The organism is Streptomyces similanensis, assembly GCF_039543625.1.
Lineage (GTDB): Bacteria > Actinomycetota > Actinomycetes > Streptomycetales > Streptomycetaceae > Streptomyces > Streptomyces similanensis.
Window position 1 is genome coordinate 60,958 of record NZ_BAABKC010000032.1, and the last position, 49,805, is coordinate 110,762.

Here is a 49,805-nt window from a genome sequence, read left to right on the forward strand (position 1 = left end):
CGCGGGCCGCAGCCGGGCGCCGTTCGGGGCGGCTGATCGCCCTGGTCGCCGCCCTGGCCGAGGAGCTGGCCGCGTTCGGGTCGCCGGCCGCGCCGGAGGCGGCGTTGCTCGCGGGCCGGATCGCGCTCGCGCTGGGCCGGCCCGCGCAGGCGGAACGGCATCTGGCCGAGGCCGCCCGCAGCCGGCACGGCGGGCCGCCGCTGGCCCGCACGACGGGCTGGGCGGCGCAGGCGCTGCGGGCGCGGGCGGCGGGCTCGGGCCGGGGGGTGCTTCAGGCGTGCCGGCGCGGTCTGGACGTGCTGGACGAGCACCGGATGACGCTGGGCGCCTCGGAGCTGCGGGCCCGGGCGGCCGCGCAGGGCGCCGAGCTGGCGGCGCTGGCGCAGGAGGCGGCGGTCGCCTCGGGCCGGCCGCGGCGGCTGCTGGTGTGGAGCGAGCGGTGGCGGGCGACGGTGCTGTCCGCGCCGCCCGCCCGGCCGCCGGCCGATCCCGCGCTGCTGAGCGCGCTGACGGCGTTCCGGGAGATCGCCGCCCGTGCGGAGGCCGCCCGCCGGGACGGGCCGCCGGTGGTGGCGCTGGAGCGCGAACAGCGGCGTCTTGAGCGGGAGATCCGCTCGCGCACGCTGCGGCTGGACGGGGCCGCGCCGGGCGGCGGCGACCGGTTCGAGCCGGGCCGGCTGCTGGACCGGCTCGGCGAATCCCGGCTGGTCGAACTCGCCGTGCTGGAGGGGCGGGTGCAGGTGCTGGTGTGCGGGCGGGGGCGGGTGCGGCGGTTCACGGCCGGGCGGCTGGCCGACGCGGTGCTGGAGGCCGAGCACGTGCAGGCGGGGCTGCGGCGGCTGGCGCATCCGGGTGCGGCGGCCCGGCTGCCGCTGGTGGAGGCGGCGGGCCGGCGGCTGGAGGAGCTGCTGCTCGGGCCGGCGGTACGGGAGTTGGGCGACGGGCCGGTCGTGGTGGTGCCGCCGGGTTCGCTGCACCGGGTGCCGTGGGCGCTGCTGCCGTCGCTGCGGGAGCGGGTGCTGAGCGTGTCGCCGTCGGCGAGCAGCTGGCTGCGGGCCCGGGAGACCGAACCGCCGCCCTCGGGGCGCCGGGTGCTGGTGCGCGGCCCGGGGCTGGCGACCGGCGGCGCGGAGGTGCCGGAGCTGGCCGGCCGGTACGGCGCCCCGGTCGTCCTGGAGGGAGAGCGCGCTCATGCCGCGCGGGTGCTGCGGGAGCTGGACGGGGCGGCGCTCGCGCACATCGCGGCGCACGGCGTCTTCCGCGCGGACAGTCCGCTGTTCTCGTCGCTGGGCATGGCGGACGGTCCGCTGATCGTGCACGACTTCGAGCGCCTGGCCCGCAGCCCGTACCGGCTCATCCTGTCCTGCTGCGACACCGCCCGGTTCGCGTCGGTGGGCGCGGACGAACTCCTCGGTCTGGTCACGGCGTTGCTGCCGCTGGGCACGGCCGGGGTGGTGGCGTGCAGCGCGCCGGTCAACGACGCGGCGGTGGTGCCGCTGATGCTGGCCCTGCACCGGGGGATCGCCGCGGGGCGGTCGCTGGCCGAGGCGCTGCGCGACGCCCGGGCCGCGCTGCCGGACGACGCGACGCACCGGGCGACGGGCTGGGCCTTCACGGCCTTCGGCGCGGCCTGAACCGTCCGCCGGCGCTCCCGTGCCCCGGCGCCCGGGCGGGCGCGAACGCCGGATCGCGGCCCGCCCGGGGGTCCGTCACCGCTGCCGCCACTCCTTGGCCAGGAGTTCGTAGGACCGCACCCGGGAGGCGTGGTCGTGGGTGATGGTGGTGATGAGGAGTTCGTCGGCGCCGGTCGCGTCGCGCAGTTGCTCCAGCTGGTCGGCGACGCGGCCCGGGGAGCCCACGAACTGGGTGTCGACGCGGTCCTTGACCAGCTCCCGGTCCTCCTGGCTCCACCGGTGGGCGCGCGCCTCCTCGGGCGTCGGGAACGGGATGGCGCCCTCGGCGGTGCGGATGCTGCGCACCCACAGCGCGTAGCCGGTGGCCAGTTCCCGGGCCGTCGCGTCGTCCTCGGCGACGACCACGTCGGCCGAGACGCTGACGTAGGGCTTGTCGAGGTGGTCGGAGGGCCGGAAGTGTGCGCGGTAGCCGTCCACCGCCTCCAGGACGCCGGCCGGGCTGACGTGGTAGTTGGCGGCGAAGCGCAGGCCGCGGCGGCCCGCGACCCGCGCGCTCTGCCCGCCGCTGCTGCCCAGGATCCACACCTCGACTTCGGCGCCCTCGCCGGGGACGGCGTGCGCCTCGACGCCCTCCGGGGAGCGGTAGCCGCCCGCGAGCAGGGCGAGCAGGTCGTCGATCTGTCCGGCGTAGTCCGGGGACTCGGCGCCCGGCAGCTGGAGCAGTGCGCGCTGGAGGGCGATCCGGGGTGAGGCGAGGAGGCGTTCGAAGGAGAACGGGGGCGGGATGAGCAGGCCGTTGGGGGCGCGGCCGTCGACGACCGGGGTGGCGGTCGCCGGGGCCTCCTGCCGCCCGGCCGGGCGGCCGCCCGAGCGGCCGAGTCCCAGGTCGAGGCGGCCCGGGTGCAGCGCGTCGATCAGGCCGAACTCCTCGACCGCGGAGAGCGCGGTGCGGTGGCCGAGCTGTACGGCGCCGGAGCCGAGCCGGATGGTGGAGGTGGCGGCGGCGGTCAGCGCGACCAGGACCGCGGGCGAGGTGCCGGCCACGCCCGGGTTGAGGTGGTGCTCGGCGAACCAGTGGCGGGCGTAGCCGAGGCGTTCGGCCTGCCGGGCGAGGTCGATGGAGTTGCGCAGGGCGTCGCCGGCCGTGGCGCCGGACGGTATCGGCACCAGGTCGAGGATGCCGAGAGGGGTGCGGAAGGACATCGCGAGGCTCCTCAGCGGACGGCGGCGGACAGGGACGCGGGCTCGCCCGCGGGGACCTGGGGGCCGGCGAGCACCGGGCCCCAGGCGAACGGCGGGTCGGGGATCGCGGTGCGCAGGGCGGGCGCGACCTCGCTCTGGAACCGCTCCAGCGAGTCCCGGTGCCGGGCGTCGGTCAGTCCGCTCGCGTCCGCCTGCACGTGCTGCACGGTGTGGCCGAACTCCTCGTGGTAGCGGTGCACCTTCTCGATCACCTGCTGCGGGCTGCCGATCAGCGCCGAGCTGCGTTCCGCGAAGTCCTCCAGGGTCTCGAAGACGACGGGCAGGCCGTTGGCGCGCTGGAAGGCCAGGGAGCTCTCGAAGACGGGCCGGTAGTCCTTCAGGGCCTCCTGGGAGGTGCGGGCGACGTAGAGGCCCGCCGAGCCCGCGCCGACGGCGACGGCGGCCGGATCGTGGCCGTAGTGCTCCCAGCGCTCGCGGTAGTGGCGGATCAGCTCGGCGTAGGGCTCGATGGGATGGGTGACGTTCGCGGAGAACAGCGGGTCGCCGTAGCGGGCGGCGAGGTCGACGCTCTCCTTGCTGGTGGCGCTGCCGTGCCAGACCCGGACGGGCTGCTGGTGGGGGCGGGGCCAGACCTCGGCGTCGGTCAGTTCGGGCCGGAAGCGGGTCTTGGCGGTGACCTTGTCCTGCCGCCACAGCCGCCGGAACACCTCGTAGCTCTCGGCGTTGCGCTCCCACTGGTCCTCGGGCGTGACGTGGAACAGGTCGCGCTGGGCGGTGCCGTTGCCCTTGCCGATGATCAGGTCGAGGCGTCCGCCGGAGAGGTGGTCGAGGGTCGCGTAGTCCTCGTAGGCGCGGACCGGGTCCAGCAGGCTGAGGGTGGTGACGGCGGTGAACAGCCGGATGCGCCGGGTGAGGGCGGCGATGTGGCTGAGCACCACGGTCGGCGAGGAGGAGAGGAAGGGCCGCTCGTGCCGCTCCCCCACGCCGAAGCCGTCGAAGCCGAGTTCCTCGGCGAGCACCGCGTTGTCGAGGACTTCCCGGAAGCGGTCGTGGGTGGACTTGAGGACGCCCGTGACGGGGTCCGGGCGGTGCACGATCAGGGTGATGGCGAGGAACTTCACGACGCCACCCGCCGCTGGTCCGCCTCGTCCGGGTGGGCGAGTCCGAGGTGGTCGCGCAGGGTCGTGCCCTCGTAGTCGGTGCGGAAGACGCCCTGTTCCTGGAGGAGCGGGACGACCTTGTCGGCGAACGGGTCGAGGCCGCCGGGGGTGATGTGCGGGACGAGGATGAACCCGTCGGAGACATCGCCCTGGACGAACTCGTTGATGGTCCTGGCGACGGTGGCGGGCGAGCCGACGAAGGTCTGCCGGTTGCCGGTGTGGATGACCAGGTCGCGGATGGACCAGTGGTGGGCGGCGGCCAGTTCGCGCCACTCGCGGGCGGTGGCCAGCCGGTCCCGGTACATGCGGACCTGGGCGCGGCCGCGCGCGATGTGGTCCTCGCCGGTGTCCGGGTCGATGTCGGGCAGCGGGCCCTCCGGGTCGTACGAGGACAGGTCCCGGTTCCAGACGAACTCCAGGTGCTTGATCGCGGTGGCGCCGCTGACCTGCTGCCGGCGCACCTGGCCCGCGAGTTCCTCGGCCTCGGCGTCGGTGTCGCCGAGGACGAAGGTCGCGGCGGGCAGGATGAGCAACTGGTCTTTTCCGCGGCCGTACTTGGCCAGGCGCTTCTTGACGTCGTCGTAGAAGGCGCGGCCGTCGTCCCAGGAGGCGTAGCGGCTGAAGATGGCGTCGGCGCCGGCCGCGGCGAACTCGCGGCCCTCCTCGGAGTCGCCGGCCTGGAAGATCACCGGCCGGCCCTGCGGCGAGCGCGGGACGTCGAACCGGCCGTGGATGTCGAACTGGGGCCCCTGGTGGACGAACGCGCCGGCCTTGGCGTCGCGCAGGAAGGTGCCGGTGACGGGGTCGGCGACGATCTCGTCGCCGTGCCAGGAGTCGAAGAGTTCGTGCGCGGTGGCCAGGAACTCCTTGGCGCGCGCGTAGCGCTCCTCCTGCGGCAGGAAGCCGCCGCGCCGGAAGTTCTCGCCGGTGAAGGCGTCCCAGGAGGTGACGACGTTCCAGGCGGAGCGGCCGCCGGAGAGGTGGTCGAGGCTGGCGAACTGGCGGGCCACCTCGTAGGGCTCGTTGAAGGTGGAGTTGATGGTGCCGGTCAGGCCGAGGCGGTCGGTGACGGCGGCCAGGGCGGCCAGGACCGTGAAGGTGTCGGGGCGGCCGACCACGTCCAGGTCGTATATCTGGCCGCCCTGTTCGCGCAGGCGCAGGCCCTCGGCGAGGAACAGGAAGTCGAACTTGGCGCGTTCGGCGGTGCGCGCGAAGTGGGCGAAGGAGGCGAACTCGATGTGGCTGCCGGCGGCTGGGTCGCTCCACACCGTGGTGTTGTTGACGCCGGGGAAGTGGGCGGCCAGGTGGATCTGCTTGAGCGGCTTGCTCATGGTGGTGGCTCTCCTGCGGCTCAGACGGTGGCGGCGTAGCGGTTGGCGGGGCGGGCCAGGCCCAGCAGGCCGCGCAGGGTGTCGGCCTCGTAGGCCCGGCGGAAGGCGCCGCGGCGCTGGAGTTCGGGCACCAGGTCGCGGGTGACGGCCGGCAGGTCGTGCCCGGCGACGGCCGGCCGCAGCCTGAACCCGGTCAGTCCGGCCGCCGCGAACTCTTGAAGCCGGTCGGCCAGTTGTGCGGCCGTGCCGGTGAAGACGGGGGCGTCGCCGGTGTACGGCTCGCCGGCCAGCTCGTCCAGCCGGTCGAGGCGGGCCCGCGCCGCGGCGGCGTCCTGGTCGAGGAGGACGACGAGGTCGCCGAAGACGTGCAGCGGCTCACCCGCCCGGCCCGCCGTCTCCTGCCCGGCGCGGATCTCGGCGACGATCGAGCGGGCCTCGTCGGCGTCCCGCGGGGTGACGTAGCCGATGTCGGCCTGCCGCGCCACCAGCCGGTAGGGAACGGTGTCGTGGGCCAGGGCGCTGACGGGCGGCTGGCCCTGCGGCGGGCGGGGGGTGATGGAGGGGCCCTTGACGTGGAAGTGGCGGCCCTCGAAGTCGATGTAGTGGAGTTTGCCGCGGTCGATGAAGCGGCCGGTGGCCACGTCGCGGATCTCGGCGTCGTCCTCCCAGCTGTCCCACAGCCGGCGGACGACCTCCACGTAGTCGGCGGCCTCCTCGAACAGCTCGGTCACCGTCTCCCGGGCCGCGGGCAGGTCGTCCGGGTCGATGTGCGCGACGGTGCGGCGGCCGAAGTGCGCGGCCTCGTCCGGGCGGGCGTCGACCCGCACCCGCACTCCGGCGCGGCCGGAGCTGACGTAGTCGAGGGTGGCGATCGCCTTGGAGATGTGGAAGGGCTCGGTGTGGGTGGCGACGACGGTCGGCACCAGGCCGATGTGCCGGGTCAGCGGGGCGACGCGGGCGGCGGTCAGGACGGCGTCGAGGCGGCCGCGGACCTGGTCGGTGCGCTCGTCGGGTGCGAAGGGGTGCGAGGACTGGAGGCCGAGGCCATCCTCGAAGGTCACGAAGTCGAGCAGGCCGCGCTCGGCCTCGGTGACCAGGTCGGCCCAGTACCCGGCGGTGAACAGCTCGCGGGGGCGCGAGACGGCCTCCCGCCAGGCGGCGGGGTGCCAGCCGGCGCCGTCGAGGGCCACGGCGAGGTGGAGATGCGCGGAAGGGTTCGAGGACACGGGTGGGTTGTTCCTTCCTTCGGGTCCGTACGGGGGCGCCGGCCCGGCCGCTTCGGGTGGCGCGGGCCGGGCGCGGCGGGGCGGCGCGTCCCCGGCCGTGGCGGGGCCGGGGACGCGCACGCCGGGGTCAGGAGTTGTCGAGCGGCAGGCCGGGCGGGTTGACCTCGGACTTGGCGACGGCCTCGTCGGAGAGGTTCCAGGCGGCCAGCCACTTGGCGTACTGCCCGTTGTCGATCAGGTGGTTGAGGGCGTCGGCGACCGGCTTGGCCAGCTTGCTGTCCTTCTTGGCGGTGGCGGCGATCAGGCCCTGGAGCGAGGCGCCGGCGCCGGAGAACTCGCCGGCCGTGCGGGTGGCGCGCGGCGTGGCGGCGACTTGCCGGGTGTGGTAGGCGATGTCGGGGTTGGGGCCGAAGTAGATGTCGATCCTGCCGCCGGCCAGGGCCAGATAGGTGCTGTTCAGGTCCGGGTAGCGCTTGACGGTGAGCTTCTTGCCCTCCTTGGCGAGCTTGGCCTGCCACTCCAGCAGGATCTTCTCCTGGTTGGTGCCCGAGCCGACGGCGACGGTGCGGCCGGCGAGCTTCTCGTAGTCGCCGCCGAAGTTCCAGGTGCTCTTCCTGGGCACCTCGAAGCCGAGGTTGTCCTTGCGGTAGGAGGCGAACTCGTACTTCTTCTTGCGCTCCTCGGTGTCGGTGACGTTGGAGAAGGCGACATCGACCTTGCCGCTGTCGACGCCGACGAAGAGGTTCTCCCAGGTGGAGTTGCGCAGTTCGGGTTCGAGGCCGAGGACGGCGGCGACCAGCCGGCCGAGGTCGGCCTCGGAGCCGGTCAGGGTCTTCTGGTCGCTGCCCACGTACGCCAGCGGCGGCGAGCCGGAGGGCAGCGCGCTGACGCCGATGACGAGCTTGCCTCTCTTGCGTATCGCGGCGGGCAGTTCGGCGTTGAGGGCCTTGACCTCGGAGACCTTCAACGTGGTCTGCCGCGCGGCCCCGTTGGACAGCCGGCCCACGGTGACCGTGCCGTCCGCCGCGCTGCCCGCGGTGGTGGCCGCGTCGCTGTCACCGCCGCAGGCGGCGAGGGAGAGGGCCAGGGAGGCGACGGCGGCGACGGCGGTGAGGTGGCGCGGGAACCGGCCGGGGAGGCGGGAGGTGGGCATGGCTGTCCTTGTCGGGTGTGGCGGTGGGGCGTGGGGGGGCGCGGACCCGGCGGGCCGCGGTGGGGCGGTGGGTGCGGGAAGTGCGGAGGGGGGTCAGAGGACCTTGCTCAGGAAGTCCCGGGTGCGCGGGTGGCTCGGGTTGTCCAGCACCTGGGCGGGCGGGCCCTGTTCGACGACGCGGCCGCCGTCGAGGAAGACGATCCGGTCGGCGACCTCGCGGGCGAAGCCGATCTCGTGCGTGACGATGACGAGGGTGGTGCCGCCGGCCGCCAGGTCCTTGATGACGGACAGCACCTCGCCGACGAGTTCGGGGTCGAGGGCGGAGGTCGGCTCGTCGAACAGGATCACGCCGGGGCGCAGCGCGAGGGCGCGGGCGATGGCCACGCGCTGCTGCTGGCCGCCGGACAGCTGCCTCGGGTAGGCGCCGGCTCGGTCGCCGAGACCGACGCGGTCGAGCAGCTCGCGGGCGAGTTCCCGGGCCGCGCCGCGGCTGAGGCGGCCGGTGGCGACGGGCGCGGCGGCGACGTTGTCCAGGGCGGTCAGGTGCGGGAAGAGGTTGAAGTTCTGGAAGACGAAGCCGATGCGGCTGCGCTGGGCGAGGATGGCCCGCTCGCTCAGCTCCTTCAGCCCCTTGCCGTGACGGCGTACGCCGATGGGCTCGCCGCCCACGCTGACGTGGCCGGCCTCGGGCTTCTCCAGGTGGTTGATGACCCGCAGCAGGGTGGACTTGCCGGAGCCGGAGGGGCCGAGGATCACGGTGACCTCGCCGGGCCGGATCGTCAGGTCGATGCCGTCCAGCACGTGGTGGGCGCCGTACCACTTGTGCACGCCGTGCACCTCGACGGCGGCCGGGGCGGCGCTCTGCGCGCCGGGGACGGGGGTGCCAGGGGTGTCGAGTGGGGTGCTCATATCGCGGCCTCGCTGTGCAGGCGGGCGCGCGCCGTGGTGAGGGCGCCGCGCAGTCTCTGAAGGGGGGTGGGCGGCAGCGCCCGGGTGGCGCCGCGGGCGTAGTACCGCTCGACGTAGTACTGGACGACGGAGAAGAGGCTGGTGAGGATCAGGTACCAGACGGTGACCACCAGCAGCAGCGGCACGATGTCGCCGGGGTAGGTGGCGCCCATGGTCTGGGCGGCGCCGAACAGGTCGAGCAGTGAGACGTAGAAGACGAGCGAGGTGCTCTTGACCAGGCCGATGAGCTGGTTGACGTAGTTGGGCACGATGGAGCGCAGGGCCTGCGGCAGGACGATGCGGGTGAAGCGGTAGCCGCGGGGCAGGCCGAGCGCGGCGGCGGCCTCGTGCTGGCCCTGGTCGACGGAGAGGACGCCGCCGCGCACGACCTCGGCGGCGTAGGCGGCCTCGTTGAGGCTGAGTCCGACGACGGCGATGGCCATGTCGGTGGCCAGGCGTGACTCGTCGAAGCGGAAGAAGGCCGGGCCGAAGGGGATGCCGACGCTGAGCGTCTGGTAGAGCGCGGAGAAGTTGTAGAGGAAGATCAGGACGACGATCAGCGGGATGGACCGGAACGCCCACACGTAGAGCCAGCCGGCCGCGCGCAGGACGGGGCTGCGGGAGAGCCGGGCCAGGGCGAGCAGGATGCCGCCGAGCAGGCCCAGTACGGCGCTGAGGGCGGTGACCTCCAGGGTGATGACGAGGCCGTCCAGGATGGTCGGGCGGGTGAACCAGTAGGCGAAGCGGTCCCATTGGTAGAACTCGTTGGTCGCCAGGCCGTGCACGAACTGGGCGGCCAGCACCAGCACGACGGCGCTGGCGATCCACCGGCCGGGGCGGCGCAGCGGCTGTACGCGCTGGGTCTGCGACGGCGGGGCGGTTCTCGCGGCCTCGGCGGTCCGGGCCTCGGCGGCTCCGGCGCCGGGTGCGGCGTCGGCGGGTCCGTCGGAGGACGGGGCGGGGGTCTCGGGGGTCTTGGCTGCGGTGTCGAGGGACGCGACGGTCCCCGGAGGTTCACTCATGGCGGCTCCAGCGGAGTCGGGGACCCGGGACCCGCCGTGGGCGCGGCGGCCCTCGTGACCGCGAGGACGGGGAGCCGTTCTGCGGACGGGGCGGCACGCGAAGGACGTACGGGACCGGGAGCTGGGCGGACAACGGCACACCGCTCGGGCGGTGTTCGTCGGGGAGCCGGGGGCTGCGGTGGGTCGTCAGCCCCGGCTGCGGCCGGACGCCGTACACAGGGCGCTGTTGACCCGGAGCAGGTCGACGGCGCGGTTGGCGACGAGGAGTTGCGCGGCCGGGGGTACGCAGCCCAGGGGGCGGCGGGTCGCCGTCCGGGGAGCTGCGTACATGTCCGTCACCTGTCACCGTTCCGGCCCCGTGGGGCCTTCGCGCTTACCGAAACGTCGTCCGGTCCGGTCGTCACCTGGGGCACCCCACCGCGGCGCGAGGGTTGCCGGTCAGCGAGCCAGGGCTTGTCGCTGACGCTCATGACCGTTCTGGGCGTAAGTAAGTCAGGCGCCCTCATGGAAGTCAACGCTTGTCCATCCAGTGGAACGCCGAATGAGACGATCAGGGCCGGTGGGCGGGTCGGGCGCCGTCGGCGTGGGCGGCCCAGTCCAGGATCTGGACGGCCGAGCCGGCGGCCTCCAGGCCCCGGCAGCCGGCGTGGTGCCGGCGGGCGATGCCGTCGAGGTCGAGGTGGGCGCCGAAGGCGGGGTGCGCGGTGAGCCGGCGGGCGTGCGCCCACAGGGCCGGGTGGTCGGCGACGCGGTGCACGGCGTGGGCGTCGAGGTGGTGGCGGTGCACGGTGTCGAGCTGCACCAGCGCGACCCACAACACCACGTCTGCGACGCTGAGTTGATCGCCCATCACATGGTCGTGGCCGGTGAGCCGGCGGTCCAGTTCGCCCAGTGCGGCGAGCAGCGTCTCCAGTGCCTCGGCGCGCTCCTCCGGTTCGGCGTCGGCCCGGCCGGCCCGCTGGGCGGCCTCGTCGATGTCCCGCGCGCACAGCCGCTCCACGTCCCGGAGCGCGGCCTCGGCGGCACGCGGGTACAGCGCGGCCCGGCCGTCGCCGAAGTGCTCGTCCAGGTCGCGCATGATGTCGGGGGCGTGGGTGCTGACGATCCGTCCGGACCAGTCGTCGCTGAGCACCGGCGCGAGGGCCGGCCCCTGGTAGTGGTGCGCGCTCGCCTCGTACAGCGGACGCAGCGCCGCGTGGCCGTCGGGACAGTCGGGGACGGCGGGCAGGAAGGTCACCGGACAGGTGTCGCCGATGCTCAGGAGGCTGTGCGTGACGGCGATGGCCAGCCCCTGCGGGCAGGCGGTGGACAGGTGGAGGCGGTAGCGGCGCGGCACGGCGTAGTGGCCGCTGCGCCGGTCGCGGCCGATGCGGCCCCGGAAGGCGACGGCGGGCCGGGTGGCGGGGTGGGCGGCGGCCTGCGGTGTGACGGACATGGGTCTCCCCGGGTACGGGCGCGCCGGAGCGCGCGCTGCGGAAGCGATGACGAAGTCGTGACGGCCGCGGCGGCGGGGCGGGCGGCCCCCCGCGCTCAGCCCAGCGGGCCGATGGCGCTGCAGACGCGCTGCAGGTCGATGTGGCGGCGGGAGGTGAGGAGGGGGGAGGTGCGGGGGGACGCGGGCCGCGCCGTGCGGCTGCGGCTCGCACGGCCGGTGACCGGCTCAAGGCGCCCCATGATTCCCTACCTGTTCACTAGGATTCCCTACTGGAGTGTCATGCCGCCCGATGTCCCCGTCAAGAGGAGGGACGAGGTCTGGTCCGGCGGGACGGCTTGGGCATCGGGGCGGGTGGCACGTCCGGCGGGACGGCTTGAGCATCGGGGCGGGTGGCACGTCCGGCGGGGTGTGCGCGGCAAGGACGAGATCCTGCTCGGGCCGGCGGAGCGGCTGCGGGCGGAGGCCCTGGACGGCTTCGCGCCGGCGGTCGCCCGGCGGGAGACCCTTGCGTCGCCGGCGCGCCGGGTGCGCACGGCCTGGCTCGCCCGCCCCCGGATCGCGCTGCTCGTCGCCTCCCGGGGCTCCCGGCGCTCCGCCGAGTTACGCGGCGCGGACGCGGCCATCGGCGCGCCGCGGCAGGCGGGTCTCGGCGGCCGGGACGCGGCGCGCCCGAATACCCAGGCGCCGTGAGCGACGACGGGACCGTGAGCCACGCGACCGCACACGCCGAGAAGCAGGCCGAGGGTCACGGCGTGCCAATTCGCCCCTCTACCGCAGCGAGGGATGCGATTCCTGGCGTGTGGTCCACAGCTCCGGGTCCAGTATCTTGGCGCCGTTTGCCATCCGTACGCCGGCGACGAGACCTGTGAGCCCTGCGGCCGCGCCCAGGCCGATGCCTACGCCGAAGGGGACCGCTCCGACGAGGTAGGGGATGGTCAGGAGCGCCGCGGCGGCGGCGTAGAGCAGGCTGACGCCGTGTGCCGCTGGGAGGAAACGGGACGGCGAGGAGAGCACCTCGGCGGAGAGGGTGGGGTCGGTTTCGCGTGCGGGTGCGAGCTCGCCGCGCAGCCACGTCGTCCAGTCGTCCTGCCGGGTGTGCCCCCACACGACGTGCCCGGTGTCGGTGACGAAGGCCGCGGCGACATGGCGATCCTTGTCCGTGCCCGCGAGGTCCTTCCATCGGCTGGGCCAGCACAGCCATCCGCTGTGTCCGGCCAGTTCGGCGGCGGCGTGGGACAGGTGCTTGTCGCCGAGGTTGATCCGGAAGCTGTCGCCACGCATGGAGGCGAGGCGCACGGTCGGGCGCACCGCGGGCCCGCCGTCCTCGCTCTCGGGCGACAGCTCGGCATAGTAGGAGTCGATGGTGCTGATGTCGCCCGTGCCGGTGCCGGTGGGCCGGCGGTACTGCTCACGGACCGCGTCGCCGAACCGGGCCCGCACCGCGTACACGCGGCCTGCCGCGGCGTCGGCCCGCAGAACCTTCTGTCCGGGGCCCAGTCGTGAGGTGACCAGCGCGAGGGCGTAGCAGGAGAGCACAAGGGCGAAGAGGGCGGTCAGCGCACACCAGAGGCCGCCGAGGGACGACCCCGAGCCGTGCTGAGCCGCCGCACCGGCGACGAACGGGGCCCAGATGACGAGATACGCCATCGCGATGTGCCCCCCGTCGCGCCGTATCGAGCCCAGCGCGGCGGGTATCCCGGCACGGGCGGGGACAGCGGGCAGACGCGTCACGAGAGGCGCGCTCCGCACCGCCAGAACCCAACAGCCGGCCAGCAGACCGCTCACCGCCAACGGGACGAGAACCTCCCAACGCGCCCCGTCCGCGTCCCTTGGGACGAGTGCGCTCCCGTAGACGACAGCCATGGCCCCGAGCGCCGCGGCGCCCAAGCCCTTCGAGAGTGAAGTGGAACGGTGCCTCATGCGAACTCCCCCTGCTGACGGCCCACTTGTACACCGCAGACCTTCTTCGTCTCGGGGGAAGACTACGTGTATCACCGTCCGGCGCGGCGCTGCGGTCACTTCACCACCGGCCCGACCCGGCTTTCTCTTTGACCTGGTCATTACGTACGATCACCAGGTCAAAGCCGCCGCGCGCCTCGGGAGTTGGAGGATCCGGTACCGACTCCTCCGCGTCCGCGCGCGTCATCGATAGCAGCGTCCCCGGCACATCCCCCATTCGAAGAGCTCCCGGTCCGACCTCTTCTCCGCTGTCGATCTGCCGAGGGGCACGCGCGACCTACGCCGCGACCCCGTCACCGGGAACCGCGGCGCAGGGCTGCCCCGTCAGGCCCGCCGCACGCGCTGACCTGCCGTCACTCCCCTGTGGTGACGGCAGGTCAGCGCGCGGCCGGCCGCCTCAACGCGCCCGGCATCCGCGTGGTTGTTCTCCGCGCGGTCCAGCGGGTCGCGGCCGCGCACGAGAGGATCAGTCCGTCAGCGGTCCAGGCGCCGACGTCAGCTTGAGGCACCGCTGATTGCCGGCGGAGGTCCGCCATGCCCACTGCAGGGCATCACGGGTGTTCGGCCCATACACATCGTCAGCCGTCAGTCCCAGGCTCGACTGCACGCGCTTGAGCGCCGCCTCGGTCGCCGCACCTACCCGGCCTTGTCGTAGTACGTCGTCCGGTCCGTGCAGCCGCCGGACGCGGCCTGCGCCATGGGACCGGCCGTGATCAGACCGGCCGTGAGCGAGACGAACACTCCGAGGCACGCGAGGGAACGCTTCGTCAAAGGATTGCCCTTCAAAAGAACGAGACACGAGACCGCCAGCGGCGACGCCCGAAACGTAACAGCGCGTACGGGCGAGGCGGCGTCTCGCACAGTGGCAGGAGACGCATCGCGCAGGGAGTGGAGACGCACAGCCAACGCGCGACGCCCCACCAGCGGGACCAGGCCTGGGTCGCCGACACGGCCGCTCCGCCACCGCTAACCACCACCCCCGGCGTTCAGCAGCTCGCGCATCCGGTACTCGAGAGGGGACAACCCGTAGGCGGCACGGAACGACCGGCTGAAATCGGAGGCTCTGGGAATGCCCCAACGGGCCGCGACGGCGTGAACGGGCAGGGCGCGCAACGTCGGATCCGACAGATCGCGGCGGGCCTTCTCCAGCCGCTGGCCGCGGATCCACGCGGCCACCGTCTCACCTTTCGACTGCTGCCCGAAGACGCGGTGCAGGTAGCTGAGCGAGATGTGGTGCGCGGCCGCCACCATGGAGGGCGACAGCTGCGGATCGTGCAGGTTCCGCTGGATGAAACCACGGATACTGGCCGCCAGCGCGCCGAGCCGTGCCTCCTGGGACAACGCCCCCTCCGCGGCCAGTTCTTGCGCCAGCCAGCCCGCCACCAGATTGACAACGGCCGTCCCTACGTGCGGCGCTGCCACGGCTCCCAGCTCCGGGCCGCGCCGGTCCAGTGAGAGAAGGTGCTCGGCGAGCACCCCGGCGGCACCCTCACCGCCGGTGAAGCCACGCCCCTGCACCGCACGCAACTGGTCGGGCGACCACGGCAGCAGGGAGACCGGGAAGTCGAGGCCGATGGCGTCGACGCGCTGGTCACTCGGAGGCACGGTGCCGGACGCGAACGCGCGCAGGTCGAACGGAGACGAGTCGTCGACGACGTGCAGGTGTCCCGGCGTGAAGACCTGGGTCGGTTCCGCACCTCGCGTGAGAGCGAAGCTTCCTTTGAGGAGGAGCGTCACGTGGTATACCTCAGGGTCCGCCCGGCGTGCCATGGCCGCTGTGCTCGTGATCCGCAACCCGGAGAACGACGATCGCAGCAGCGTCACCGGCCCCAGTTGCAAGCGGCGCATGCTGCCCCGGAAGACGTCCTCGCGGTCCGTGCTCACTTCGCACGCCCGGGATTGCCTGACCGCGTGCCTCCACGCCTCGAAACCATCAGCAGCCCGCATGTCCGCCCTGAGGAACATCGCTCCCATCCCCTCCCATCGGCACCTCCGCCGACGGGGTGCGTAACGGCCCCGACCGGCCGGTGCACACCATCGCGCTGCGCCATCATCGGACGTGGCCACGGACGCTCGATGGCCGGGGGTGCCCTCCAGCGCGACCACCACGTGAACGGGCCACGGGCGGCCCGAGGGCTGTCATCGACCAGGAAACCGTTGTGCTGGGCGCATCCGTCCTCTTCCTGGATCTTCACCACGGTCGACGCTGCGATCGAGATCCGTGCACCGACCACCGGCCCCCAGAGCTGGTATCCACTGACCTTCAAAACGTGGTGTCGTAGGGGCTGACTCCTCATGATCCCTGCGGCATGCCGACCGCATGAGGTATGCGCAAGGGCCAAAAACGATCAAGGGCCGGTTTCGGATGCCTCCGAAACCGGCCCTGAACTGCGACTTTCACAAGTCGGGACGACAGGATTTGAACCTGCGACCCCTTGACCCCCAGTCAAGTGCGCTACCAAGCTGCGCCACGTCCCGATGCGTCCTGGCGGTGAACCGCGTGAACGCGCAGGTAAACCTTACCGCACACGGACGAGTACCCCCGCGTGGGCCGCGCTCGGCGGGCGCACCGCCGGGCCGGGCGGGTGCGGTGGTCGTTCAGCGGCCGGTCGGGGCGGGTTCCGCGGCGCCCTCGTGCTCGGGGTCCACGTCCTTGGCGTACGCGACGAAGTCGTCGACCATGCGGTGGAACAGGGTGGCGAGCTGGTGCAGTTCCTCGGCCGACCAGCCGGACAGGGCGACCTCCATGCCGCGGGCGCCGACCTCGCGGATGCGGGCGATGGCGTCCCGGCCCGCCTCGGTGAGCCGGATGCGCTGTGCGCGGCGGTCGTCGGGGTCACGGACCCGGGTGACGTGGCCGGACTTCTCCAGTTGCTGCACCGTCCGGGTGACGTGGGATGCCTCGACGCCGAGGCGGTTGGCCAGCTCGCCGGGCCGCTGCGGCTCGGAGTCGGCGATCTGACGCAGCAGCGCCACGGCCGCGCGGTCCAGCGGCACGCCGGCCAGGCCCATCAGCTTCTCGTGCTGCCGGGCCCGGGTGCTCAGATAGGTGATCCGGGTCAGCGCGCGCTCGATCTCGGCCACCTCGGGCGAGACGGGGCCGGTCGGCGATGATCCAATGGGCATGCGTCCCAGTTTACCATATCGTTGCGTTACTCAAGTAGTTTGCGGGTGCGCAGCGTGTGAGCAGTGCGCCGCCGGCCGTCCCCCTCGGACGGCCGGCGGCGCGGCCGGTGTGCCGCGCGACGGGTCCGGCTCGACCGGGGCGAAGCCCAACCGGGTGCCGTAGTCCGTCAGTTCGCATCACACCTGCGGCGTCACAGGTACCCCGCAGGCCGCTCCTCGCACCACCGCAACGGCACCGCGTTCACCTGGCCGGTACGTCCCGTCCGCGCCGCCGCTACTTGATGATCGCGTTGGCCACGACCACGAACAGTCCCAGCAGGGCGTCCCCCGCACCCGTCGCGAGCGCGATCGTCCAGCGGCGGCCCGCCCATCGGGCCGAGAGCAGACCGAGGGCGAACAGCAGGGCGACGTTGAGCGCGAAGGCCGGGTACTCGACGCCGTCGGCCGGCCACCAGCGCCAGCCCGCGCCCGCCAGGAGCAGGACGGTGGGCAGCATGGCCGCCACCAGCGGCCATTCGGCGGCCAGGGCGCGCAGGACCTGACCGCGGCGGTGCGGGCCGCGGTCGGCGATGTAGTGGGCGTAGCCGTGCGCGAGGGCGGAGGCGAACGCCGTCACCAGCAGCCAGGCGGCGTCGTAGCGGCGGCTGGCGGCGGAGTCGTGGCCGTGGAAGGTGAGCGCGGCGACCATGGCGCTGGCGACCACCGCGCCGTAGACCCCGCCGAACAGCAGGAGGGAGCGGGCGTCGTGCGCGGCCCCCTCGGGGACGGCCGCCGTGGGGTCCGCCATGGGCTGCTCTCCTCGCGGGCGTGGCGTGCGGAGACGGTCCCGTCAACGATCACCCGGGCCGGGCGCGGACGCCACTTCGACGCCTGCGCCGGACCGGCCGTGCACACCCGCGTGCGCGCGACGAAGTGTCCGTCCGGGCGGCCCGCTCCCGCACACTCTGTCCAGGCCGGCGGGGCGGTGGGCGCCGTTAGGGTCGGCGTATGACCGACAGCTTCTCGCTCCATGTGCCCGACGCCGACCTCGTGCCCGAACCGCTCGACCCCGACCAGATCGTTTCCGGGTCGCCCGAAGTGACCGGCAAGGTGGTGCACGAGTCGGCGGACGGCCGCCGGATCCGGGGCATCTGGCAGATCACCCCCGGGGTCGTCACCGACACCGAGGCGGACGAGGTGTTCGTGGTGCTGAGCGGATCGGCCACCATCGAGGTCGACGGCGGCCCCACGCTGCGCGTCGGCCCCGGCGACATGGCCGTGCTGCGCGAGGGCGACCGCACGACGTGGACGGTGCACGAGACGCTCCGCAAGGTGTACGCCATCAACCTCTGACGGGACGTCGGCGCACCGTTCCCGGCGCACCCCGGAGCGCTCCGGCACACCCCGGCACACCCCGGCGCGCGTCGCCGCCGATGGTGCCCCGTGCGGCCCGTGGTGCCCCGCGCGGCCGGGCGTGCGCGGCGCGGCCGGAAGCGTCCGGTCCAGCCGGACGTACGCGGCGCGGCCGGAAGCGTCCGGTCCAGCCGGACGTACGCGGCGCGGCCGGGGGTGTCGGGTGCGGCCGGGCGTACGCGGCGCGGCCGGGGCGTGCGGCGAGCGCCCGGTGTGCGTGACGCGCTCCGGGGTGCGCGGCGAGCGCGGTGGTGCGCGGCGAGCGCCGAGGTACGCGGCGCGCGGCGAGCGCCGAGGTACGCGGCGTGCGGCCGTCTTCGGTTACGCGCCGCGCCAGACGTTCGCGAACGCCGCGTTCTCGATGGCGCGCCGCTGGCGCACCGCCTCCAACTCCATCAGCGCGTCGTGGACGGCGGCCAGGACGGTGAGGGCCGTGTCGTCGGTGACCGCCGGCTCCGCCGGGGTCGGTTCGTCGCGGATCCCGACGGCCGCGGCCAGGGCGACCAGCACCGGTTCGTCCGCCGCCCAGCGGAAGCCGGCCCGCCGCCGTGCCTCGGTGTCGCGCAGCACGGTGCGCCCGCCCCGGAAGGGCAGCCAGCGGCTGCGCTCCCAGGTGACCTGCCCCTCCGCCTCCAGCGCGGCCAGATACGCCGACCACAGGCCGCGCCCGCGCCGCCAGAGCCAGTCCGGCAGCGACTCCCCCGGCGCCTCGCGCACGAGCGCGGCGGCGGCCTCGGCCAGCAGCCGGTCCTCCGGTTCGGGGCACGTCCGGGCTGCGAGACGCTCGCCCTCCAGCCGGACCGCCCCGGCCCGGAGCAGGTCGTATGCCTCCGCGCCGGCCAGGGCGAGCGAGAGGTCGCCGCGGTCCAGGAACCGGCCGGGCGCCACGTCCAGGGCGACGATCATCAAATCCCGCGGTGTGCTCATGGGGCTCCCCGTCGACGGGCGTGTCCGACACTGCGCCGCCGGGCCACCGGCGGGGGACTGGCGCTCGGTTCGCTTACCGGGCCGACTGTAGCGCGGCGAGGTCACGGACGTGTGGCGCGTGTGCGTCGGGCGGCGGCACGGGCCGCGGCCTGCGGGCCGGTCTCCTCACGCCCCGCAGGACCGCAGGAAGCGGCGGGTGCGTACGGCGATGGGCAGGGGCCGGTCCGGGGGGCACGGGTACATGTCCTGCTCGACGATCGCGAACAGGTCCACGCCCAGCCGCTGCGCGGCCACCAGCACCGGTTCCAGCTCCGGTACGCCGGACGGCGGTTCGCACATCACCCCGCGCCGGACCGCCGGCCCGAACGGCAGCCCGTCGGCGACGACGTCGGCGAGGACCGCCGGATCGACCTGCTTGAGGTGCAGGTAGCCGATCCGTTCGCCGTAGGTCTCGATCAGCTTGACGCTGTCGCCGCCGCAGTAGGCATAGTGCCCGGTGTCCAGGCAGAGGTTGACCAGTTCGGAGTCGGTGGAGTCGAGGAAGCGTTCGACGTGGGCCTCGGTATCGAGGTGGGTGTCGGCGTGCGGGTGGACGACGATGTCGAGGCCGTAGGTCTCCTTGACCTCGTGGCCTAGGCGTTCCATGCCCTTGGTCAGGTGGACCCACTGCTCGGCGGTCAGCTCGGGCGGCTCCAGGATCTCGGCCGTCTTGTCGTCGCGCCAGAAGGAGGGGATGACGACCAGGTGCCGTGCGCCCGTCGCCCGGGTGAGGGCGGCGACCCGGGCGACCTGGGCCCAGGTGGACTCCCAGACGGCCGGGCCGTGGTGCAGCGCGGTGAAGACGGTGCCCGCCGAGACCGCGAGGCCCCGCCGGGCGACCTCGTCGGTGAGACGGGCGGGGTCGGTCGGGAGGTAGCCGTAGGGGCCGAGTTCGATCCAGGAGTAGCCGGCCTCGGCGACCTCGTCCAGGAAGCGCCGCCAGGGCACTTGGCGGGGGTCGTCGGCGAACCAGACGCCCCAGGAGTCGGGGGCCGAGCCGACCCGGATGCGGTCGAGGACGGGGGCCATGTCAGCAGTTCCCTTCCGAAGGCGCCGGTACGGGTCCGAGAGCCGCCGCGGCGGCCACGGCGGGGGCGGGCGCACGGGGCGGGAAGAGCGGTCCATCCTTCTCGCGGGCCCGGCGCGCCGTCAAGACATCCTCCCCGCTCAGGTCCGTATGTATGTACAAAGCCAGGCATGGACAGGAGGACGTCTGGGGACCTACACCTGGGAGGCGGCGGCCCCGCGATCCCCCGCCGCCCCGGTTCGATCGAGGAGCGTCGCGCATGACCGAGCCAGTCGAGTCCGCCCGGGTCCTCGACCTGGTCACCATGGGCCGCATCGGGGTCGACCTGTACCCGCTGCAGTCCGGTGTGCCGCTGGCGCGGGTGGAGACCTTCGGGAAGTTCCTGGGCGGTTCGGCGGCCAACGTGGCCGTGGCCGCCGCCCGGCTCGGCCGGTCCGCCGCGGTGATCACCCGCACCGGCGACGACCCCTTCGGCGCCTATCTGCACCAGGCGCTGGAAGAGTTCGGCGTGGACGACCGCTGGGTCACGCCGGTCGGCGGCCTGCCGACCCCGGTCACCTTCTGCGAGATTTTCCCGCCGGACGACTTCCCGCTGTACTTCTACCGCCGCCCCAAGGCCCCCGACCTGGAGATCCACGCCGCCGAACTGGACCTGGCCGCGATCCGCGCGGCCAGGATCTTCTGGATGACCGGCACCGGTCTGAGCGAGGAGCCGAGCCGCTCCGCCACGCTCGCCGCGCTGCGGGCCCGCGCCCGGGCGGGCACGACGGTCTTCGACCTCGACTGGCGTCCCATGTTCTGGCCCCAGGACAGCGCCGATACCGGCGCCGGCACCGCTCCCGCCGACGGCACTCCCGCCGCCGGCACTTCCGGCGGCGCTCCCCCCGGCGGGGCCGAGCAGGCCCGTCCGTACTACGCCGAGGCGCTGCGGTACGCCACCGTGGCGGTCGGCAACCTCGCCGAGTGCGAGGTCGCCACCGGAGAACGCGAACCGGAGGCCTGCGCGCGGGCACTGCTGGCGGCCGGAGTGGAGCTGGCCGTGGTCAAGCAGGGACCGGAGGGCGTGCTGGCGGTGCGCCGTGACGGCGCCCGGGCATCGGTCCCGCCGGTGCCGGTGGAGGTCGTCAACGGGCTCGGCGCGGGCGACGCGTTCGGCGGCGCGCTCTGCCACGGGCTGCTGTCCGGCTGGGACCTGACGGCGACCATGCGCTACGCCAACGCGGCCGGCGCGCTGGTCGCCTCCCGCCTCGCCTGCTCGGCCGCGATGCCCACCGGCGCGGAGGTCGACGCCCTCCTCGCCCGCGCCACCGCCGCGGCCGCGCCGTCCCCGCCCTGAGCACGGCCCCCGACACCCCGCCCGCCCGCCGAGGAGGCAGCCGATGACCAGCCCGTACCACCTGCCCGCCGGCCGGGCCGCCCACGGCCCCTACGCCGTGGCCGTCACTCCCGAGTCGGCCGGCTGGGGCCACGCCCACCTGCGCGTGCTGGAGCTGCCCCCCGGCGGTTCGCACGGCTTCGACACCGGCGACAGCGAGTGGATCGTGCTCCCGCTGAGCGGTGGCTGCACGGTGAGCGTGGCCGACGACTTCGGTCACGACGCGTTCCGTCTCACCGGCCGCGACAGCGTGTTCGACGGGGTGAGCGACTTCGCCTACGTGCCGCGCGACGCCCGTACGACCCTCTCGGCACCCGGCGGCGGACGGTTCGCGCTCACCGGCGCCCGCTGCACCCGGCGGCTGCCCGCCCGTCACGGCCCCGCGTCCGGCGTGCCGGTGGAGCTGCGCGGCGCCGGCGCCTGCTCCCGGCAGGTCAACAACTTCGCGGCGGCCGGGGTGTTCGCGTGCGACAAGCTGATCGCGGTCGAGGTGCTCACGCCGGGCGGCAACTGGTCCTCCTTCCCGCCGCACAAGCACGACGAGCACCGCCCGGGCGAGGAGTCGGTGCTGGAGGAGGTCTACTACTTCGAGTTCGCCGCCCACCAGGGCGCTCCGGGCCTCGGCTACCAGCGGGTCACGCCGTCGGGGCGGGGGCGGGGCACGGACGTGCTGGCCGAGGTGCGCGGCGGAGACGTCGTCCTGATCCCGGACGGCTGGCACGGGCCGTCGGTGGCCGTGCCCGGCCACCACATGTACTACCTCAACGTCATGGCGGGTCCCGACCCCGAGCGCGCCTGGCTGATCCGCGACCACCCGGACCACGCCTGGGTCCGCGACACCTGGCCCGCCCAGCCCGTCGACCCCCGGCTGCCCCTGTACACGGCCCCCGCCCGGTGAACTCCCCGACCCCAGAGATCCCAGAGAGGTGCCGACCATGACCGAGCCGAGCGGACCGGACGAGCCGGGCGGGACGGAGGAACCGGGCGGGCCGAGCGGACAGAGCGGACCGGACGAGCCGGGCGCGGCCACGGTCCGGCTGACCGTCGCCCAGGCCCTGGTGCGCTTCCTCGCCGCCCAGCACACCGAGCGCGACGGCGTGCGGCGCCGGCTGATCGCCGGCATGTGGGGCGTCTTCGGGCACGGCAACGTCGCGGGCCTCGGCCAGGCCCTCGTCGACCACGCGGACGTGATGCCGTACCACCAGGGCCGCAACGAGCAGGCGATGGTGCACGCGGCGGTCGGCTACGCCCGGCAGCTCGGCCGGCTCTCCGCCCAGGCGGTCACCACCTCCATCGGACCGGGCGCCACCAACCTGGTCACGGGCGCGGCGCTGGCCACGATCAACCGCCTGCCGGTGCTGCTGCTCCCCGGCGACTACTTCGCCGGCCACGTCGCCGATCCCCTGCTCCAGCAACTGGAACACCCCTCGGCGGCCGACGTCTCGGTCAACGACACGCTGCGGCCGGTCTCCCGCTACTTCGACCGGATCACCCGCCCCGAGGCCCTGATCGCCTCCGCGCTCAACGCGGTGCGGGTGCTGACCGATCCGGCCGAGACCGGCGCGGTCACGCTCGCGCTGCCGCAGGACGTGCAGGCGGAGGCCTTCGACTGGCCGGCCCGGTTCTTCGCCGAGCGGGTGTGGCGGGTACGGCGGCCCGCTCCCGACCCGGCCGAACTCGCCGGGGCCGCCGCCGCGATCCGGCGCGCCGCGCGGCCGCTGATCGTGGCCGGCGGCGGCGTCCGGCACAGCGCGGCCGAGGACGCGCTGAGGGCGCTGGCGGACGCCACCGGCGTCCCGGTCGCCGCCACCCAGGCCGGCAAGGGCGCGCTGCGCCACGATCATCCGGCCGACGTGGGCGGGGTCGGGCACACCGGCACCGCGGTCGCCGACGACCTGGCCCGCACCGCCGACCTGGTCGTGGGCGTCGGCACCCGGTACACCGACTTCACCACGGCCTCCGGCACCCTCTTCCAGAACCCGGACGTCCGCTTCGTCAACCTCAACATCACCGCGTTCGACGCCCACAAGCTGGCGGCGGCGACGCTGGTCTGCGACGCCCGCGCCGGGCTGACCGCGCTGGCCGGGGCGCTGGCCGGGCACCGGGTGCCCGGCACCTACGAGGCCGAGTACCGGGCGGGCAAGGAGCGCTGGGAGCGAGTGGTCGAGGCGGCGTACCGCGCGCCGGACGACAGCGCGGTGCCGACCCAGGCGCAGGTGCTGGGCGCGCTGGACGCGGTGGTCGACGACACGGACGTGGTGATCAACGCGGCCGGCTCCCTCCCCGGCGACCTGCACAAGCTGTGGCGGGCCCGCTCGCCCCGCCAGTACCACGTGGAGTACGGCTACTCCTGCATGGGCTACGAGATCCCCGCCGCGATCGGGGTGCGGCAGGCCGCGCCGGACGCCCCGGTGTGGGCGCTGGTCGGCGACGGGACGTATCTGATGATGCCGACCGAGATCGTCACCGCCGTCCAGGAGGAACTGCCGATCAAGGTGGTGCTGATCCAGAACCACGGGTACGCGTCCATCGGCGGCCTGTCGGAGTCGGTGGGCGCCGAACGGTTCGGCACGGCGTACCGCCGCCGGGCCCCGGACGGCGCGTTCAGCGGTGCGCCGCTGCCGGTGGACCTGGCCGCCAACGCCGCCAGCCTCGGCATGGACGTCCTGCGCGCCAGGACGGTGGCGGAGCTGCGCGCGGCCCTGCGCACGGCGCGCGCCGCCGACCGGCCGACGTGCGTGTACGTCGAGACGGACCCGGCCGGGACCGCGCCGGCGGCCGAGGCGTGGTGGGACGTGCCGGTGGCGGAGGTGGCCGCCCGGCCGGCGGCGGTCCGGGCGCGCGCACGCTATGTCCGTGAGGTCGCGCGGCGGCGGCGTCCGCTGTGAGGGCGGCGCGCCGGGCGGGCGGGCGTCACCCGTGCGGCCCGTGACCCGGGGGCCGCGGGCCGGTTGACAGGGAGGCCGGCCCCGGGTCCCCGTCCACGGGAGACCCGGCCGGGTCCGGGCACCCGCACGGGAGGAGCACGGCATGGACGCCGAGCACGGTTTCGTCAGCAGGCGGCGCTTTTTGGAGGCGTCCGCGGCGGGGGTCGCCGGGGTGTCCCCAGGCGCGGTGCGGGCGCCGGGGGCCGCGGCGGGGCGCTTCCTGACGTTCCGCGAGGCGACCGGCGGCTCGGTCACCGCCCGCGCCGCCGACGATTTCGTGATCGCCGAGGTGCAGGGCGTGCTGTGGCGGGTGCCCCGCGCGGGCGGGGACGCCGTACGGCTCACGGACTGGGACCTGGAGGCGACCCGGCCCGCGCTGTCGCCGGACGGGCGGACCGTGGCCCTGTGCGGGTACCGGGGCGGCGGCTTCCACCTGTGGGCGATGCGGCCGGACGGCGGCGGGCTGCGCCGGCTCAGCGACGGGCCCTGGGACGACCGCGCGGTGGCGTGGTCGCCGGACGGTGCCCGGCTGGCGTTCTCCTCCGAGCGCGGCGGCGACCCGGTGACCGGCGGCTCCTACGCGCTGTGGACCTCGGACCCGGACGGCGGCAGGGCCGAGCGGCTGACCGACGGCGGCCACGAGGACCACGATCCGGCGTGGTTCCCGGACGGGCGGTCCCTGGTGTGCGTGCGCGCCGAACGCACCGCGCACGGCGGTGACGACGGGGGCCGGGCGCTGGTCCGGGTGCCGGTCGCGGGCGGACCGGCGCGGGTGCTGCGGACGGTGTCCGAGGGGCGGCTGCTGTGCCCGGCCGTCTCGCCCGCCGGCCGCGTGGCCTGTCTGCGGCTGACCGGGACGACCGACTCGCCGTCGCTGCCGGCCGCGACGGCGACCCTGATGGTGGACGACCGGGTCGTCGTGGCGGGTGAGGACCTGGCGGCGGCCCCGCCGTGCTGGCTGGACGAGGACCGGCTGCTGTACCTGGCGGACGGCCGCATCCGGGTGCGCACCCTGGGCGCGCACGGTCCCGCGGGCGTGACGGAGATCCCGTTCCGGGCCCGGACGCCGGTGCCCCGGCCGCCGCGCCGGGCCGCGCGGCGCGTCCCCGACCCGGACCCGCCCGCGCCCGTGCGCGGCATCCACCGGCCGGTGCTCTCCCCCGACGGCCGTGAGGCGGCCTTCGTGGCGCTCAACGCCCTGTGGCTGCTGGCCGTCGGGGACGGCGCGCGGGCGGCCGTTCCGCGCCCTCTGGTGCGGGCCGCCGACGTGCACTGCCTCCAGATGCCGGCCTGGGCCCCGGACGGGCGCAGCCTGCTGTACTGCACCGACCGCGACGGGCTGATGGCGGTACGCAGGGTGCGGACGGCCGACGCGCACGACGAGCCGGTCACCCGTGGCGGGCGGCTGTATCCGGCGCCGTCGCCGGACGGTGCGCTGCTGGCCTGCCAGGACGTCGCCGGGAACCTGCTGGTGCGCGACCTCGCCACCGGAGCGGAGCGGGTGGTGGCCCGCCCGCTGGCCGCCGACGGTCCGCCCGGCGCCCCCACCTGGTCGGCCGACGGCCGCCACCTCGCCTTCTGCGACCGCAACCGGCTCAACCACCGCTTCCGCGAGGGCTACCACCTGATCCGGGTCGTCGACGTGCGCACCGGGGCCGAGCGGCGCCGGCTGCCCGCCGGGCACCAGTCGCTGTCCGACCGGTACGCCGCCGGACCGGTGTGGTCGCCCGACGGCCGCTGGATGGCGTTCGTCGCCGAGTCCGTGCTGTGGCTGCTGCCGGTGGCCGCCGACGGCACGCCCACCGGCCCGGCCCGCCGGCTCACCGACGAACCGGCCGACCACCCGAGCTGGGCGGGCGACGCGCGCACCCTGCTGTACCTGTCCTGCGGAGAGCTTCGGCTGCTCTCCCTGGACGCCGCGCACTCCCCCGTGCGCGGGCGCGCGCTCCCGCTCGCGCTGACCGCCCGCCGCGCCGCGCCCGGAGCCCGGGAGCCGCTGCGCGTCCACGCCGGCCTGCTGTGGGACGGCGCCGGCGGCGAGCCGCGCCAGGACATGGACGTCCTGATCCGGGACGGGCGGATCAGCGCCGTGGAGCCGCACCGCGCCCGCCGGCCCGGCCACCGCACCCTGGACGCCTCCGCACGCACCGTCCTGCCCGGCCTGTTCGACAGCCACACCCACCCCTACACCGCCACCTACGGCGCCCGGCAGAGCCTGTCGTACCTCGCCTGGGGCATCACCACCACCGCGTGCCTGGGCGGCCCGCTGTACGAGGCGGTCCGGCTGCGCGAGTCGGCCGCCTCCGGAGACGGTCTGGGACCCCGGTCGCTGGCGTGCGCCGAACTGATCGACGGCGCCCGCACGGCGTACGCCATGGGCCGCGCGCACCGCACCGAGGCGGGGGTGCGGGCCACGCTGCGGCGGGCCGCGGCGCTGGACGTGGACTTCGTGAAGACCTACGTCCGCGCGCCGGGCCGCACGATGGCGCTGGCGGCGCGGACCGCGCACGAACTGGGCGTGCCGTGCGGCAGCCACCTGTGCTCGCCGGGCCGGGCGGCCGGCCAGGACCTGACCACTCATCTCCAGGCCACCCAGCGGCTGCCGTACGGCCACGCCACCACGCCGCTGGGCCATGTCCGCCAGGATCTGGTCGAGTTGTACGCCGACGGCGCCTTCGCGATGGTCGTCACGCCGTTCACGGCGCAGTGCCTGCTCGGCGCGGACCCGGCTCTCGCCGACGATCCTCGGGTGCGCGATCTCATGCCGCCCTGGGACGCGGCGGTCGTCCGCGAGCGCGCGGCGACGGCGCCCACCGCGCGCCAACTGGCCGATCTGGCCACCGAGATGGCCGCCTACCGGCAGCTGGCCGCGCACGGCGCCGTCCTCGCCCTGGGCACCGACGCGCCGCTGGTGCCCGTGGGCCTCTCGCTCCACCTGGCCCTGCGCGCCCTGCACGGGGCCGGTTTCACCGCCGCCGAGGCGCTGCGCAGCGCGACCTCGGTCCCGGCCCGCCTGTTCGGCCTCGACCGGGACCTCGGCACGGTGGAACCCGGCAAGGTCGCGGATCTGACGGTGGTCGACGGCGATCCGTTCGAGGACTTCGGCACGCTCGTCGACACACCTCTGGTGCTGCGCGACGGCGTCCCGCACGAGCGGGCGCGGCTCACCGCCCTCGGCGCGGTGACCGATCCCGCGCCGGACGCCGCCGGCTGGCTGGAGGTCGGCCGCCGCTTCGAGCACGGCTCCTGCTGCGGGCCGGGCGGCCGGTAGGCCGCCGCGCTAACGCGCGGCCCCGGTAGCGGTCCGGGCGGCGGCGGGGCCGACGGGGGTGTCGCCGCGCAGGGTGATGCGGTGCATCACGCGGTGCTGGTCGCCGTAGTCGCGGTTGGCGTAGTGGGCCGTGCCGCGGTTGTCCCACAGGGCGACGTCGCCGGACCGCCAGCGGTGGCGCACCACGTGTTCGGGCTTGGTGAGGTGGGCGTAGAGGATGTCCAGCAGGCCCCGGCTCTCGTGCTCGGAGACGCCGACGATGTGCGAGGTGAAGCCCGGGTTGACGAACAGGCCCTTGCGGCCGCTCTCGGGGTGCACCCGCACCACCGGGTGCTCCACCGGCCGCAGTTCGGTGAACACCTCGCCCTCCCAGAGGTTGCCCCGGCCCTTGCGGCGCTGGGCCAGGTAGTAGCCGAACTCGCGGCTGCCGTCGTGGACGGCGGTGAGCGTGTCGATGTGTGCCCGCAGGCCCGGGGACAGCGACTCGTAGGCGAGCTGGCTGTCGGCCCAGTTGGTGTCGCCGCCGGCGGGCGGCAGCAGCACGGCCCGCAGGACGGAGATCGCGGGCGGCCGCTCGACGAAGGTCACGTCGGTGTGCCACACGTCGGCGAACCCGTTGTCCTGGCTGTCCAGGGAGTACACCTCGGGCGCCACGTCACCGGAGTCGTGGACCGGGTGTCCGACGGTCACCTCGCCCAGGCGGCGGCCGAACTCGATCTGCGCGGCGTCGTCCAGGCCGTCCTGGCCGCGGACGAACAGCACCTTGTACCGCACGAGCGCCTCGCGCAGCGCGAGGATCCCGTCGTCGTCGAGGCGGCCGAGGTCGACGCCGTGGATCTCGGCGCCGAAGCTCGGGCCGAGCGGGGTGACCGGCAGCTGCCGCGACGCGGGCGCCCCGGTCGTTTCGGGCCGGTCGCTGACGATGCTCATGTGGGGGTCCCTTCCTCTCTTCGGTTTCTTGCGCGGGACTCTTCGGTTGCTTGCGCGGGCCGCGGTGTTCAGGCGGCCGCCGCGGTCTTCACCGCGTGCGCGACTCGTGTCCGCAGCTCGGCGAACTCCCGCGAGCCGCGCAGTTCCTCGGCGTCGACGTCACCGCGCGGCAGGTCGATCGGCAGGTCCAGGGCCACGGTTCCGGGGCCCTTGGTCAGCACGACGATGCGGGAGCCTAGGAACACCGCCTCCTCGGCCGAGTGGGTCACGAACACGGTGGTGCTGCCGGTCTGCGCGGCCACCCGGCGCACGTCCTCCTGGAGCCGTTCCCGGGTCAGCGCGTCCAGCGCCGCGAACGGCTCGTCCAGCAGGAGCAGCGGATTCTCGGCGGCCAGGGCCCGGGCGATGGCGACGCGCTGCTGCTGGCCGCCGGAGATCTCCCAGACGCGCCGCTCCTCGGTGCCCTCCAGGCCGACCCGGGCCAGCAGCCGCGCCCGGTGCTCGGGCCGGTGGGCGCGCTCGACCCCGGCGTAGCGCAGCGCCAGGTCGAGGTTGCCGCGCACGGTCCGCCAGGGGAACAGCCGCGGGCTCTGGAAGACGACGCCGGCTGTGGCGCCGGGCCGAGGTGCGGCGCCCGAGACCCGTACGGCGCCCTGGGTGGGCCGTTCGAAGCCGGCGATCAGGCGCAGCAGTGTGCTCTTGCCGCAGCCGGAGGCGCCCACCAGGACCAGGAACTCGCCGGCGGGCACGGTCAGGTCGACGGGTCCCACGGCGGTGACGGTCTCGCCGCCCCGGCTGTAGCGGTGGACGACGTTCTCCAGCCGGACGGCGCCGTCGGCTCCGGTCGGCGTACTCGCGGCGGCCGTCGTCGTCTCACTTGAGGACATCGGGCAGCCCCTTCAGGTAGAAGCCCTTGCGGACGGCGTCGGCGGAGGGCGCGGCGTCGATCTGCTTCTGCTCGGCCAGGAACGCGGCGGTGTCGGCGACGTAGCCCTGGAGCTTGCCGGGCCTGCCGTCGGCGCCGAGCCAGTCGGCGGAGGTGACCTGCTCGGGGGTGAGGAACACACCCTGGGAGAGCTGGGCCCTGGCGTCCGCCGCGCTGATGCCGAGTTCGGCGGAGACGGCCTTCACGGACCCGTCGGGGTCGGACTTGAGGATGCGCAGCGCCTCGGCCTCGGCCTTGCGCCAGGCGTCGATCGCCGCCGGGTCCTTGGCGATCAGGTCGTCGGAGACCACGGCGAGGTCCAGGGTCGGCTTGCCCGCGGCGCCGATCCGCTTGCTGCTGGTGAGCTGGGTGCCGGTCTTGCGCAGTTCGTCGAGGGTGGGCAGCCAGACGTAGGCGGCGTCGATGTCGCCGCGCTGCCAGGCGGCGAGGATCGCCTGCGGCTGGAGGTCGACGAGCTTGACGTCGGACGCCTTGAGGCCGGCCGTCTCCAGCGCCGCGAGCAGGCTGTAGTGGGAGGTGGAGGCGAAGGGGGTGGCGACGGTCCTGCCCTTGAGTCCGGCGACCGTGCTTACGCCGCTGCCCTTGCGGGCGACGAGTGCCTCGTTGTCACCGGCCACGTCGAGGATCCAGGCGACCTTGTAGGGGATCGGCGAGGAGCCGGACAGGCCGCGGGCGAACGGGCTGGACCCGAGGGCGGCTATGTCGAGGGACTTGCCGAGGAAGGCCTGGTTGACGCCGGCCCCGGAGTCGAACTTGATCCAGGTGATCTTGTAGTCGGGCAGGGCCTTCTCCAGCAGTCTCCTGTTCTTGACGATCAGGTCGCCGCTCGGGAAGGCGAAGTAGCCGATGCGCAGGCGCTTGGCGCCGCCGGAAGCCCCGTCGCCGTCCGACGAGCAGCCGGCGACGGCCGCGGAGGCGACGGCGAGCGCGCCGGCGAGCAGCAGTCGGCGGGAGGGGCCTTGGGGGACGCGGGGCATGGCGGGACCGTTTCTGTGCAGGGGGCGGGAGGAGAGCGGGCGTTGCCGGGGAGCGGAGGAGCGGTCAGACACGGCCGCGCCAGGGGACGACGGCGCGTTCCAGGCGCAGCAGCAGGCCGTCGATGACCAGTCCGGAGACGCCGATGGCGATGATGCCGACGAGGACGACGGGGGTGTTGTTGTAGTTGGCGGCGTCCTTGACCATGCCGCCGATGCCGGGCAGTCCGTTGACCAGCTCGGCGGCGACGAGGGAGGAGTAGGCGACGCCGACGGCGAGGCGGACGCCGGTGAGCGTCTCGGGCAGCGCGGAGGGGACGACGACGTCCTTGACTACGTCCCAGCGCGACGCCCCGAGAGCGCGGGCCGCCTCGACCAGGCTGCTCGGCACGGCGGCCACGGCGGTCGTGGTGGACACCGCCACCGGCGGGAAGGCGGCCACCGCCAGCAGGGTGATCTTCGGTTCCTCGTTGATGCCCAGCCAGATGATGAGGAGGGAGAAGTACGCCAGCGGCGGCAGCGTCCGCAGGAAGGTGATCCAGGGTTCGAACAGCGAGCGGAGCCAGCCGACGGTGCCCATGAGCAGGCCGAAGACCACTCCGGCGGCGATGCCGATGCCGGCGCCGAACGCGATGCGGCGCAGGCTGATGCCGAGGTGTTCGACGAGGTAGGTGCCGTTGTAGCCGCGTACGCCGTCGTGCGTGGTGGACACGTCGACGAAGGCGTCCCACACCTTGGCCGGCGGCGGGACCAGGGTCTGGCTCCACGTCCCGCTCGCGGCGAGCAGCTGCCATCCGGCGAGGAACAGCAGGAGCGAGCCGAACGGCAGGGCGGCGCGGCGTGCCCGGGACAGGGCGCGCCGCCGGCGCGGCGCCGGGACCTTGCCGGCGCCGGCCTCGGGTGGACGGGTTGCCGGGGACGCCGAAGACGCCGTGGACGTCGAGGTCATGGAGGGGCCTCCAGGGGACGCCGGGGCATGCGGAGCCGCTGCCGGCCGACGTGGGCGGACAGCCCTGGGCGCGGGGGGCTTCGGGGCGCCAGGGCTTCGAGGGGAGAAGGAGCGGCCCCGGCACGGAGGGCGGGGTCAGCGCGTCACCGGCGCGGGCTGGACCGCCGGCCGGTGGTGAGGAGCGTCAGGGACGCGGGTTCAGCGACAACACGGAGCCGCGCGTCGGCACAGGTCGATGACCAGGCGTCGCACCAAGGGCTCGTGATTCATGGGGCCCATTTCTACCGCAGCCGCGGCGCCGCACCAAGAGCCGTCCCACGTTGTGGACGACGTATGAGACGCGGGGGCGTACCCCGCGCCGGGCGCGCCGGGCTCGCCCCGGGGCCCGCCTCGCTGATCTGGCCCTTCTCCCCGCCCGGCTCCCGGGTGGCGGTCCCCCACGTGTCTCACACTCCGAACCGGGCGGCTCCGTTTGCCGTCTCGCACGGGCCTGCGCGTCAGGCGGTGCGCGACGCGCGCGCTCCCGTCGGCGCGCCGTCGCGCCGCCGTCCGGCTCCCCCGCCCCGGGCGGTCAGCGGCCGCCGCGCAGGGCGCGGCCCAGCGTCTGAAGTGCCCGGTCCCGGGCGGGCACCTCGGGCAGGGCGCGGAAGGCGCACTCCAGGAGGAGGGTGGCCACGGTGAGTTCCAGCTGAAGGCTCGACAGCCTCGGTGCCCCGCCCGCCCGGTGGGCGCCGGCGGCCGCCACGGCGAGCAGGGTGCGGGCCCAGTCGACGAGCACCGCCGTCATCTGCCGTCCGTCGGGGCGCCCGGCTGCGGCGAGGGTCGCGGGCAGGGCGTCGGCCAGCCGGGCGAGGATCTCCTCGCGGTGGTCGCGCAGCAGGGCCGCGTGCGCGGCGGGCAGCGGCTCACGCCGTCCGGGCTGCCCTGGCAGTCCGGGCGCTCGCGGCCCGGCGGCGGCCCAGGGCGGGCTCACCCGGCTGAGGCCCTCCTGAAGGGCCGCCGCGAAGGTACGGCCCACCACTTCCATGACGTCCTCGGGTACGGCGGCCGGTACGGCGGTCTTTGTCACCGTGACTCCTCGATCGTATTCGGAGGCGGCCGGACCACTCCTCAATTGGTCTTTCGCATATGGCGTTCCGGCCAATTCCGGAAAGAAGCTAGCTCTGCCGTCTCCCCTTCGGACCATGACCCGGTAATTGGCGGCTCCCCGCGGTGATCCCGCAGTTCGCGCGCGTGCGAGTACCTCGTCCAACACACTCGCACCAGAGGCGAGTTGGCCGAATCTTTACCCTCGGGGGCGGTCATGACAGTGAGATGAACGACTTTTGGCGACCCATCGGTAGGGACGTTATCTGGGCTAATGTGGCCCCATGCGATTCGGGGTGCTCGGCCCGCTCGAAGTGCGGACCGCTACGGGGCGGACGGTTCGGGTTCCCGAGATCAAGGTCCGCGCCCTGCTGGCGAGTCTGCTCGCCCACCACGGCGAGGTGGTGCCCACGGTCCGCCTCATCGAGGCGCTGTGGGGCGGCACGCCCCCCGCCAACCCCACGGCCTCGCTCCAGGCGAAGGTCTCCCAGCTGCGACGGGCCCTGGAGGACGCCGAGGAGGGCGCCCGGCACCTGGTGATCCACCGCGCGCCGGGCTACACGCTGCGGGCCCCCGAGGACGCGGTCGACGTACGGCGCTTCCGGACCCTGGTGGCCCGCTCGCGCACGCGGGGCGACTCCCGCGCACGGGCGGCGGTCCTCGCCGACGCGCTGGCCCTGTGGCGCGGTCCCGCGTTCGCCGACTTCGCGGACGAGCCCTTCGTGAGCCCGGCCATCGCCCGTCTGGAGGAAGAACGGCTGGCCGCGGTCGAGGAGCACTTCGACGCCCGCCTCGAACTCGGCGAGCACAGTCTGCTGGTGGGCGAACTGGCGGCCCTGGTGGCGGCCCACCCGCTGCGCGAGCGGCTGCGCATGGCGCAGATGCGGGCGCTGCACCTGGCCGGCCGGTCCTCGGAGGCGCTGGACAGCTACGCCGATCTGCGCCGCCACCTCGACGAGGAACTGGGCCTGGTGCCCGGCGAGGCCGCGAAGGTGCTGCACCAGGCCATCCTGCGGCAGGACCCCACGCTGCGGCAGCGGCCCGCGCCCGTCGCCGTCGCGGCCGCGCCGCGCGCCCGCACCGATCTGCCGGACTTCCCCAACGCGCTCGTCGGCCGGGAGGCGGCGCTGGAGGAGGGGCGGCGGCTGCTGGCGCGCAGCCGCCTCGTCACCTTCGTCGGGCCCGGCGGCGTCGGCAAGACCCGGCTCGCGGTGGCCGTGGCCGCGCGGGCGGGCGCCGACTTCCCCGACGGCGTGCGGCTGGTGGAACTGGCGGGGCTGCAACGCCGCGCCCACGCGGTCCAGCACTGGTGCCTGGCCCAGCAGGTGCTGACCGCGCTCGGCATCCGCGAGGACGTCGAGCAGAGCGGGGCGCGGGCCGGGGAGAGCGTCTGCGGACCGGAGCTGCAACTGCTCCAGTTCGCCGCCTCCCGCCGGCTGCTGCTCGTCCTGGACAACTGCGAGCACCTGCTCGACGAGGTCGCCGCGCTGGTGCGGACGCTGCTGGAGCGCGCCCCCGGCGTCACCGTGCTCGCCACCAGCCGCGAGCCGGTGCGCCTCCAGGGCGAGACGGTGTGGCCCGTGCCGCCGCTGGACCTGCCCCGCTCGACGCAGCCGGACGCGCTCGAACGCGCCAGCGCGGCACGGCTGTTCGTGGAGCGCGCCCGCTCCGCCGACCCCTCCTTCGTGCTCGACGCCGGCACCGCCCCGGCGGTCGCGGCCGTCTGCCGCCGTCTGGACGGCATTCCGCTGGCGCTGGAGCTGGCCGCCACCCGGGTGCGGGCGCTGGGCGTGCACGAACTGCTCGCCCGGCTCGACGACCGCTTCCGCGTCCTCAACTCCGGCTACCGGGGCGCCCCGCACCGGCAGCAGACGCTCCAGGCGACGATCGAGTGGAGCTGGGGCCTGCTCACGCCCCCGGAGCAGACCGTGCTGCGGCGGCTGGCCGTGCACGCCGAGGGCTGCACGCTGGCCGCCGCCGAGGAGGTGTGCGCCGGCGGCGAGATCACGGCCGAGGAGGTCGTCGACATCCTGGCCCGGCTGGTGGACCGGTCCCTGGTGACCCGCGGCGACGGCCCGGCCGGCGCCCGCTACCGGCTGCTGGAGTCGGTGGCGGCGTACGCGCAGGCCCGGCTCGCGGAGGCCGGGGAGAGCGCCGAGGTCGCACGGCGGCACGCCGTCCACTACACGGAGCTGGCCGAGCGGGCCCGGCCGCATCTGCACGGGCCCGAGCAGCACCGCTGGCTGCTGCGGCTGTCGGCGGAGACCGCCAACTTCCGACGCGCCGCCCGGGAGGCGGCCGCCTGCCCGGCCGGCGAGCTGGCCCTGCGGCTGGTGAACGCGCTGGCCTGGTTCTGGATTCTGATGGGCCGGCTCACCGAGGCCCGGCGCTCCCTGGCCGCCGCCCTGGAGGCGGCCCCGTCTCCGCCCGACGACCCGGCCGGGGCCGAGGCCGCCACCTGGTGCGAGGGCATCGGACTGCTCCTCGGCGAGGTGGAACCGGAGGACGAGTGCCGGACGGCGTGGGAGGCGACGGGTCCGGCGCGGAGCACCGGCCTGGCGCGCGCCCGGTGGTTCGTCGGGTACGCCTTGTGGGACGTGGGCGCCCTGTCCGCCGCGGAGGGCCGGCTCAACGAGGTGCTCGCCGACTTCCGGGCGCTGCGCGACGCCTGGGGGGTGGCCGCCGCGCTGAGCAGCCGGGCCGCCCTGGCGATGGCCCGGGGCAGCCTGGACGCGCTGCACGACGACGCGCTGGAGGCCCGTACCCGCTTCACCGGTCTGGGGGACGCGTGGGGCCAGCTGAAGGCGGCGCAGGCGCTGGCCGTGCACGCCGAGATCACCGCCGCGTACGAGGAGGCGGCGCAGCTGCACCGCGAGGGGCTGCGCAGCGCCGAGTCGCTGGAGCTGTGGTCGGAGGTGTCCCGCCAGCTGTCGGGCCTCGGCCGGATCGCGCTGCTGTCCGGGCGCTACGACGAGGCGGACGAGTTCCACCGGCGGGCGCTGCGGCTCGCGGCCGAGCAGGGCAACCGGCCGGCCGAGCAGATGGCCGAGCTGGGTCTCGCGCTCGGCGCCCGCCGCCGGGGCGACCTGACGGCGGCCGGGGAGCACCTGCGCCCGTGGCTGGCGTGGAACCGCACTCGCGGGGCGAGCAACGGCCTGGCGCTGGTCCTGGCCGAGCTGGGCTTCTGCGCGGAGCTGCGCGGGGACGTGGCGGACTGTCTGGGGCGGCACCGGGACGGGCTGGCCGCCGCCGTCGCGTCCGAGGACCCGCGCGCGGTCGCGCTGGCCCTGGAGGGGCTGGCCGGCGGCCACGCGCTGGCGGGCGGCGCGGAGCGGGCGGCCCGGCTGCTCGGCACCGCCGACGCGACCCGGACCCGCTCGGGCGCGCCGCTGCCGGCTGCGGAGCGCGCCGACGTGGAGCGGATCGCGGAGCGGGCGCGCGACGTCCTGGGACCTCAGGCGTACGCCGCCGCGTTCGGCGCCGGCTGGGAGATGGACCATCTCGCCGCGGCCGAGGCGGAGTTGCGGGCGGCGCGGTCACCGGCCGACGCGCGGCCGATCAACGCCGATGCCGATATCGACGCTGGTGCCGATGCCGATGCCGATGCCGATATCGATGCCGATGCCGACGTCGATGCCGGCGTTTCCGCGGCCGCGGCCGCGGTGCGGACCGCCGGGCGGAAGCAGCCGCGCCGCCTGCCCCGGTCGGCGTGACCTGTGGCCGGGGCGGCGGGGCCGGGTCCGCACACTCCCCCGGGGCGGGTCGGGACTCCCCCGGTCGGTCGTGTCGGCTCAGCCTCGGGACGCGTCGGTCCAGATGCGGCTGCTCAGGTCCGAGCCGCGCAGCACTTGGACCCGCCACGGCTCGATCTTGATGACGTGGTACTCCGGGTCGCCGGGGCCGAGTCGCCAGAAGTTGCGCGGGTTGTATCCGACACCGTGCGGACTCCCCTTGGCGTACAGGTCCCAGGCGTACTTCTTGGTCTCCTCGTCGTCCACCCAGGAGGAGACGCTGTCGACGAAGACCGCGTTCTGCCGCGGGTTCCAGTACGCGTACGTGGTGTGCGGGTTGTTCGCCAGGTGTGCCGCCTTGACCGGGGTCTTGTACGCCGCGATCCAGCCGACCGGGCGGCCGTCCACCGTCTCCCAGACGGGCAGCAGCACACGTGCGCGCGGCCGCCCGTTCTTGTCGACGGTGATCATCGTGCAGTACACGATGTCCTGGATATAGCTCACGAAGGCACTCTCGATATCCGAGAACGCAGCCACCTTCACAGCACCCATCGCGGCACCTCAAAAGAAGAGTCGAAAAAGAAGGACACGGGTCATGTGCCACCGGTCGGTCCCAGCGTGCCGCACACCGTTCCCACGGGGAAGAAGGCACTTTCAAGTCACCGACTCACCGCCGGGGAACCCGGCGGTTCCCGGAATAACCCCGGAACGCGGGAATCAGGTGTTCCACACTCCGCTCGCGGCGGCTTCCCGGACGAAATCCGTGAAGTCCCGCGGCGGGCGGCCCAGAACGCGTTCGACGGTGTCCGTGGGCGTGGAGTGGAGGTTTTCCCGGATCTGTCCGACGAGATCGGCGACGAAGGCCGCGTAGTCGGCGGGGACGTCGTAGGAGACGAGTTCCGCCACGTAGTCGTCGTGGGCGACGGGGACGTAGCGCACCGTCCGTCCGGACGCCCGGGAGATCTCCTCGGCGGCCTCGGCGAGGGTCAGGGCGCGGGCGCCGCTCAGGTCGTACACGCGGCCCTGGTGCCCGTCCTCCAGCAGGGCGGTGGCGGCCACCTCGGCGACGTCCGCCACGTCCACGAACGGCTCGCGGCCGTCGCCCGCGGGCAGCCGCAGCTCACCGGCGCGGACGGAGTCCAGCAGCACGCCCTCGTCGAAGTTCTGGCAGAACCAGTTGGGTCGCAGCACCGTCCACTCGGCCCCCGAGTCGCGCACGCCGCGCTCGCCCGCGCCGAGGTCCTTGCCGCCGACCAGGCCGGTGGTACGGGCCTGGAGCAGGACCAGGCGGCGCACGCCGCTGTCCGCGGCGAGCTTGGCCAGGGCGGCGATCTCGGCCGCCGCGTCCCAGGCGCCGGGCTGGTCCTGGCGGTCCACGAGGTAGGCCGCGCGGACGCCGGTCAGGGCCGGCTCCCAGGTGCGGTCGTCGTTCCAGTCGAACCGGACCTCGGCGGACCGCCCGGCGGGGCGCACCGTCGCACCGCGTGCGCGCAGGGCCTCAACGACCCGGCGTCCGGTCTTGCCGGTACTGCCCAGGACCAGGATGTCTGACTGCGTCATGGCTTCGTCTCCCGTGCTGGAGGGGAATCCCGTGCTGGAGGGGAAGGTGAAGGCGCCGAACGGGGCGCGGGGTGGCGGCTCGCCTGATACGGGGCGTACGGGGCGGTGGCACGCGTCGCGTACGGACGCGGCGGCCCCAGGCCGGGGGCGACGTCCGCTTTCGGGTGCCGCTAAGGGCCTTCGGGGGCGGGCCGAGGGGGCCTCGTGGTGGTGGCTCGGTCGCCGGAGGAGAGGCGCGGAGTCGCGGCCGGTGGCGGGGCCGGCCGGCGCACTCGCTGGCGGCGTCGGCGTCAGGGGCCGCTGTGAGTGCCGCAGACGGCAGCGGGGCACGGCCCGCGCGGGCCGCGCCGGCACCAGGCCCCCAGGAGGTCGTGTCAGGGCAGGGGGCCGCGACACGGCGGCGCCTGGGGCGCCGGGACACCGCGGCACCCGCCTCCGGCACCGGCACCGGCGCCGGAGGCCGAGGCGGGCGCCGGTGCCCTGGTCAGGGATGGTTCACGCGGGCGCCGGTCACAGGAACGGCGTGTCCGGGGCGAGGCCCAGCAGGGCGCGGCCGTGGACCTCCTGGTTGGTGTGGAAGGCGAACAGCGCGTGCAGCGACAGCCCGCGCAGGTCGCGGTGGAAGCGCTGGAACGGAACGTCCCGCAGGATCACCGACGCGCCGCTGGCCTCGAACAGCTCGTCGACGGCCTCCTTGGCGAGCTGGATCGCGTACGCCGCCTGCCCGCGCACCGCGGCCCGCTCCGCGACGGACGGCAGCGTGCCCGCGTCGGCGTGCTCCTGGAGCGAGCGCAGCCACGTCTCCTGGAGCGCCTCGGCCGCGGCGATCTTGTTCGCGGCGGTGGCGACCTGGATCTGGGTCAGCGGCGACTGGCTCTGGTCGGTCCAGGAGGTGTAGGTGATGCCGCGTCCCGGCAGCCGCTCAAGGAACAGGTCGAAGGCGCCGCGGGCGATGCCGAGGTAGGCGGCGGCGCCCTGCGCCATGAAGAACGGGATGAAGGGGTAATTGCGGCCCGTGGCCCCCGTGTTGGACCGGTCGCCGGTGGTGCCGGCGAGCACCTCGGGCAGCAGGACCACCCGGTGCGCGGGCACCTTGACGCCGTTCGCGGTGACCGTGGAGCTGCCGGTGCCCGCCGCGGCGGAGGCGTGCCAGTCGTCGGCGATCTCCAGCTCCGCGAAGGGCACCAGCGCGGCGTACGGCACGGGCGTGCCGTCCGGGGCGGTCAGCAGCGCGGCGAGCAGCGCCCAGCCGGCGCCGCGCGAGCCGGAGATCCACTTCCAGCTGCCGCTGAGGGAGTAACCGCCGTCCACCGCGGTGAGGGCGCCGCTGGGGGTGAAGCCGGTGGAGACCCGTACGGCGCCGTCGGCGTACACCTCCTTCTGCGCCTCGTCCGGGAACAGGCTCGGCACCCAGGAGCTGGACACCCAGATCATCGCCACCCAGCCGGTGGCGGTGTCGGCGCGGGCGATCTCGCTCAGGATGCGCACCTGGTCGGCGACCGGGGCCTCCAGACCACCGAAGCGGCTCGGCACATTGAGGCGGAAAACACCGGCCTTTTCGAGGAGTTCGATGTTCTCATCGGGAATCCAGCGACGCTCCTCCGCCTTCGGCCCGGATTCACGGAACCGGCCGGCCTGTGCTTTCACCTCGTCGAGCACCGCGGCGATCGCACCGTCGTTCGTGGTCATTCTGCCTCCTCGGCGGTTTGCTTCCGGTCCTGTTCCGGCCGTGTTCCAACGCGGCGGACGCGGAACGGATCGGGCAGGGCTGGTGTGCGGAATTCAGTCTGGCGACGGGCGCTCTTACGCCGGTAACCCGAAAGTCTCCGCACCGGTCCGCCGTTCCCCGCCGGGTGTGCGCGCGGTCAGCGGCCGGTAAGTCGCCCGCACACCCGGCGCGGGGCACACGTGTGCGCGGAGCGCGCACACGTGAAGGCCCGGACGGCGTGTGCGCCGTCCGGGCCGCCGCACCGGGGTGCGGGAAAGGGGATCGCCCCAGGCCCGGGGGAACGAAAACCTGGGACGAGTCTCGGGGACCCGGCGGGCCGGGTCCGGCGGGCGGCCCGGGGTCGCCGGGCCGGCGGATCAGCGCGTGGTCTCCACCGACTCCAGCAGCGGGCCACTGGCCAGGGCCGGGTCCTCGGCGCCGATGCCCGAGCGGCTGCGCAGGCCGAAGGCGCTGACGAGGACGGCGGCCGCCGCGGCGACGAGCGGGACGACGAGCGCGGCGCGGTAGCCGTCCAGCATGGCCTGCGCTCCGGTGCCGTCGGTCGCCGCGGTGATGGCCGCGGAGGCCGAGGACAGGCCGAGCGCGGCGCCGAACTGGAAGCAGGTGTACAGCAGACCGCCGGCCACGCCCTGCTCCTCCTCCTCGATGCCCTCGGTGGCGACGATGGTCAGCGGGCCGTAGGCCAGCGAGAAGGACAGGCCGAGCACGATCAGGCTCGGGAACATCATCAGGTACGTCCAGTCCAGGCCCAGGGGCAGCATGAGGGCGTAGGACAGCACGGCCAGCAGCAGACCGCCGAAGATGACCCGGGCGTTGCCGAACTTGTTCACCAGCTTGGGGGTGAGCGTCGGCGACAGGATCGCGTCGATGCCGATGACGATCATCGCGAAGCTGGTCTCCAGGGTCGACCAGCCGCGCAACTCCTGGAGGTAGAGCACGACGACGAACTGGAAGCCGAAGAACCCGGCGGCGAACAGCAGTCCGGCGAGGTTGGCGCGGACCAGGCTGCCGGCCCGCAGCAGGCCGAGCCGGACCAGCGGGGCGGACGCCTTGCGCTCGATCAGCGTGAAGGCGAGGAAGAGCACCAGGCTGGCGGCGACGGTGAGCACGGTCTGCACGGCCGGCACGTGGGTGGCGCGCTCGACGGAGAGGACCAGCAGCAGGATCGCGGCGGTGACGCTGAACGCGCCGGCCACGTCCATGCTCTGACCGCTGCGGTCGGGCTTGGCGGACTTGGGGATCAGGGCGGCGCCGGTGGCCAGGATGAGGAAGGAGAGGATCACCGGGGCGAAGAACACCCAGCGCCAGTCGACCGAGGCGAGCAGACCGCCGATCACCAGGCCGATGGAGAAGCCGCCGGCCGCGGTGCCCGAGTACACGAGCAGGGCCTTGTTGCGCTGCGGGCCCTCCGCGAAGCTGGTGGTGATGATCGACAGGCCGGCCGGCGTCATGAACGCGGCCGACACACCGGTGACGAACCGGGCGACGATCAGCATCCAGCCCTCGGTGGCGAGACCGCCGAGCCCGGAGAACAGCAGGAACACGGTCAGCCAGGCCAGGAACATCTGCCGGCGCCCGAAGAGGTCGGCGGCACGACCGCCGAGCAGCATGAAGCCGCCGTAGCCGAGGACGTAGGCGCTCATCACCCACTGGAGCATGCCGGTGGACAGGTCCAGGTCGGCGCGGATCGACGGCAGGGCGACGTTGAGCATGGCGACGTCGACGCCCTCCAGGAAGATCGCACCACACAGCACGAACAGCACGCCCCAAGCGCGCCCGCTCATGCGATCAGTGCCGCTGTCCGGAGAGGATTGCAGTGCGGACACGGAATTGACTCCTTGCTGAGGAAAAAATGGGTGGCGGAATCGGGGCGACCGCTGAAGTCGCCGACTCGCAGGCGAAACGTTCGCGAGGAGTCGTAGGCGGTTCCCACTTGTAACCACAGGCATCATCGGGCAGGCTCGATGACTATGGAAGAAGGCACTTTGAAGTCACCGACTCACTGCACGGGTACCGACGATTACGAGGTGATGCAGTGGGACACCCGTCAGGGCTGTGAGGTGCGGCAGATCCTGGACCGGGTGGCGGACAAGTGGTCCCTGCTGGTGATAGCGCTGCTGGACCGCCGGGTGCTGCGCTTCAGCGAGCTGCGCCGGCTGATCGAGGGCATCAGCCAGCGCATGCTGACCGTCACGCTGCGCCAGCTGGAACGCGATGGCCTGGTCAAACGCACGGTGCACCCGGTGGTGCCGCCGCGGGTGGAGTACGAGTTGACGCCGCTGGGGGCGACGCTGCACGACACGATCCGCAGCCTCGTCATCTGGACCGAGGAGCACCAGAGCGAGATCGCCACGGCCCGCGCCGACTACGACCGGCGGGCCGCGGACCAGGCCGAGCCGGCGTGAGGCGCCGGGCGTTCGAGGGGGATTTACGCGCCGTTTCCCGCACCGTTTCCCCCTTGGACCGCCCGGGGTCCGGACACGCGGTGATCGCATCCATTGCCTCCTTTTTCCGGCCGGGACCGGCGGCGATTCCCGTGCGGTTCCCCAGCGATTACCGGCCGATTACCGGCGAGTGACCGTGCGATTCCCGCCGGTCGCCCGCTGAATTACCGCGCACCGCTCCGGAAATCCTTTTCACCGCAGGCGCTCGCGCGAGTGCACACCGGTCTGAAAGCGCGGGACCGGGTCCTGCCGGGGCTCGACCCGGGCACGGATGTCCTCCGGCCGGGACGCGGGCCGCCGTCTCCCGGGAGGCGGCGGCCCGCGAGGGGATCAGGGGGCCGGCGGGAAGTGGCCTTCCTGGACGAAGAACCCGACGTATCTGCCGAAGAGTTCCTCGGTCAGCGGCGGGCACGCGATGCCCGTGCCGGACAGCGCGGCCTCCGTCTCCCCGGTGTCGAGGACCGGGTAGAAGGCGTCGGTGTCGGAGGTCATCATCTCGAAGGCGTGCAGCAGCGGCAGCAGGGCGTTGTCCCGGTCCGCGCGCAGTGCCGCCCGCCACCGCTCCCCCTCGGCCTCCTCCAGCCGGTAGCCGAGCCGGCGCAGGTACGTCACGCAGTCGGCGAGACCGAGCGAGCTGCGGTTGAACAGGTGGTAGGTGCCGCCGGCGCCCTGGGGCCGCCGGGAGATGCCCAGGATCGCGGCGCTGACGTAGTCCACCGGCAGCAGGTGGAAGCGGCCGCCGGTGCCGGCGGGGACGAGGCGCGCCTGGAGCAGGCCCTTGAGGGCGAGCCAGACGAAGTCGCGGGTCTGGCAGGCGCCGTTGTCCCGGTCGCCGGAGATGACGTCGACCCGGTACACGGACACCGGCAGGCCCCGCTCGCGCGCCAGCTCCACGATCTGCTCGGCGACCCACTTGCTGCGCAGGTAGCCGCTGGGCAGCGCCTCGGCCGGGCCGGTCGGATCGGTCACCCGCAGCGGGACGCCCGGGGTGACGGGCCCGTCGAACACGCCGACGGTGGAGACGTGGTGGACGGGCACGGTGCGGTGCCGGGCCGCGAGCCGCAGCACCTCGCGGGTGCCGTCGACGTTGGCGTCGCGCAGCGCCTGGTAGGGCTTGAGCCAGTGCACGGAGGCGCCCGCGTGGTAGACGGCGTCGACGGTGCGGGCGAGGTCGTCGAACCGTTCCTCGCCGAGCCCCAGCCGCTCCTGGGCGAGGTCGCCGACCACGACGCGCAGGCGCTGTTCGTCGATGTCGTCCCAGACCCGGTACCACCGCAGGCTCTCGTGCAGCCGCTGCTCGGCGGCCCGTTGGTCCGAGCCGCGGACCAGGCAGTGCACGCGGGCCGTGGTGGTGCGCATCAGGTCGCGCAGCAGGAAGGCGCCGAGGAAGCCGCTGGCTCCGGTGAGCAGGATCTCCCGCGGGTCGGCGACGGTGCGAACGACCTCGGCGGCCGGGGCGATGTCGGCGGGCAGGTGGATGTCGGCCGCGTAGTCGACCTCGTCCGCGGCGGCGGCGTCGGCGGGGCCGGCGTCGAGGGCGCCGAGCAGGTGGCCGGCCAGGGCGTCGGGGGTCGGGTGGTCGAAGACCACGGTGGCGGGCAGGGTCAGTCCGGTGAGCGCGGCGACGCGGTGGCGCAGTTCGACGGAGGTGAGCGAGTCGAGGCCGAGCTGCGGGAAGGAGCGGTCCGGCGCGATGCCGTCCGCGCCGGTGCGGCCGAGGACGCGGGCGGTCTCCTCCAGCAGCGCGGCGAGGACGGCGGCATGCCGCGCCGGGTGTCCGTCGAGCCCGGCGAGCCGGTCGGCGAGCGCGGGCGCGGCGTCGGCCGCGCCGTGGGCGGCGGGCCGGCGCGGGATACGGACCAGGCCGGTGAGCACGGCCGGGACGCGTGGCTGGTCGCGCAGGGCGGTGGTGTCCAGCGGGGTGGCCACCGGGTCGGGCCGGCCGAGCCGCAGCGCGAGGTCGAACAGGGCGAGGCCCTGGGCGGTCTCGACGGGCTTGAAGCCGCTGCGGGCGATGCGCCGCAGGTCGGTCTCGGTGAGGTCGCCGGTCAGTTCGGAGGCCCGCGCCCAAAGGCCCCAGGAGAGGGAGGTGGCGGCCAGGCCGTGGGCGGCGCGGTGCCGGGCCAGCGCGTCGAGGAAGGCGTTGGCGGCGGCGTAGGTGGACTGACCGGGCCCGCCGACGAGTGCGGCGATCGACGAGAACAGGACGAAGGCGGTCAGGTCGTGGTCGCGGGTGAGGTCGTGCAGGTGCCAGGCCGCGTCCGCCTTCGGCCCGAGGACCCGGGCGAGCCGCTCGGGGCTCTGGGCGCCGATCACGCCGTCGTCGAGGACGCCCGCGGTGTGCACGACGCCGCGCAGCGGGTGCTCGGCGGGGATCGCGGCGAGCACGGCGGCGAGGGCGTCGCGGTCGGACACGTCGCAGGCGGCGACGGCGACGGTGGCGCCGAGCGCGGTCAGCTCCTCGCGCAGCGCGCCCGCCCGGGGGGCGTCGGCGCCGCGCCGGCTGACCAGCAGTAGGTGCCGTACGCCGTGCGCGGTGACCAGATGCCGGGCGAACAGCGCGCCGAGCGAGCCGGTGCCGCCGGTGATCAGCACGGTGCCGTCCGGGTCCCAGACCGGAGCGGCGGGTGCACCGGGCCGCCCGGCCCGGACCAGCCGGGGGACGAGCACCCGCGGGTCTGTGGCGGGCCGTACAGCGACCTGCGGGTCTGCGGCGGACCGCACGACGGCCTGCGGCTCCGCAGGGGGACGCACGGCAACCTGCGGGTCTGGGACAGGACTTACGGCAACCTGCCGATCTGCGGCGGGACTTACGGTGACCTGCGGCTCCGTAGCGGAAAGCGCGGCCGCCCGTGGCTCTGTGGCGGGGCGTACGGCAACTTGCGGTTCGCCGGAGGTGACCGCTGCGGACAGGACGGCGTCCAGACCGGGAGCGTCGGGGTCGTGGACGTCGGCGAGGACGAGCCGGCCGGGCGCCTCCGACTGGGCCGAGCGCAGCAGGCCCCAGGCGGCCGCGGCGCCGAGGTCGCGGATGTCCTCGCCGTCGGCGACGGCGACCGCGCCGCTGGTGAGCACGACCAGCGGTACGCCCGCCAGGGCGTCCTCGGCGAGCCACCGCCGGGTCAGCTCCAGTACCCGCGTCAGCGTGTCGTGCACCGCGTGCGGGGACGTGCCGCCGGGCGGCGGGACGAGCCGCAGCCGTACGGCGTCGATCGGGGCGCCCGCGGTGACGGCGGCGGCGAGTTCGGCCGGGCCGGTGCCGCCGCCGTCGGGCGAGAGGTCCGCCCAGCGCAGGGTCGCGGGGGCCGGCGGGCGCGGTGTCCAGTCGACCTGGAACAGCGCGTCGTGGTGCCGGTCGCGGGCGGCGGCGAGCGCTTGGGCGTCGGCCGCCCCGGCGGTGACGGCGTCGGCCTCGGCGACGGGCGCGCCGGCCGGGTCGGCCAGGTGCAGGGCGAGGTCGCCGGTGTCCGGATCGGTGGTGAGCCGGGCGCGCAGTTCCCGGGCGCCGGTGGCGTGCAGGCGGACGCCCGTCCAGCGCCGTGCCACGCGGTCGGGTCCGAGCAGCGGGCGCAGGGCCGCGTCGAGCAGCGCGGGGTGAACGCCGTAGCCGTCCGCCTGGTCGGCGAGGCCGTCCGGCAGCCGTACCTCGGCGAGGAGTTCGCCGTCGCGCCGCCACGCCGCGGTGAGGCAGCGCAGCTCGGGCGCGCTGCCGGTGCCGGCGGCGGCGAACCGCTCGTGCAGTGCGTCCACGTCGACGGCGGTGGCGTCGGCGGGCGGCCACGGCCGCGGGTCCGCGTCGGCCGCCCGCCCGGCCGACGGCGTCAGGCCCAGCGTGCCGTGGGCGTGAGCGACCCAGCCGGCCGAGGGGTCCTCGCCGCGGGACCGCACGGTCAGGGTGCGCCGTCCGTCCGCGTCGGCGGCTCCGACGCGCAGTTGCAGGTGCAGTGCGCCGTGCGCGGGCAGGACGAGGGGCTCCTTCAGGGTGAGTTCCTCGACCGTGGTGCAGCCGGTCTCGTCGCCCGCCCGGACGGCGAGTTCGACCAGGACGGCGTCCGGTACGACGGCCTCGCCGGCCACCGTGTGCGCGGCCAGCCACGGGTGGGCGCGGGCCGACAGGCCGGCCGTGAACACCGTCTCGTCGCTGTCGGCGAGGGTGAGAGCCGCGCCGAGCAGCGGGTGCCCGGACCGGTCGAGGCCGAGCCCGGTGGCGTCGGCGGCGGTCGTCTCCGGCGCCGTCACCCAGTAGCGCTGGTGCTGGAAGGCGTAGGTCGGCAGGGGGAGGAGGCGGGCGCCGGAGCCGGCGAAGTACGCCTCCCAGTCCACTCGGACGCCCTCCAGGTGCAGGTCGGCGAGCGCCTCGACCAGGGTGCGGGCCTCGGCGCGCCCGCGCCGCTGGAGAGCGAGGGCGCGGGGGCTGTCGTCCAGGATGCCTCGGTTGAGTGCGGTGAGGATGCCGTCGGGGCCGATCTCCAGGAAGGTGCTCACACCCGCCTCCCGCATCGCACCGACCGCGTCCGCGTACCGCACCCCCTCCCGCACCTGACGCACCCAGTACTCCGCATGCCGCAGATCCTCACCACCCGCCAACCGACCCGTCAACGTCGACACCACCGCCAACCCCGGCCGCCCGAACTCCACCCCCTTCAACACCGTACGAAATTCCTCCAACATCCCCTCCATCCGCGGCGAATGAAACGCATGCGACACCACCAACCGCCGCACCCGACGCCCCAACCCAGCAAAATGAGCCACCACCTCCCCCACCGCACCCTCATCACCCGACACCACCACCGCACGCGGCCCGTTCACCGCCGCCAAACCCACCTCACCCCCACGACCCACCAGCAAGGGAACCACCTCACCCTCCCCCGCCTCCACCGCCACCATCACACCCCCCGCGGGCAACACCTCCATCAAACCCGCCCGCGCGGCCACCACCCGACACGCATCCCCCAACGACAACACACCCGCCACATACGCCGCCACCAACTCCCCCACCGAATGCCCCGCCACCACACCCGGCACCACACCCCACGACTCCACCAACCGGAACAACGCCACCTCGAACGCGAACAACGCCGGCTGCGTCCACCCCGTCCGATCCAACACACCACCAGAACCCTCGAACATCACCTCCCGCAACGACCCACCCACCAACGGATCCAACACCCCACACACCTCATCCAACACCGCACCGAACACCGGAAACACCGACGCCAACTCCCGCCCCATCCCCACCCACTGCGACCCCTGACCCGAAAACACGAAACCGACCGTGCCGGTGGGCACCGCGCCGGGCAGGACGCGGGCGCGGCCGGGGTCGGCGGCGAGGTCGCGCAGGGCCGCCTCGAGTTCGGCGCGGTCGGCGCCGGTGACGGCGGCCCGGTGGTCGTGCAGGGTGCGGGTGGCGGCCAGGGAGCGGCCGATGTCGGCGGCGGTGGCCGCGGGGTGCTCGGCGAGGTGGGCGAGGAGGCGTTCGGCCTGGGCGGCGAGGGCCCGTTCGCCGCGGGCGGAGAGGAACCAGGGCACCGCGGGCAGCGGCGCGCCGCCGACCGCCTGCGCCCGTTCCTGTTTGTGTTCGTCCTGCCGCGGGCCGGGGTGTTCCTCCAGGATGACGTGGGCGTTGGTGCCGCTGACGCCGAACGCGGACACGGCGGCCCGGCGCGGCCGGTCCGTGCCCGGCCACGCGCGTTCCTCGGTGAGCAGTTCCACCGCGCCGGCCGACCAGTCGACCATGGGCGTGGGCCGGTCGACGTGCAGCGTGCGCGGCAGGGTGCCGTGCCGCATGGCCTGCACCATCTTGATGACCCCGCCCACACCGGCGGCGGCGACGGTGTGTCCCAGGTTGGACTTCAACGAGCCCAGGTACAGCGGCTGTTCGCGGTCCTGGCAGTACGTCGCCAGCAGCGCCTGCGCCTCGATCGGATCCCCGAGCCGGGTCCCCGTACCGTGCGCCTCCACCACGTCCACGTCCGCCGCGACCAACCCCGCGTCCGCCAGCGCCTGCCGGATCACCCGCTCCTGCGACGGACCGTTCGGCGCCGTCAACCCATTGCTCGCACCGTCCTGATTCACCGCACTGCCCCGCACCACCGCCAGCACCCGATGACCATTGCGCAGCGCGTCCGACAACCGCTCCACGACCAGCAGGCCGACGCCTTCGGACCAGATGGTGCCGTCGGCCGCCGCCGCGAACGACTTGATGCGTCCGTCGGGGGCCAGACCGCGCTGGCGGCTGAAGTCGACGAAACCGCCGGGCGTCGCGGTCACGGTGACGCCGCCGGCCAGCGCGAGCGAGGACTCGCCGCGCCGGACGGATTCCACGGCCAGGTGCAGGGCGACCAGGGACGAGGAGCAGGCGGTGTCCACGGAGAGCGCGGGCCCCTCCAGACCGAGGGCGTAGGCGATCCGGCCGGAGGCGACGCTGCCGAGCTTGCCGGTCATCAGATGGCCTTCGAGCTCCTCGGGCCCGGACAGTCCCAGGTAGCTCTGCTCGATCACGCCGGCGAACACACCGGTGCGCGATCCTCTGAGGGCGGCGGGGTCGATGCCGGCGTCCTCCAGCGCCTCCCACGCGGTCTCCAGCAGGACGCGCTGCTGCGGGTCCATGGCGAGGGCCTCGCGCGGTGAGATGCCGAAGAAGTCCGCGTCGAACAGGGCCGCGCCGTCCAGGAACCCGGCCTCGCGGGTGTAGGAGGTGCCGGGGTCGTCGGCGTCGGGGCTGTAGAGGGCGTCCAGGTCCCAGCCCCGGTCGGCGGGGAACGGGCCGATCGCGTCGCGGCCCTCGGCGACCAGCCGCCACAGCTCCTCCGGGGAGGTGACCCCGCCGGGGAAGCGGCAGGCCATGCCGACGATGGCGACGGGTTCGGCGGCGGCGGACTCCAGCTCGGAGATCCGTTCGCGTGCCTTGTGCAGGTCCGTGGTCACCCACTTCAGGTAGTCGACCAGCTTCTGTTCCCGGGTCGGCTCGGGGGCGGCGGCGGGATCGGGGGTGGCGGCGGGCGGGACAGCAGACATGCGAAGTGAGCCTCTCGTCGAGTTCCGGGCGGGACACGTGGGTGTGCGGGGCGCCCGGGAGGGGCGGCCCGCACACCCGGGTCAGTCCGCCGCGCGGCCGAGCCGGGTGTCGATGAAGTCGAAGATGTCGTCGGCGGACGCGGCCTCGATCAGCTCCCGCGCGTCCACGGGGCCCGCGGCCGGGGTGGCGGCGGTCACCGTCTGCCCGGTGAGGTCCTCCAGGAGGCGGCGCAGCCGGGTAGCGGCCTCGGTGCGGGCGTCGCCGTGGTCGGGCAGCGCGCCGAGCGAGGTCTCCAGTTCGTCGAGGCGGGTGCGGACGGCGGTGGCGGGGTCGGCCGGTGCGGGGGCCGCCGCGTCGAGCAGGTAGGCGGTGAGCGCGGCCGGGCTGGGGTGGTCGAAGATCACGGTGGCGGGCAGCTTCAGACCGGTGTCCGCCGCGAGCCGGTTGCGCAGCTCGACCCCGGTCAGGGAGTCGAGGCCGAGTTCCTGGAACGGCTTGACCGGTGCGATGTCGGTCGGGTCGGCCAGCTTGAGCACACGTCGCAGCTGCGCGGTGACGGCCTGGAGGACGTAGGTCTCGCGCTGGATCCCGGCGAGGTCCGCGAGCCGTTCGGTCAGCGGTACGGCGCCGGCGGACTCGGCGGCCGGCTCGGCTCGCGGGGCGGTCGGGGGGACCGGTGTGCGGCCCTGGTCGCCGTCGGCCGGGGCGGTCTGGTCGAGCCAGTGCCGACGCCGTTGGAAGGCGTACGTCGGCAGGGGGACGCGGCGGGCGCCGGAGCCGGCGAAGTACGCCTCCCAGTCCACTCGGACGCCACGGGCGTGCAGTTCGCCCAGGGCGCGCACCACGGACTCGGCCTCGGGCCGGCCGGCGCGCACGGAGGCGAGGGCGGTGACGGCGTCCGGGTCGGGCACGGCCTGGGCGGTGAGTGCGGTGAGGATGCCGTCGGGGCCGATCTCCAGGAAGGTGGTCACACCCGCCTCCCGCATCGCACCGACCGCGTCCGCGTACCGCACCCCCTCCCGCACCTGACGCACCCAGTACTCCGCATGCCGCAGATCCTCACCACCCGCCAACCGACCCGACAACGTCGACACCACCGCCAACCCCGGCCGCCCGAACTCCACCCCCTTCAACACCGTACGAAACTCCTCCAACATCCCCTCCATCCGCGGCGAATGAAACGCATGCGACACCACCAACCGCCGCACCCGACGCCCCAACCCAGCAAAATGAGCCACCACCTCCCCCACCGCACCCTCATCACCCGACACCACCACCGCACG

General features: G+C 74.4%; 38 protein-coding genes, 1 tRNA gene and 1 riboswitch. Of the genes, 9 read left to right on the forward strand and 30 right to left on the reverse strand.

Translation table 11 applies throughout. The features are described from left to right. Positions 1-1,634 (forward strand): CHAT domain-containing protein (locus tag ABEB07_RS10950; RefSeq protein ID WP_345668093.1); only part of this gene is annotated, 1,634 nt, incomplete at its 5' end. A 75-nt stretch (positions 1,635-1,709) separates the two neighbouring features. Here ABEB07_RS10950 and ABEB07_RS10955 read toward each other — a convergent pair. The 10 genes from ABEB07_RS10955 to ABEB07_RS11000 form a co-directional block, all read right to left on the reverse strand. Next, positions 1,710-2,837, reverse strand: a complete 1,128-nt coding sequence (locus ABEB07_RS10955) for an MsnO8 family LLM class oxidoreductase (RefSeq protein WP_345668094.1) — start codon at positions 2,835-2,837, stop codon at positions 1,710-1,712. Between the two features lie 11 nt (positions 2,838-2,848). Then, positions 2,849-3,958 carry an LLM class flavin-dependent oxidoreductase gene (locus tag ABEB07_RS10960; protein WP_345668095.1) on the reverse strand — a complete coding sequence of 370 codons (1,110 nt, stop codon included), beginning with the start codon at positions 3,956-3,958 and terminating at the stop codon, positions 2,849-2,851. Next, positions 3,955-5,328: an NtaA/DmoA family FMN-dependent monooxygenase gene (locus tag ABEB07_RS10965; RefSeq protein ID WP_345668096.1), complete on the reverse strand. Its 1,374-nt coding sequence runs from the start codon at positions 5,326-5,328 to the stop codon at positions 3,955-3,957. The genes ABEB07_RS10960 and ABEB07_RS10965 overlap by 4 nt, the downstream gene beginning before the upstream one ends. A 20-nt stretch (positions 5,329-5,348) precedes the next feature. After that, positions 5,349-6,554: an LLM class flavin-dependent oxidoreductase gene (locus tag ABEB07_RS10970; protein ID WP_164587742.1), complete on the reverse strand. Its 1,206-nt coding sequence runs from the start codon at positions 6,552-6,554 to the stop codon at positions 5,349-5,351. A gap of 127 nt (positions 6,555-6,681) precedes the next feature. Continuing rightward, complete coding sequence (locus ABEB07_RS10975; RefSeq protein WP_345668097.1) at positions 6,682-7,707, reverse strand: ABC transporter substrate-binding protein; 1,026 nt, start codon at positions 7,705-7,707, stop codon at positions 6,682-6,684. A 93-nt stretch (positions 7,708-7,800) separates the two neighbouring features. Continuing rightward, positions 7,801-8,616: an amino acid ABC transporter ATP-binding protein gene (locus tag ABEB07_RS10980; RefSeq protein WP_345668098.1), complete on the reverse strand. Its 816-nt coding sequence runs from the start codon at positions 8,614-8,616 to the stop codon at positions 7,801-7,803. Continuing rightward, complete coding sequence (locus tag ABEB07_RS10985) at positions 8,613-9,677, reverse strand: amino acid ABC transporter permease (RefSeq protein WP_345668099.1); 1,065 nt, start codon at positions 9,675-9,677, stop codon at positions 8,613-8,615. The genes ABEB07_RS10980 and ABEB07_RS10985 overlap by 4 nt, the downstream gene beginning before the upstream one ends. Before the next feature lie 186 nt (positions 9,678-9,863). Then, complete coding sequence (locus ABEB07_RS10990; protein ID WP_176151360.1) at positions 9,864-10,007, reverse strand: hypothetical protein; 144 nt, start codon at positions 10,005-10,007, stop codon at positions 9,864-9,866. A 34-nt stretch (positions 10,008-10,041) separates the two neighbouring features. Further along, a riboswitch (SAM riboswitch) is annotated at positions 10,042-10,151 on the reverse strand. Positions 10,152-10,227: 76 nt separating this feature from the next. After that, positions 10,228-11,112, reverse strand: coding sequence for a glutathione S-transferase C-terminal domain-containing protein (locus ABEB07_RS10995; RefSeq protein WP_345668101.1), 885 nt, complete (start codon positions 11,110-11,112; stop codon positions 10,228-10,230). A 95-nt stretch (positions 11,113-11,207) separates the two neighbouring features. After that, positions 11,208-11,351: a putative leader peptide gene (locus ABEB07_RS11000; protein ID WP_176151358.1), complete on the reverse strand. Its 144-nt coding sequence runs from the start codon at positions 11,349-11,351 to the stop codon at positions 11,208-11,210. 169 nt (positions 11,352-11,520) lie between these two features. On the opposite strand from ABEB07_RS11000, the gene ABEB07_RS11005 reads away from it, so the two are divergent. Further along, positions 11,521-11,802, forward strand: a complete 282-nt coding sequence (locus ABEB07_RS11005; protein WP_345668102.1) for a hypothetical protein — start codon at positions 11,521-11,523, stop codon at positions 11,800-11,802. A 78-nt stretch (positions 11,803-11,880) separates the two neighbouring features. Here the strand turns inward: ABEB07_RS11005 and ABEB07_RS11010 are convergent, their stop codons facing one another. The 7 genes from ABEB07_RS11010 to ABEB07_RS11040 all read right to left on the reverse strand — a co-directional run bounded on the left by ABEB07_RS11010 (position 11,881) and on the right by ABEB07_RS11040 (position 16,984). Further along, the gene (locus ABEB07_RS11010; protein WP_345668103.1) at positions 11,881-12,843 is read right to left on the reverse strand and encodes a hypothetical protein; all 963 of its coding nucleotides are present in this window, start codon (positions 12,841-12,843) and stop codon (positions 11,881-11,883) included. Positions 12,844-13,537: 694 nt separating this feature from the next. Then, the gene (locus tag ABEB07_RS11015) at positions 13,538-13,678 is read right to left on the reverse strand and encodes a hypothetical protein (RefSeq protein WP_345668104.1); all 141 of its coding nucleotides are present in this window, start codon (positions 13,676-13,678) and stop codon (positions 13,538-13,540) included. Positions 13,679-13,707: 29 nt separating this feature from the next. Then, complete coding sequence (locus tag ABEB07_RS11020; RefSeq protein WP_345668105.1) at positions 13,708-13,842, reverse strand: hypothetical protein; 135 nt, start codon at positions 13,840-13,842, stop codon at positions 13,708-13,710. Positions 13,843-14,037: 195 nt separating this feature from the next. Further along, positions 14,038-15,045: an AraC family transcriptional regulator gene (locus tag ABEB07_RS11025; RefSeq protein WP_345668106.1), complete on the reverse strand. Its 1,008-nt coding sequence runs from the start codon at positions 15,043-15,045 to the stop codon at positions 14,038-14,040. A gap of 430 nt (positions 15,046-15,475) precedes the next feature. Further along, positions 15,476-15,549 (reverse strand) — tRNA-Pro (locus tag ABEB07_RS11030). Positions 15,550-15,669: 120 nt separating this feature from the next. Continuing rightward, complete coding sequence (locus ABEB07_RS11035; RefSeq protein WP_164583296.1) at positions 15,670-16,197, reverse strand: MarR family winged helix-turn-helix transcriptional regulator; 528 nt, start codon at positions 16,195-16,197, stop codon at positions 15,670-15,672. A 274-nt stretch (positions 16,198-16,471) separates the two neighbouring features. Beyond that, a complete protein-coding gene (locus ABEB07_RS11040) occupies positions 16,472-16,984 on the reverse strand; it encodes a hypothetical protein (RefSeq protein WP_164583297.1) in 513 nt (170 codons plus the stop codon). A 200-nt stretch (positions 16,985-17,184) separates the two neighbouring features. Here ABEB07_RS11040 and ABEB07_RS11045 point away from each other — a divergent pair, with 200 nt between their 5' ends. Beyond that, the gene (locus ABEB07_RS11045; RefSeq protein ID WP_164583298.1) at positions 17,185-17,529 is read left to right on the forward strand and encodes a cupin domain-containing protein; all 345 of its coding nucleotides are present in this window, start codon (positions 17,185-17,187) and stop codon (positions 17,527-17,529) included. 381 nt (positions 17,530-17,910) lie between these two features. On the opposite strand, the gene ABEB07_RS11050 is transcribed toward ABEB07_RS11045, so the two are convergent. After that, on the reverse strand, positions 17,911-18,516 hold the full coding sequence (locus ABEB07_RS11050) for a GOLPH3/VPS74 family protein (RefSeq protein ID WP_176151346.1): 606 nt from the start codon (positions 18,514-18,516) through the stop codon (positions 17,911-17,913). Positions 18,517-18,681: 165 nt separating this feature from the next. Continuing rightward, positions 18,682-19,584 carry a sugar phosphate isomerase/epimerase family protein gene (locus ABEB07_RS11055; protein ID WP_176151345.1) on the reverse strand — a complete coding sequence of 301 codons (903 nt, stop codon included), beginning with the start codon at positions 19,582-19,584 and terminating at the stop codon, positions 18,682-18,684. A gap of 257 nt (positions 19,585-19,841) precedes the next feature. Here ABEB07_RS11055 and iolC point away from each other — a divergent pair, with 257 nt between their 5' ends. From iolC to ABEB07_RS11075, 4 genes are all read left to right on the forward strand, one after another. Beyond that, positions 19,842-20,918, forward strand: coding sequence for a 5-dehydro-2-deoxygluconokinase (gene iolC, locus ABEB07_RS11060; RefSeq protein ID WP_345668107.1), 1,077 nt, complete (start codon positions 19,842-19,844; stop codon positions 20,916-20,918). A gap of 43 nt (positions 20,919-20,961) precedes the next feature. Beyond that, a complete protein-coding gene (gene iolB / locus ABEB07_RS11065) occupies positions 20,962-21,855 on the forward strand; it encodes a 5-deoxy-glucuronate isomerase (RefSeq protein ID WP_345668108.1) in 894 nt (297 codons plus the stop codon). Between the two features lie 37 nt (positions 21,856-21,892). Further along, on the forward strand, positions 21,893-23,845 hold the full coding sequence (gene iolD / locus ABEB07_RS11070; protein WP_345668109.1) for a 3D-(3,5/4)-trihydroxycyclohexane-1,2-dione acylhydrolase (decyclizing): 1,953 nt from the start codon (positions 21,893-21,895) through the stop codon (positions 23,843-23,845). A gap of 142 nt (positions 23,846-23,987) precedes the next feature. After that, the gene (locus ABEB07_RS11075; RefSeq protein ID WP_345668111.1) at positions 23,988-27,155 is read left to right on the forward strand and encodes an amidohydrolase family protein; all 3,168 of its coding nucleotides are present in this window, start codon (positions 23,988-23,990) and stop codon (positions 27,153-27,155) included. A 9-nt stretch (positions 27,156-27,164) separates the two neighbouring features. On the opposite strand, the gene ABEB07_RS11080 is transcribed toward ABEB07_RS11075, so the two are convergent. The 5 genes from ABEB07_RS11080 to ABEB07_RS11100 form a co-directional block, all read right to left on the reverse strand. After that, on the reverse strand, positions 27,165-28,085 hold the full coding sequence (locus ABEB07_RS11080; protein ID WP_345668112.1) for a TauD/TfdA dioxygenase family protein: 921 nt from the start codon (positions 28,083-28,085) through the stop codon (positions 27,165-27,167). A gap of 68 nt (positions 28,086-28,153) precedes the next feature. Further along, positions 28,154-28,972: an ABC transporter ATP-binding protein gene (locus ABEB07_RS11085; RefSeq protein WP_345668114.1), complete on the reverse strand. Its 819-nt coding sequence runs from the start codon at positions 28,970-28,972 to the stop codon at positions 28,154-28,156. Beyond that, positions 28,959-30,008: a taurine ABC transporter substrate-binding protein gene (locus ABEB07_RS11090; RefSeq protein ID WP_176151339.1), complete on the reverse strand. Its 1,050-nt coding sequence runs from the start codon at positions 30,006-30,008 to the stop codon at positions 28,959-28,961. Before ABEB07_RS11090 ends, ABEB07_RS11085 begins: the two co-directional genes overlap by 14 nt. Positions 30,009-30,072: 64 nt before the next feature. Next, complete coding sequence (locus ABEB07_RS11095; RefSeq protein WP_345668115.1) at positions 30,073-30,954, reverse strand: ABC transporter permease; 882 nt, start codon at positions 30,952-30,954, stop codon at positions 30,073-30,075. 571 nt (positions 30,955-31,525) lie between these two features. Further along, positions 31,526-32,023: a hypothetical protein gene (locus tag ABEB07_RS11100; RefSeq protein ID WP_345668116.1), complete on the reverse strand. Its 498-nt coding sequence runs from the start codon at positions 32,021-32,023 to the stop codon at positions 31,526-31,528. A 301-nt stretch (positions 32,024-32,324) separates the two neighbouring features. On the opposite strand from ABEB07_RS11100, the gene ABEB07_RS11105 reads away from it, so the two are divergent. After that, the gene (locus ABEB07_RS11105) at positions 32,325-35,753 is read left to right on the forward strand and encodes a BTAD domain-containing putative transcriptional regulator (protein ID WP_345668118.1); all 3,429 of its coding nucleotides are present in this window, start codon (positions 32,325-32,327) and stop codon (positions 35,751-35,753) included. Between the two features lie 78 nt (positions 35,754-35,831). Here ABEB07_RS11105 and ABEB07_RS11110 read toward each other — a convergent pair whose 3' ends face one another. The 4 genes from ABEB07_RS11110 to ABEB07_RS11125 all read right to left on the reverse strand — a co-directional run bounded on the left by ABEB07_RS11110 (position 35,832) and on the right by ABEB07_RS11125 (position 40,844). After that, positions 35,832-36,275: a pyridoxamine 5'-phosphate oxidase family protein gene (locus tag ABEB07_RS11110; protein WP_343235753.1), complete on the reverse strand. Its 444-nt coding sequence runs from the start codon at positions 36,273-36,275 to the stop codon at positions 35,832-35,834. Positions 36,276-36,488: 213 nt separating this feature from the next. Further along, the gene (locus ABEB07_RS11115; RefSeq protein WP_345668119.1) at positions 36,489-37,331 is read right to left on the reverse strand and encodes an NAD(P)H-binding protein; all 843 of its coding nucleotides are present in this window, start codon (positions 37,329-37,331) and stop codon (positions 36,489-36,491) included. A 510-nt stretch (positions 37,332-37,841) separates the two neighbouring features. Next, positions 37,842-39,020, reverse strand: a complete 1,179-nt coding sequence (locus ABEB07_RS11120; protein WP_345668120.1) for an acyl-CoA dehydrogenase family protein — start codon at positions 39,018-39,020, stop codon at positions 37,842-37,844. 396 nt (positions 39,021-39,416) lie between these two features. After that, the gene (locus tag ABEB07_RS11125; RefSeq protein ID WP_345668121.1) at positions 39,417-40,844 is read right to left on the reverse strand and encodes an MFS transporter; all 1,428 of its coding nucleotides are present in this window, start codon (positions 40,842-40,844) and stop codon (positions 39,417-39,419) included. A 186-nt stretch (positions 40,845-41,030) separates the two neighbouring features. Here ABEB07_RS11125 and ABEB07_RS11130 point away from each other — a divergent pair, with 186 nt between their 5' ends. Then, entirely contained in the window at positions 41,031-41,465 is a 435-nt protein-coding gene (locus ABEB07_RS11130) for a winged helix-turn-helix transcriptional regulator (protein WP_164583503.1), read from the forward strand. Positions 41,466-41,834: 369 nt separating this feature from the next. Here ABEB07_RS11130 and ABEB07_RS11135 read toward each other — a convergent pair whose 3' ends face one another. Together ABEB07_RS11135 and ABEB07_RS11140 are read right to left on the reverse strand one after the other, a co-directional pair. Next, on the reverse strand, positions 41,835-48,521 hold the full coding sequence (locus ABEB07_RS11135) for a type I polyketide synthase (RefSeq protein WP_345668122.1): 6,687 nt from the start codon (positions 48,519-48,521) through the stop codon (positions 41,835-41,837). An 81-nt stretch (positions 48,522-48,602) separates the two neighbouring features. Next, positions 48,603-49,799, reverse strand: coding sequence for a phosphopantetheine-binding protein (locus ABEB07_RS11140; RefSeq protein WP_345668127.1), 1,197 nt, complete (start codon positions 49,797-49,799; stop codon positions 48,603-48,605). Positions 49,800-49,805: the final 6 nt, after the last annotated feature.

What these genes read in the sequence shown, in the direction of transcription:
- ABEB07_RS10995 (WP_345668101.1), bottom strand. Translation starts at nt 11,112, where the DNA reads ATGTCCGTCACACCGCAGGCCGCCGCCCACCCCGCCACCCGGCCCGCC.
- ABEB07_RS11025 (WP_345668106.1), bottom strand. Translation starts at nt 15,045, where the DNA reads ATGGGAGCGATGTTCCTCAGGGCGGACATGCGGGCTGCTGATGGTTTC.
- ABEB07_RS11080 (WP_345668112.1), bottom strand. Translation starts at nt 28,085, where the DNA reads ATGAGCATCGTCAGCGACCGGCCCGAAACGACCGGGGCGCCCGCGTCG.
- ABEB07_RS11095 (WP_345668115.1), bottom strand. Translation starts at nt 30,954, where the DNA reads ATGACCTCGACGTCCACGGCGTCTTCGGCGTCCCCGGCAACCCGTCCA.
- ABEB07_RS10980 (WP_345668098.1), bottom strand. Translation starts at nt 8,616, where the DNA reads ATGAGCACCCCACTCGACACCCCTGGCACCCCCGTCCCCGGCGCGCAG.
- ABEB07_RS11090 (WP_176151339.1), bottom strand. Translation starts at nt 30,008, where the DNA reads ATGCCCCGCGTCCCCCAAGGCCCCTCCCGCCGACTGCTGCTCGCCGGC.
- iolD (WP_345668109.1), top strand. Translation starts at nt 21,893, where the DNA reads ATGACCGAGCCGAGCGGACCGGACGAGCCGGGCGGGACGGAGGAACCG.
- ABEB07_RS11085 (WP_345668114.1), bottom strand. Translation starts at nt 28,972, where the DNA reads ATGTCCTCAAGTGAGACGACGACGGCCGCCGCGAGTACGCCGACCGGA.
- ABEB07_RS11075 (WP_345668111.1), top strand. Translation starts at nt 23,988, where the DNA reads ATGGACGCCGAGCACGGTTTCGTCAGCAGGCGGCGCTTTTTGGAGGCG.
- ABEB07_RS11125 (WP_345668121.1), bottom strand. Translation starts at nt 40,844, where the DNA reads ATGAGCGGGCGCGCTTGGGGCGTGCTGTTCGTGCTGTGTGGTGCGATC.
- ABEB07_RS11120 (WP_345668120.1), bottom strand. Translation starts at nt 39,020, where the DNA reads ATGACCACGAACGACGGTGCGATCGCCGCGGTGCTCGACGAGGTGAAA.
- ABEB07_RS11000 (WP_176151358.1), bottom strand. Translation starts at nt 11,351, where the DNA reads ATGGGGCGCCTTGAGCCGGTCACCGGCCGTGCGAGCCGCAGCCGCACG.
- ABEB07_RS11035 (WP_164583296.1), bottom strand. Translation starts at nt 16,197, where the DNA reads ATGCCCATTGGATCATCGCCGACCGGCCCCGTCTCGCCCGAGGTGGCC.
- ABEB07_RS10955 (WP_345668094.1), bottom strand. Translation starts at nt 2,837, where the DNA reads ATGTCCTTCCGCACCCCTCTCGGCATCCTCGACCTGGTGCCGATACCG.
- ABEB07_RS10965 (WP_345668096.1), bottom strand. Translation starts at nt 5,328, where the DNA reads ATGAGCAAGCCGCTCAAGCAGATCCACCTGGCCGCCCACTTCCCCGGC.
- ABEB07_RS11130 (WP_164583503.1), top strand. Translation starts at nt 41,031, where the DNA reads ATGGAAGAAGGCACTTTGAAGTCACCGACTCACTGCACGGGTACCGAC.
- ABEB07_RS11055 (WP_176151345.1), bottom strand. Translation starts at nt 19,584, where the DNA reads ATGGCCCCCGTCCTCGACCGCATCCGGGTCGGCTCGGCCCCCGACTCC.
- ABEB07_RS11115 (WP_345668119.1), bottom strand. Translation starts at nt 37,331, where the DNA reads ATGACGCAGTCAGACATCCTGGTCCTGGGCAGTACCGGCAAGACCGGA.
- ABEB07_RS10985 (WP_345668099.1), bottom strand. Translation starts at nt 9,677, where the DNA reads ATGAGTGAACCTCCGGGGACCGTCGCGTCCCTCGACACCGCAGCCAAG.
- iolC (WP_345668107.1), top strand. Translation starts at nt 19,842, where the DNA reads ATGACCGAGCCAGTCGAGTCCGCCCGGGTCCTCGACCTGGTCACCATG.
- iolB (WP_345668108.1), top strand. Translation starts at nt 20,962, where the DNA reads ATGACCAGCCCGTACCACCTGCCCGCCGGCCGGGCCGCCCACGGCCCC.
- ABEB07_RS11050 (WP_176151346.1), bottom strand. Translation starts at nt 18,516, where the DNA reads ATGAGCACACCGCGGGATTTGATGATCGTCGCCCTGGACGTGGCGCCC.
- ABEB07_RS10975 (WP_345668097.1), bottom strand. Translation starts at nt 7,707, where the DNA reads ATGCCCACCTCCCGCCTCCCCGGCCGGTTCCCGCGCCACCTCACCGCC.
- ABEB07_RS11045 (WP_164583298.1), top strand. Translation starts at nt 17,185, where the DNA reads ATGACCGACAGCTTCTCGCTCCATGTGCCCGACGCCGACCTCGTGCCC.
- ABEB07_RS11040 (WP_164583297.1), bottom strand. Translation starts at nt 16,984, where the DNA reads ATGGCGGACCCCACGGCGGCCGTCCCCGAGGGGGCCGCGCACGACGCC.
- ABEB07_RS11135 (WP_345668122.1), bottom strand. Translation starts at nt 48,521, where the DNA reads ATGTCTGCTGTCCCGCCCGCCGCCACCCCCGATCCCGCCGCCGCCCCC.
- ABEB07_RS11105 (WP_345668118.1), top strand. Translation starts at nt 32,325, where the DNA reads ATGCGATTCGGGGTGCTCGGCCCGCTCGAAGTGCGGACCGCTACGGGG.
- ABEB07_RS10990 (WP_176151360.1), bottom strand. Translation starts at nt 10,007, where the DNA reads ATGTACGCAGCTCCCCGGACGGCGACCCGCCGCCCCCTGGGCTGCGTA.